At 58.2% G+C, this 56904-nt stretch carries 55 protein-coding genes, 2 tRNA genes, 2 pseudogenes and 1 riboswitch (2 of these 60 running past the window's edge); of the genes and pseudogenes, 30 read left to right on the forward strand and 29 right to left on the reverse strand.

Annotated features, from left to right (window positions below):
* Positions 1–2078, forward strand: partial view of a type ISP restriction/modification enzyme gene (locus tag SJY21_RS09850; protein WP_377509691.1) — the 3' portion only. It extends 1036 nt beyond the left edge of the window; 2078 of the gene's 3114 nt are visible here — the last part of the coding sequence; its start codon lies off the left edge, out of view; it ends in the stop codon at positions 2076–2078.
* Complete coding sequence (locus SJY21_RS09855) at positions 2078–2476, forward strand: hypothetical protein (protein WP_377509694.1); 399 nt, start codon at positions 2078–2080, stop codon at positions 2474–2476. The genes SJY21_RS09850 and SJY21_RS09855 overlap by 1 nt, the downstream gene beginning before the upstream one ends.
* A gap of 172 nt (positions 2477–2648) precedes the next feature.
* Here SJY21_RS09855 and SJY21_RS09860 read toward each other — a convergent pair.
* A tRNA-Lys gene (locus SJY21_RS09860) sits at positions 2649–2724 on the reverse strand.
* A 95-nt stretch (positions 2725–2819) separates the two neighbouring features.
* Here SJY21_RS09860 and dapF point away from each other — a divergent pair.
* The 5 genes from dapF to SJY21_RS09885 are packed head-to-tail and all read left to right on the forward strand — an operon-like array spanning position 2820 to position 6821.
* On the forward strand, positions 2820–3635 hold the full coding sequence (gene dapF, locus SJY21_RS09865; protein ID WP_377509697.1) for a diaminopimelate epimerase: 816 nt from the start codon (positions 2820–2822) through the stop codon (positions 3633–3635).
* Positions 3632–4894, forward strand: coding sequence for a tRNA (N(6)-L-threonylcarbamoyladenosine(37)-C(2))-methylthiotransferase MtaB (mtaB, locus tag SJY21_RS09870; RefSeq protein WP_377509700.1), 1263 nt, complete (start codon positions 3632–3634; stop codon positions 4892–4894). The genes dapF and mtaB overlap by 4 nt, the downstream gene beginning before the upstream one ends.
* A gap of 25 nt (positions 4895–4919) precedes the next feature.
* Complete coding sequence (locus SJY21_RS09875; protein WP_377509703.1) at positions 4920–5552, forward strand: glutathione S-transferase; 633 nt, start codon at positions 4920–4922, stop codon at positions 5550–5552.
* Positions 5553–5568: 16 nt separating this feature from the next.
* Positions 5569–6192, forward strand: coding sequence for an FMN-binding negative transcriptional regulator (locus tag SJY21_RS09880; RefSeq protein ID WP_377509706.1), 624 nt, complete (start codon positions 5569–5571; stop codon positions 6190–6192).
* A gap of 26 nt (positions 6193–6218) precedes the next feature.
* Positions 6219–6821: a glutathione S-transferase gene (locus SJY21_RS09885; RefSeq protein ID WP_377509709.1), complete on the forward strand. Its 603-nt coding sequence runs from the start codon at positions 6219–6221 to the stop codon at positions 6819–6821.
* Positions 6822–6827: 6 nt separating this feature from the next.
* On the opposite strand, the gene SJY21_RS09890 is transcribed toward SJY21_RS09885, so the two are convergent.
* A complete protein-coding gene (locus SJY21_RS09890; protein WP_377509711.1) occupies positions 6828–7481 on the reverse strand; it encodes an outer membrane protein in 654 nt (217 codons plus the stop codon).
* A gap of 226 nt (positions 7482–7707) precedes the next feature.
* On the opposite strand from SJY21_RS09890, the gene petA reads away from it, so the two are divergent.
* Genes petA through SJY21_RS09905 form a run of 3 tightly spaced genes read left to right on the forward strand, consistent with a single transcriptional unit; the run spans position 7708 to position 10537 of the window.
* Positions 7708–8325 (forward strand): ubiquinol-cytochrome c reductase iron-sulfur subunit, encoded by a 618-nt coding sequence (gene petA, locus SJY21_RS09895; RefSeq protein ID WP_377509714.1) that lies wholly within the window; start codon positions 7708–7710, stop codon positions 8323–8325.
* 14 nt (positions 8326–8339) lie between these two features.
* Positions 8340–9665 carry a cytochrome bc complex cytochrome b subunit gene (locus SJY21_RS09900; RefSeq protein WP_377509717.1) on the forward strand — a complete coding sequence of 442 codons (1326 nt, stop codon included), beginning with the start codon at positions 8340–8342 and terminating at the stop codon, positions 9663–9665.
* A 17-nt stretch (positions 9666–9682) separates the two neighbouring features.
* Positions 9683–10537, forward strand: coding sequence for a cytochrome c1 (locus SJY21_RS09905; RefSeq protein WP_377513206.1), 855 nt, complete (start codon positions 9683–9685; stop codon positions 10535–10537).
* Positions 10538–10590: 53 nt separating this feature from the next.
* Here the strand turns inward: SJY21_RS09905 and SJY21_RS09910 are convergent, their stop codons facing one another.
* Genes SJY21_RS09910 through thiB form a run of 3 tightly spaced genes read right to left on the reverse strand, consistent with a single transcriptional unit; the run spans position 10591 to position 13767 of the window.
* Entirely contained in the window at positions 10591–11286 is a 696-nt protein-coding gene (locus tag SJY21_RS09910) for an ATP-binding cassette domain-containing protein (protein WP_377509720.1), read from the reverse strand.
* Positions 11273–12805, reverse strand: a complete 1533-nt coding sequence (locus SJY21_RS09915; protein ID WP_377509724.1) for a thiamine/thiamine pyrophosphate ABC transporter permease ThiP — start codon at positions 12803–12805, stop codon at positions 11273–11275. The genes SJY21_RS09910 and SJY21_RS09915 overlap by 14 nt, the downstream gene beginning before the upstream one ends.
* Positions 12781–13767: a thiamine ABC transporter substrate binding subunit gene (thiB, locus tag SJY21_RS09920; RefSeq protein ID WP_377509726.1), complete on the reverse strand. Its 987-nt coding sequence runs from the start codon at positions 13765–13767 to the stop codon at positions 12781–12783. Before thiB ends, SJY21_RS09915 begins: the two co-directional genes overlap by 25 nt.
* Positions 13768–13806: 39 nt before the next feature.
* A riboswitch (TPP riboswitch) is annotated at positions 13807–13905 on the reverse strand.
* A gap of 92 nt (positions 13906–13997) precedes the next feature.
* Here thiB and aroC point away from each other — a divergent pair.
* Entirely contained in the window at positions 13998–15101 is a 1104-nt protein-coding gene (gene aroC / locus SJY21_RS09925; RefSeq protein ID WP_377509729.1) for a chorismate synthase, read from the forward strand.
* Here aroC and SJY21_RS09930 read toward each other — a convergent pair.
* From SJY21_RS09930 to SJY21_RS09940, 3 genes are all read right to left on the reverse strand, one after another.
* Positions 15098–15973, reverse strand: a complete 876-nt coding sequence (locus SJY21_RS09930) for a DMT family transporter (protein ID WP_377509732.1) — start codon at positions 15971–15973, stop codon at positions 15098–15100. The two genes, aroC and SJY21_RS09930, sit on opposite strands and share 4 nt — an antisense overlap.
* Before the next feature lie 95 nt (positions 15974–16068).
* Entirely contained in the window at positions 16069–16356 is a 288-nt protein-coding gene (locus SJY21_RS09935; protein WP_377509735.1) for an HU family DNA-binding protein, read from the reverse strand.
* Between the two features lie 132 nt (positions 16357–16488).
* Positions 16489–17970, reverse strand: coding sequence for an AMP nucleosidase (locus SJY21_RS09940; protein ID WP_377509738.1), 1482 nt, complete (start codon positions 17968–17970; stop codon positions 16489–16491).
* Positions 17971–18115: 145 nt separating this feature from the next.
* On the opposite strand from SJY21_RS09940, the gene SJY21_RS09945 reads away from it, so the two are divergent.
* Genes SJY21_RS09945 through SJY21_RS09955 form a run of 3 tightly spaced genes read left to right on the forward strand, consistent with a single transcriptional unit; the run spans position 18116 to position 20538 of the window.
* Positions 18116–18862 carry a class II aldolase and adducin N-terminal domain-containing protein gene (locus SJY21_RS09945; protein ID WP_377509741.1) on the forward strand — a complete coding sequence of 249 codons (747 nt, stop codon included), beginning with the start codon at positions 18116–18118 and terminating at the stop codon, positions 18860–18862.
* Positions 18852–19706: an SDR family oxidoreductase gene (locus tag SJY21_RS09950; protein ID WP_377509744.1), complete on the forward strand. Its 855-nt coding sequence runs from the start codon at positions 18852–18854 to the stop codon at positions 19704–19706. Before SJY21_RS09945 ends, SJY21_RS09950 begins: the two co-directional genes overlap by 11 nt.
* A gap of 58 nt (positions 19707–19764) precedes the next feature.
* Positions 19765–20538, forward strand: coding sequence for an ion transporter (locus tag SJY21_RS09955; protein ID WP_377509747.1), 774 nt, complete (start codon positions 19765–19767; stop codon positions 20536–20538).
* On the opposite strand, the gene dxs is transcribed toward SJY21_RS09955, so the two are convergent.
* Genes dxs through SJY21_RS09975 form a run of 4 tightly spaced genes read right to left on the reverse strand, consistent with a single transcriptional unit; the run spans position 20535 to position 24551 of the window.
* Entirely contained in the window at positions 20535–22448 is a 1914-nt protein-coding gene (gene dxs, locus SJY21_RS09960; RefSeq protein WP_377509750.1) for a 1-deoxy-D-xylulose-5-phosphate synthase, read from the reverse strand. The genes SJY21_RS09955 and dxs overlap by 4 nt on opposite strands.
* 15 nt (positions 22449–22463) lie before the next feature.
* Positions 22464–23396 (reverse strand): polyprenyl synthetase family protein, encoded by a 933-nt coding sequence (locus SJY21_RS09965; protein ID WP_377509753.1) that lies wholly within the window; start codon positions 23394–23396, stop codon positions 22464–22466.
* A complete protein-coding gene (locus SJY21_RS09970) occupies positions 23389–23628 on the reverse strand; it encodes an exodeoxyribonuclease VII small subunit (RefSeq protein ID WP_377509756.1) in 240 nt (79 codons plus the stop codon). Before SJY21_RS09970 ends, SJY21_RS09965 begins: the two co-directional genes overlap by 8 nt.
* Entirely contained in the window at positions 23625–24551 is a 927-nt protein-coding gene (locus SJY21_RS09975) for a histone deacetylase family protein (RefSeq protein ID WP_377509758.1), read from the reverse strand. The genes SJY21_RS09970 and SJY21_RS09975 overlap by 4 nt, the downstream gene beginning before the upstream one ends.
* Here SJY21_RS09975 and SJY21_RS09980 point away from each other — a divergent pair.
* The 7 genes and pseudogenes from SJY21_RS09980 (at position 24510) to SJY21_RS10010 (ending at position 32017) form a co-directional block, all read left to right on the forward strand.
* Positions 24510–25376 carry a helix-turn-helix domain-containing protein gene (locus SJY21_RS09980; RefSeq protein ID WP_377509761.1) on the forward strand — a complete coding sequence of 289 codons (867 nt, stop codon included), beginning with the start codon at positions 24510–24512 and terminating at the stop codon, positions 25374–25376. The two genes, SJY21_RS09975 and SJY21_RS09980, sit on opposite strands and share 42 nt — an antisense overlap.
* Before the next feature lie 42 nt (positions 25377–25418).
* Positions 25419–27011, forward strand: coding sequence for an ABC transporter substrate-binding protein (locus SJY21_RS09985; RefSeq protein ID WP_377509764.1), 1593 nt, complete (start codon positions 25419–25421; stop codon positions 27009–27011).
* Positions 27012–27068: 57 nt separating this feature from the next.
* Positions 27069–28169, forward strand: a complete 1101-nt coding sequence (locus tag SJY21_RS09990; protein ID WP_377509767.1) for a M24 family metallopeptidase — start codon at positions 27069–27071, stop codon at positions 28167–28169.
* Positions 28169–29176, forward strand: a complete 1008-nt coding sequence (locus SJY21_RS09995) for an ABC transporter permease subunit (protein WP_377509771.1) — start codon at positions 28169–28171, stop codon at positions 29174–29176. The genes SJY21_RS09990 and SJY21_RS09995 overlap by 1 nt, the downstream gene beginning before the upstream one ends.
* Positions 29176–30081, forward strand: coding sequence for an ABC transporter permease subunit (locus SJY21_RS10000; protein ID WP_377509774.1), 906 nt, complete (start codon positions 29176–29178; stop codon positions 30079–30081). The genes SJY21_RS09995 and SJY21_RS10000 overlap by 1 nt, the downstream gene beginning before the upstream one ends.
* 1 nt (position 30082) lies before the next feature.
* On the forward strand, positions 30083–31060 hold the full coding sequence (locus SJY21_RS10005; protein WP_377509776.1) for an ABC transporter ATP-binding protein: 978 nt from the start codon (positions 30083–30085) through the stop codon (positions 31058–31060).
* A pseudogene (locus tag SJY21_RS10010) lies at positions 31057–32017 on the forward strand (ABC transporter ATP-binding protein). Before SJY21_RS10005 ends, SJY21_RS10010 begins: the two are co-directional and overlap by 4 nt.
* Here SJY21_RS10010 and SJY21_RS10015 read toward each other — a convergent pair.
* Positions 32014–32737 (reverse strand): annotated as a pseudogene (locus SJY21_RS10015) (response regulator). The pseudogenes SJY21_RS10010 and SJY21_RS10015 overlap by 4 nt on opposite strands.
* The gene (locus SJY21_RS10020; RefSeq protein WP_377513208.1) at positions 32712–33215 is read right to left on the reverse strand and encodes a MarR family winged helix-turn-helix transcriptional regulator; all 504 of its coding nucleotides are present in this window, start codon (positions 33213–33215) and stop codon (positions 32712–32714) included. The pseudogene SJY21_RS10015 and the gene SJY21_RS10020 overlap by 26 nt, the downstream one beginning before the upstream one ends.
* A gap of 147 nt (positions 33216–33362) precedes the next feature.
* Between SJY21_RS10020 and SJY21_RS10025 the strand changes: the two genes are divergently transcribed.
* Entirely contained in the window at positions 33363–34232 is an 870-nt protein-coding gene (locus tag SJY21_RS10025) for a branched-chain amino acid aminotransferase (RefSeq protein WP_377509779.1), read from the forward strand.
* On the opposite strand, the gene SJY21_RS10030 is transcribed toward SJY21_RS10025, so the two are convergent.
* The 12 genes from SJY21_RS10030 to SJY21_RS10085 form a co-directional block, all read right to left on the reverse strand.
* Entirely contained in the window at positions 34229–34414 is a 186-nt protein-coding gene (locus SJY21_RS10030; protein WP_377509782.1) for a hypothetical protein, read from the reverse strand. The genes SJY21_RS10025 and SJY21_RS10030 overlap by 4 nt on opposite strands.
* Before the next feature lie 66 nt (positions 34415–34480).
* Complete coding sequence (locus SJY21_RS10035; RefSeq protein WP_377509785.1) at positions 34481–35416, reverse strand: DMT family transporter; 936 nt, start codon at positions 35414–35416, stop codon at positions 34481–34483.
* 32 nt (positions 35417–35448) lie between these two features.
* A complete protein-coding gene (gene queG / locus SJY21_RS10040; protein WP_377509788.1) occupies positions 35449–36486 on the reverse strand; it encodes a tRNA epoxyqueuosine(34) reductase QueG in 1038 nt (345 codons plus the stop codon).
* Positions 36487–37164 (reverse strand): glutathione S-transferase family protein, encoded by a 678-nt coding sequence (locus tag SJY21_RS10045; RefSeq protein WP_377509790.1) that lies wholly within the window; start codon positions 37162–37164, stop codon positions 36487–36489.
* Positions 37165–37227: 63 nt separating this feature from the next.
* A complete protein-coding gene (mtgA, locus tag SJY21_RS10050) occupies positions 37228–37965 on the reverse strand; it encodes a monofunctional biosynthetic peptidoglycan transglycosylase (RefSeq protein WP_377509793.1) in 738 nt (245 codons plus the stop codon).
* Positions 37966–37998: 33 nt separating this feature from the next.
* Complete coding sequence (locus tag SJY21_RS10055; RefSeq protein ID WP_377509796.1) at positions 37999–38928, reverse strand: Hint domain-containing protein; 930 nt, start codon at positions 38926–38928, stop codon at positions 37999–38001.
* 161 nt (positions 38929–39089) lie between these two features.
* Complete coding sequence (gene gltB / locus SJY21_RS10060) at positions 39090–43628, reverse strand: glutamate synthase large subunit (RefSeq protein WP_377509798.1); 4539 nt, start codon at positions 43626–43628, stop codon at positions 39090–39092.
* An 11-nt stretch (positions 43629–43639) separates the two neighbouring features.
* Positions 43640–44350 carry a hypothetical protein gene (locus SJY21_RS10065; protein WP_377509801.1) on the reverse strand — a complete coding sequence of 237 codons (711 nt, stop codon included), beginning with the start codon at positions 44348–44350 and terminating at the stop codon, positions 43640–43642.
* Complete coding sequence (locus SJY21_RS10070) at positions 44347–45027, reverse strand: hypothetical protein (protein ID WP_377509803.1); 681 nt, start codon at positions 45025–45027, stop codon at positions 44347–44349. The genes SJY21_RS10065 and SJY21_RS10070 overlap by 4 nt, the downstream gene beginning before the upstream one ends.
* Positions 45024–46457 (reverse strand): NAD(P)-dependent oxidoreductase, encoded by a 1434-nt coding sequence (locus SJY21_RS10075; RefSeq protein ID WP_377509806.1) that lies wholly within the window; start codon positions 46455–46457, stop codon positions 45024–45026. The genes SJY21_RS10070 and SJY21_RS10075 overlap by 4 nt, the downstream gene beginning before the upstream one ends.
* 156 nt (positions 46458–46613) lie before the next feature.
* Positions 46614–47420, reverse strand: a complete 807-nt coding sequence (locus tag SJY21_RS10080; RefSeq protein ID WP_377509808.1) for an undecaprenyl-diphosphate phosphatase — start codon at positions 47418–47420, stop codon at positions 46614–46616.
* Between the two features lie 5 nt (positions 47421–47425).
* A complete protein-coding gene (locus SJY21_RS10085) occupies positions 47426–48403 on the reverse strand; it encodes a complex I NDUFA9 subunit family protein (RefSeq protein WP_377509811.1) in 978 nt (325 codons plus the stop codon).
* Between the two features lie 199 nt (positions 48404–48602).
* Between SJY21_RS10085 and SJY21_RS10090 the strand changes: the two genes are divergently transcribed.
* The 8 genes from SJY21_RS10090 to SJY21_RS10125 all read left to right on the forward strand — a co-directional run bounded on the left by SJY21_RS10090 (position 48603) and on the right by SJY21_RS10125 (position 53506).
* Positions 48603–48689 (forward strand) — tRNA-Leu (locus SJY21_RS10090).
* 77 nt (positions 48690–48766) lie between these two features.
* Positions 48767–49378 (forward strand): ribonuclease D, encoded by a 612-nt coding sequence (locus SJY21_RS10095; protein ID WP_377509814.1) that lies wholly within the window; start codon positions 48767–48769, stop codon positions 49376–49378.
* A gap of 1 nt (position 49379) precedes the next feature.
* Positions 49380–50348 (forward strand): SIS domain-containing protein, encoded by a 969-nt coding sequence (locus SJY21_RS10100; protein ID WP_377509817.1) that lies wholly within the window; start codon positions 49380–49382, stop codon positions 50346–50348.
* A gap of 4 nt (positions 50349–50352) precedes the next feature.
* Positions 50353–50823 carry a hypothetical protein gene (locus SJY21_RS10105; RefSeq protein ID WP_377509820.1) on the forward strand — a complete coding sequence of 157 codons (471 nt, stop codon included), beginning with the start codon at positions 50353–50355 and terminating at the stop codon, positions 50821–50823.
* Between the two features lie 136 nt (positions 50824–50959).
* Positions 50960–51448, forward strand: a complete 489-nt coding sequence (lptA, locus tag SJY21_RS10110) for a lipopolysaccharide transport periplasmic protein LptA (protein WP_377509823.1) — start codon at positions 50960–50962, stop codon at positions 51446–51448.
* Complete coding sequence (gene lptB, locus SJY21_RS10115) at positions 51448–52209, forward strand: LPS export ABC transporter ATP-binding protein (protein WP_377509826.1); 762 nt, start codon at positions 51448–51450, stop codon at positions 52207–52209. The genes lptA and lptB overlap by 1 nt, the downstream gene beginning before the upstream one ends.
* Before the next feature lie 222 nt (positions 52210–52431).
* The gene (gene hpf, locus SJY21_RS10120; protein WP_377509829.1) at positions 52432–53007 is read left to right on the forward strand and encodes a ribosome hibernation-promoting factor, HPF/YfiA family; all 576 of its coding nucleotides are present in this window, start codon (positions 52432–52434) and stop codon (positions 53005–53007) included.
* A 34-nt stretch (positions 53008–53041) separates the two neighbouring features.
* Positions 53042–53506, forward strand: coding sequence for a PTS sugar transporter subunit IIA (locus SJY21_RS10125; protein WP_377509832.1), 465 nt, complete (start codon positions 53042–53044; stop codon positions 53504–53506).
* Here SJY21_RS10125 and SJY21_RS10130 read toward each other — a convergent pair.
* The 3 genes in view from SJY21_RS10130 to SJY21_RS10140 are tightly spaced (at most 3 nt apart) and all read right to left on the reverse strand, a layout consistent with a single transcriptional unit that may run on beyond the window.
* Positions 53503–54927 carry a sulfotransferase family 2 domain-containing protein gene (locus SJY21_RS10130; RefSeq protein WP_377509835.1) on the reverse strand — a complete coding sequence of 475 codons (1425 nt, stop codon included), beginning with the start codon at positions 54925–54927 and terminating at the stop codon, positions 53503–53505. The genes SJY21_RS10125 and SJY21_RS10130 overlap by 4 nt on opposite strands.
* Before the next feature lie 3 nt (positions 54928–54930).
* Positions 54931–56628, reverse strand: coding sequence for a beta-1,6-N-acetylglucosaminyltransferase (locus tag SJY21_RS10135; protein ID WP_377509838.1), 1698 nt, complete (start codon positions 56626–56628; stop codon positions 54931–54933).
* Positions 56625–56904, reverse strand: partial view of a glycosyltransferase family 2 protein gene (locus tag SJY21_RS10140; protein WP_377509841.1) — the final stretch only. 731 nt of this gene lie beyond the right edge of the window; only the last 280 of its 1011 coding nucleotides appear in the window; its start codon lies off the right edge, out of view — the gene reads right to left on this strand; its stop codon occupies positions 56625–56627. Before SJY21_RS10140 ends, SJY21_RS10135 begins: the two co-directional genes overlap by 4 nt.

Below are 56904 nucleotides of genomic sequence, written 5' to 3' on the forward strand. Positions count from 1 at the left end.
ACGGGCTGGCGGATACGTCCAAGGTCACGCTGGACTGGGACACCGGCCAGACCGATAAAAAGGGCAAGCCCGTCACCATCAAAAAGGATGTGCACCGCGTGCAAATCCTTGATCCCGCCACGGGCACCGGCACCTTTCTGGCCGAGGTGATCAAACAGATCGCGCCGAAAATTCAGGGTGTCGCGCCCGGCATGTGGTCGCAATACATCGAACAAGACCTGATCCCGCGCCTGCACGGGTTTGAATTGCTGATGGCGTCCTATGCCATGTGCCATATGAAGCTCGACATGATCCTGACGGAAATGGGCTACAAGCCCACGGGCGACCCGCCCCGCCTTGGGGTCTATCTGACCAACTCGCTTGAGGAAGGCGAACCGGCCAACCAGACCCTGCCCTTTACCCAGTGGCTATCGCGCGAGGCCAAGGGCGCCAACACCATCAAACGCGACATGCCGATCATGTGCGTGATCGGGAATCCGCCTTATTCCGGCATTTCGCTGAACAAGGGCGAATGGATCACCAGCCTGATTGACGACTACAAATATGTGGACGGTGTGCATTTCGGCGAGCGTAAACATTGGCTCAACGACGACTACGTCAAATTTATCCGCATGTCAGAGCATCTGATTGAAAAGAATGGCGAAGGTGTGTTGGGGTTCATCACCAACCACGGCTATCTGGACAACCCGACCTTTCGGGGGATGCGTTGGCATTTGATGCAGACCTTCGACAAAATCTACGTGCTGGATTTGCACGGGAACGCCAAAAAGAAAGAGGTCACACCGGACGGCAAACCCGACAAAAACGTCTTTGATATCCAACAGGGTGTGTCGATCATAGTCGCGGTGAAGAAGCAAAGCGGCGAGACCGGCTCGGCGAAAGTCATTCGGTCTGACTTATGGGGTGGCCGGAATTCCAAATACTTAGAGCTTCAAAGCAATTCTCTTGGCGGCAAAATGGTTCGTCCATTCTCACCTTACTACTTTTTCAATGAAATGTCAGAGGAGGCATACCTACATTACACTAACGGCTTTTCCGTCTCTGAAATTTTTGAAGTCTTCTCTAGTGGCTTCGTTTCGGCAAGAGACAAGCTGAATATCCATTTTTCAAAAGGTGGGATTTCCGCAGCCATTCGCCTACTACTAGATGGAACGGAAGAACAAATTCGCGCAGCGTTCGACGTCCCTACAGACTCAAGGGATTGGACCCTTGCAAGTGCTAGGGCTGACGCTGAACGATCTGTCAGTCATGTCCCGTATTCAAAGTGCTGTTACAGACCCTTTGATGAACGATGGACGCTTTATTCGGGTCAATCTCGTGGTCTATATTCGAGTCCGCAACAAGGTGTTCAAAACTCAATGAAAGCTGACGACGGGAACATCGCCTTAAACTGCTCCAAGACAAACGGTGAGGCAAACCGCACAAACGTCTTTGCGACCAACTCAATAACTGATTTCCACATTGTTGGTGGGTCTGCCAATACCTTCCCCCTCTACCTCTACCCCGATCCGCAAGACCTTGACCAAACCCGCCGTGTCAACTTTGACCCGAAACTTTGGAAGAAACTCAAAACCAAGGCCACCCACCCCACCCACGGGGAACCGGATGAAATCCAGACCTTTGATTACATTTACGGCGTGCTGCATTGCCCCGCCTACCGCGATACCTATGCCGAGTTCCTGAAGATCGACTTTCCCCGCATCCCGTGGCCCAAAACCGCGCAAGAGTTCTGGGAGGTCAGTGCCAAGGGCAGCCACCTGCGCAAGCTGCATCTGATGGACCCCGCCACCATCGGCCCCGCCCCCTATCCGTTCAAAGGCGCGGGCGACAATATCGTGGACAAGCCCGAATGGCGTGACGGCAAGGTCTGGATCAACAAGACCCAGTATTTCGACGCCGCCCCGCCCGTGTCATGGGATTTCTACATCGGCGGCTACCAGCCCGCGCAAAAATGGCTGAAAGACCGCAAGGGCCGCGCCCTGTCATTCGACGATGTAAAGCACTACCAGAACATCCTGAAAATCCTGTCAGAGACCGACCGGATCATGAAAACGATTGAAATGGACTTGGGGGCGTGATGCGGATCGCGGTCATTGTCCTTTGTGCGTTGCTGCCCCATTTGGCCAGCGCCCAGTCCTTTTCGTGCAGGATCGGAACCCGCGCCGCCTGTCTAGACTATGGCGACACGATTTGTTCATCCCTTGGCAAATGCGTTGATCAGGACGCCCAGTGCTTCAACCGTTACCAATGCGATTACGCGGGGTTCACCTGCCAATCAAACGTTACCGATTGTTTGCAGGAGTATGAGACCCTGCTGCGAACCCATAACACGCTGGTGGATGACTATAACGGCCTTCTCGCGGACATTCGTGCGGCCACCCGTATGGTTAGTAACCAAGAGGACGAATTGCGCGACATCGAACGCTGTTTGGCGGGCGCATCCTCGCTTGAACTGGCCCGCCTTTGCGCACCCTGAAATCGGGTTTTGTCAGGCTAACCCGACAAGTTTCCACTTCTCACCCGAATCTATCAGTTGACTGTTTCACCCAAGACACAGCCAAAATCGGCTTCCGATAAGCTTCCGGATTTTTTCGGGCATTTTGCGCTGCGGCGCAGAATCGCGTAACGCGTTGATCTGTATGGTAAAATGGTGAGCCGTGATGGGTTCGAACCATCGACCTACTGATTAAAAGTCAGTTGCTCTACCAACTGAGCTAACGGCCCACTGACGCGCTAATTAGAAAGGCGGGGGCATAGGGTCAACCCCACAAATGCGTCAAAGGCTGGATTCATTTTCACACGGGGACTATATGCGCCGGATGAGCAAGACCACCGATAACGGCCTGCCGTTCATGAAGATGCACGGATTGGGCAACGACTTTGTCGTGATCGACGAGCGCAGCAAGCCTGCGCGCGTGGATGCGGCCCTTGCCGTGGCCATGGCCGACCGGCATCGCGGGGTCGGGTTTGACCAACTGGCTGTCATTTCAGATACACCCGATTCGGATATGCGCCTGACGTTCTACAACGCCGATGGTTCACTGTCGGCCGCTTGCGGCAACGCCACCCGCTGCATCGCCCGCTGGGAAATGGATTGCACGGGCAAGGATGTGCTGCGCATTGCCACCGCGCGTGGTGTGCTTCATGCCATCGAAATTGGTGGTGGCGTGACCAGCATCAACATGGGCCACCCGCAGACCGAATGGGCTGACGTGCCGCTTTCGCACGAGATGGATACCCTGGAACTGCCAATTGACGGCACGCCCACAGCGACAGGCATGGGCAACCCGCACTGCACGTTCTTTGTAGAAGATCTGAACACCATCGACCTTGCCCGACAGGGTGCCGCCCACGAACACGACCCACTTTTCCCCGAACGCACAAACGTGCAGTTCGCACAGATCATCGGCCCTGATCATATCCGGATGCGGGTCTGGGAACGGGGTGTGGGTATTACGCTGGCGTCCGGGTCTTCGTCTTGCGCTGCGGTCGTCGCTGCCGCACGCCGTGGCCTGACCGGGCATAACGTGCGCGTCGATCTCGATGGCGGCACGCTGGATATTGCATGGCGCGATGATGGAGTCTGGATGTCGGGGCCCACGGCTCACGTTTTTGACGGTGTCTGGCACCCATGACTGCCCCTGTTTTCACCACCCTCGGCTGCCGCCTGAATGCTTACGAAACCGAAGCGATGAAGGAACTGGCCACTGCCGCCGGCGTGCAGAACGCCGTGGTCGTGAACACCTGTGCTGTCACGTCCGAAGCGGTGCGCAAAGCCAAGCAGGAAATCCGCAAACTGCGCCGCGACAACCCCGATGCAACCCTGATTGTCACAGGCTGCGCGGCCCAGACCGAACCGGCGACGTTTTCCGCCATGCCCGAAGTTTCGCGCGTGATCGGCAATACCGAAAAGATGCAAGCGGCCACCTGGGCGCAAATGACGCCCGACCTGATCGGCACAACCGAACCCGTGCAGGTCGATGACATCATGTCGGTTACGGAAACCGCCGGCCATCTGATCGACGGGTTCGGCACGCGCAGCCGCGCCTATGTGCAGGTGCAAAACGGCTGCGACCACCGCTGCACCTTTTGCATTATCCCCTTTGGACGTGGCAATTCGCGATCCGTCCCCGCTGGTGTTGTCGTGGATCAGATCAAACGCCTCGTTGATCGTGGTTATAACGAAGTGGTCCTTACCGGCGTCGACCTGACCAGTTGGGGCGCGGACCTGCCCGCGCAGCCGAAACTGGGTGATCTGGTGATGCGCATCCTGCGCCTTGTGCCCGACCTGCCGCGCCTTCGGATCAGCAGTATCGACAGCATCGAAGTTGATGAAAACCTGATGCAGGCGATTGCGACCGAACCGCGCCTGATGCCGCATCTGCACCTTTCCCTGCAACATGGCGACGACCTGATCCTGAAACGGATGAAGCGCCGCCACCTGCGCGACGATGCGATCAGGTTTTCCGAGGACGCGCGCAAACTGCGCCCGGACATGACCTTTGGCGCCGATATCATTGCCGGTTTCCCGACCGAGACCGAAGCGCATTTCGAAAACTCGCTGAAACTTGTGGGTGACTGCGCCCTCACGTGGCTGCACGTCTTTCCCTACTCCGCGCGCCAAGGCACGCCTGCCGCCAAAATGCCCGCGGTGAACGTGAAAGACATCAAGACCCGCGCCGCCCGACTGCGCGCCGCAGGTGACGCGCAAGTGCAACGCCATCTTGCCGCGCAACTGGGCAAGACACATTGCGTGTTAATGGAAAACACCCGCATGGGTCGCACCGAGCAGTTCACTGAAGTCGCTTTCGAGACGGATCAACCCGAATCTCAACTCGTCACCGCGCAGATCACCGGTCACGATGGAAAACAACTCATCGCCTCATCTTGCTAAAAATATCCCCGCCGGAGGCTCCAACATGACACCCCTCCCCATCCTCTGGACATTCAGGCGCTGCCCCTACGCCATGCGCGCCCGCCTTGCGATCCAAAGCGCGGGTGTGCAGGTGGAACTGCGCGAAATCCTGCTGCGGGACAAACCGGCGGAATTTCTGACGACATCGCCCAAGGGAACAGTGCCGGTGATCGACACCGGCAAGAATGTGATCGAAGAAAGCCGCGACATCATGATCTGGGCGTTGGAACAGAACGACCCCAAAGGCTGGCTGGATATGCCTGCCATAGGCCACAGCCTGATTGATGCCTGTGACGGCCCGTTCAAGACCGCGCTTGATCACACGAAATATGCCGTGCGCTATCCTGATCTGGACGCCGCGGCCGAACAGGCCAAGGCGGCGGACTACCTTCATGACCTAAATGACCGCTTGGGCGACAAGCCCTTCTTTTTTGGCCCCGCACCCAAACTGGCCGACATGGCGATCGTCACATTCGTGCGCCAATTCGCAAATACCGATCGCGCGTGGTTTGACACGCAACCCTGGCCGTACTTGATCCGCTGGCTGGATCAGTTCGTTGCATCGGATGCCTTTGCCGGGATCATGACGAAATATCCCCCTTGGCAAGCAGGGCAGGATACCGTTCAGTTCCCGTAACCACGCAAGGACAGCCATGCACCCGAACCCGATCTTTCGCACTGCCGATGCCACGCGCAATCTGGCCTATGCACGTGATCGTAGTTTCGGCCTGCTTGGCATCAATGGCGCTGACGGGCCGCTGATGGCGCATGTGCCGTTTCTATTGGCCGATGACGGTGCAACGCTTGACCTGCATCTGGTGCGGTCAAACCCGATCGCCCGCGCGCTTTGTGAACCCCTTCAGGCCGTGATCGCAGTCACGGGGCCGGACAGTTATATCTCGCCCGATTGGTATGGCGTCGATGATCAGGTGCCAACGTGGAACTATGTTGCGGTGCATCTGCGGGGCACCCTGGAACGCTTGCCAGATGAGGCCTTGCGCGACGTGATCGACCGTCAGTCCGCCCATTTCGAAGAACAGCTCAGGCCGAAAGCGCCGTGGTCCAGCGCCAAGATGACGCATGAAGTTCTGGCAAAAATGATGCGCCAGATCGTGCCGTGCCGCATGGTGATCGACAGCGTCGACGGAACTTGGAAACTGAACCAGAATAAGGCTGATGGCGTGCGCGAGCGTGCTGCCGGTTTCGTCAACGGGCACGGGATGGGAAGCGATCCTGCGATCCTTGCTGCCCTGATGCTGACCCCGCCACGCCGTTAATCCGCCCCTTCCCGAAAGGCCAAGCCATGCAACTGATCATGTCCCCCACATCACCCTATGTGCGCAAAGTCCGCGTGATGATCATCGAAACCGGCCAACAGGACGCTGTCGAGGAAATCAGCGTGGTAACAAGCCCCTTCGAGATGGCCGCCGACGCCCTTGCCGCCAATCCGCTGGGCAAGATCCCCGCCCTGTTGCGCGAAGACGGCCCCGCGATCTACGACAGCCGCGTCATCACCCGTTTTCTGGATCACCGCGTTCAGGCTGGTCTATATCCCGCCGCCCGCATCTGGGAGGTTTTGACCCTCGAGGCCACGGCAGATGCCATTCTGGATGCCGCTGTCGCCATGGCCTACGAGGCGCGCTTCAAGGGGGCCGAGGGCAAGAACGGTGAATGGATCGAAACGCAGTGGGTCAAGATTGCGGGGGCGCTGTCAGCGATCAATTCCCGCTGGATGAGCCACCTGAACGGGCCGCTTGATATGTCGCATATCGCGGTCGCCTGTGCTCTTGGTTATCTGGATTTCCGCCATGATGCCCGCAACTGGCGCGCCGATCATGACGCCCTGTCTGCGTGGAGCGCCGCATTCGACGCACGTGCATCCATGCAGGCCACCGGGCCGGAATAGACACCTTTAGAAACTAAAGCTGACACCCAGATTCACAGCATTTGTGATGATATCGGTTTCAAGGCTGCCACCGCTGCCCAGATCAATCTGGTTCATCGAATAGGTGCCTTGGTATTCGCCAAATACAGCCCATTGATCGTTGATGTCGTAGCTGGCACCCGCAGTCCAGCGCACTGCCGGGCCGGTTAGCTGATAGCCAAATGCCTTGCCACCGGCAGATTCGATATCCACGTGCGGCACGGCAATCCCCAGTCCACCACCCACATAGGGCGTGACGCTGCCCCATTGATTGGGCCAACGGCGCATGGCGTTGACCGTGATGATGTTCAGCCCGTCGGTCAGTTCAAAGCGCGTAAACCCGTTGTCAGCCAAGGTCGCGGCATCGCCATAAACTTTGGTATGGGTGAACTCGGCACCCCACCCAAAAGTTTCGGTGCGCCAGAACGTCGCGCGCGCGCCATAGTAAGGCGGCATTTCAAACGAAAGACCTTCCCAACCGGCCGTGAAGTCCAGATTGGGGTCAACCGCATTGCCCGGATCAGTGCCGTCCACCTGACTGTGCGGACTTTCCTGAAAACCAAGGTAAAAGCTGAGTTCGGTTTCAGCCGCCAAAACCGTAGGGGCGATCGCCACCAATGCTGCAAGGGCTAAACGTTTCATCAGGCGATTCTCTCTAAGACCAGAGTGGCTTAGGTGATGATAAGCCGTTTTGCCTTGCGCTTCAATGGACCCAAAGGCAGGTCTATTCGCCGCAGTTGGCCAATATGGGCGAATGTCTGCTGGACGGGCAAGGTTTGAAGGGCTAAGAAACGCCGGAAGTGATGGGGCGCGCCCCGTCTGTCTTTTTCGTGGGGCCACGGCCCTGAATAAACCGGAGATGCACCCCGTGTCACACGCAGACGAACACGAAGGCACACGCCGCGACTTCATCTACTACGCCACCGCTGGCGCAGGGGCTGTTGTCACAGGCGCTGCCGTTTGGCCACTGGTCAACCAAATGAACCCATCCGCAGATGTGCAGGCGCTTGCCTCGATCCGCGTGGACGTTAGCGCGATTGCTCCCGGCGCGCAGCTTACGGTCCTGTTCCAAGGTAAGCCCGTGTTTATCCGTTACCGGACCGAGGCCGAAATCGCCCTGGCCGCCGAACAGGACGCCGAGCTTGAACAGATGCCGGACCAGATCGCGCGCAACGACAATTTTGACAACCCGATGCCCGCCACCGACGCAAACCGCACGCTGACCAACTTTCGGCCCGCAAACGACGATGGCACCTTGGGTGATCCGGTTGGCACGCCGGGCGAATGGCTGGTGCAAATGGGTGTCTGCACCCACCTTGGCTGTGTGCCGCTAGGTGACGGTGCGGGCGAATTCGGTGGCTGGTTCTGTCCCTGCCACGGGTCGCACTATGATGCGTCCGGTCGCATCCGCAAGGGCCCTGCCCCGGAAAACCTGCCGATTCCTGTCGCCGAATTCGTCGACGCCACAACGATTAAACTCGGTTAAGGAGAGAGAGACCCATGTCCGGTATCCCCCACGACCACTACGAACCAAATTCGCGCGGCGCCAAGTGGCTGGAAAGCCGCCTGCCCATTATTGGCCTGATCCACGGCACCCTGATGATCCCCACACCCAAGAACCTGAACTGGATGTGGATCTGGGGCATCGTGCTGGCGTTCTGCCTTGTGCTGCAAATCGCCACCGGCATCGTGCTGGTGATGCACTACACGCCGCACGTTGACATGGCCTTTGCCAGTATCGAACACATCATGCGCGATGTGAACGGCGGCCACATGATCCGCTATTTCCACATGAACGGCGCCTCCCTGTTCTTTGTCGCCGTCTATGCCCACATGTTCCGTGGCCTTTACTACGGGTCTTATAAATCTCCGCGCGAAGTGACGTGGATCATCGGTATGCTGATCTACCTGATGATGATGGGCACCGCCTTCATGGGCTATGTTCTGCCTTGGGGCCAGATGTCGTTCCACGGCACAGCCGTGATCACCGGCCTTTTCGGCGCGATCCCCTTCATCGGTGAAAGCATCCAGACATGGCTCTTGGGCGCATCGGCTGTTGGCCAGCCCGCACTGAACCGCTTCTTCTCGCTCCACTACCTGTTGCCCTTCGTGATTGCGGGCCTTGTGATCCTTCACATCTGGGCCTTCCACCACACCGGCAACAACAACCCGACTGGTGTTGAAGTGCGCCGCGGGTCCAAAGCCGAAGCGGAAAAAGACACGCTGCCTTTCTGGCCATACTTTGTGATCAAGGACCTGTTTGCGCTTTCCGTGATCTTGACTGTGTTCGTGGCTGTGGTGGGCTTTATGCCAAACTACCTTGGCCACCCTGACAACTACATCGAAGCAAACCCGCTTGCGACACCGGCCCACATCGTTCCCGAATGGTATTTCCTGCCGTTCTACGCGATCCTGCGCTGCTTTACTGCTGACGTCTGGGTCGTGATGTTCGCTGACTGGATCAGCTTTGGCATCATCGACGCCAAGTTCTTTGGTGTGCTGGCGATGTTCGGCGCGATTGCCGTGATGGCACTGGCCCCCTGGCTGGATACATCCTCGGTGCGCTCGGGCCGTTACCGCCCGATGTTCAAATGGTGGTTTGCCCTGCTGGTGATCGACTTCATCGTGTTGATGTGGGGTGGCGCGATGCCAGCCGAAGGCATCTACCCGATTATCTCGCTGATCGGCGCGACCTACTGGTTTGCCTATTTCCTGGTGATCCTGCCGTTGCTGGGCGTGATCGAAAAGCCCGACACACCGCCCGCAACCATCGAAGACGATTTCAACGCGCACTACGGCGCCTCGGCCGAAACCCCGGCCGAGTGAGAAAGGACGAGAAAATGATGTTCCGCAAACTCACCCTCTCTGCCGCAGTTGCCTTTGGCCTAAGCACGGGCACAGCCTTTGCCGCTGGCGAGGCGCATATCGAAAACTTCGACTTCTCGTTTGAAGGCCCGTTCGGTGCCTTTGACCAGATGCAGCTTCAGCGCGGTCTGCAAATCTACACCGAAGTCTGTTCGGCCTGTCACGGCATGCGTTATGTCGCGATCCGCACCCTGCACGACGAAGGCGGCCCAGCGCTGCCCGAGGATCAGGTGCGCGCCTACGCCGAACAGTTCGTCGAAGTCTATGACGAAACCATTGAGGATTTCCGCCCTGCAACACCGGCGGATCACTTCCCGGTTTCCAACGATCCCAACGCGCCTGACCTGTCTTTGATGGCCAAAGCGCGCGCGGGCTTCCACGGCCCTTATGGCACAGGCATGTCGCAACTGTTCAACGGTATGGGTGGCGCTGAATATATCGCCTCGCTGCTGACGGGTTACGAAGACCCGCCCGCATGTGCGCCCGATGATATGGAAGGCAGCTATAACACGGCGTTTGCCGCTGGTGGTTTCCCCGAGGAATGCAAGGACGAACACGGCCACCACACGGTTCCGGGCAGCTGGATCTCGATGGGTCAACCGCTTTGGGGCGACGACGTGGAATATGCCGATGGCCATTCCACCGACCTTCACCACGAAGCCGAGGACGTTGCCGCCTTCCTGATGTGGACTGCCGAGCCCAAGATGATGGCGCGCAAGCAGGCTGGTCTGACTGGCGTGATCTTCCTCACGCTGCTGTCGGTTCTGCTTTATGCAACCAACAAACGCCTGTGGGCGCCACACAAGAAGAAAGCCAAGCGTAGCGACGACTAAGTCCCGCTGAAGCAAGCGAACAAAGGCGCGTCCGGTCGGGCGCGCCTTTTTCGTTAGTCCCCCAGATAGGCACGAAGTGCAGCAGGCGGATCGGCAAGCAGTGGCCCCGTCTTGACAGGCGGGCCCACGACCCCGTCCATCACCACAATCGTTTGCCCCGCCACACGCGCCGCATCGCGCGGATCGTGCGTGACCATCAAAACCGTGCGCCCCTGGATCGCAAGAATTTCAGCGCAAAGGTCCAGCATTTCATCCCGCAGCGCAGGACCAAGTGCGGCAAAGGGTTCATCAAGCAACACCACCGGTCGCCCGCCCAGCAAGACCCGCGCAAGGGCAGCGCGGCTTTGCTGCCCTCCCGACAGGGCGGACGGTTTGCGCGTTTCGTATCCGGCAAGCCCGACCTTGCCCAAAACCGCTGCAATCCTGTCGGCATCGCCCTTTTGCATCCGCAATGACGGGCGCATCCCCAGAAGCACATTCTGCGCCACGGTCAGGTGCGGGAAAAGGTTGTTGTCCTGAAACAACAGGCTGACGGGCCGGTCAGCCGGTGACTTGCCGGTAATATCCAGCCCGTCGCAGTCAATCCGGCCAGACGTTGGTTGAACGAAACCGGCAATCGCCGACAGCAATGTTGATTTGCCCCCGCCTGACGGGCCAATCACAGCCGTGATTCCCCCGGCTGGCACCTTGATATCCGCGCTTAGGGAAAAATCCGGAAACGTCAGAATCAGTTTATCAAGCGTCAGCATCCGTTCGCCCTCCTTGGTCAAACAGCCAGAACAATCCCAGACTTAGCGTCACAAGAACAAGCGCGGCCCCCGCCGCCGCCTCCATCTGATAGGCGCCCATCAAGCGATACATTTCATGCGGAAGGGTCGAAGCACCACCATTGGAAAAGAGCGTAATAACCCCAAGATCACCCATTGATAGGGCTGCAGCAATGCCACCTCCAAACCCCAATGGGCGGCGCAAGCGCGGGAGGATCACGATCCGCACCCGCGCCCACCAGCGCAATCCCAGCGCACCTGCCAAGGGGCCAAACTGCGTTTCAACCTGCGCGACTGCTGGCGCAAGAACACGCAGCACGAATGGCAACGCCATCAGACTATTCACAAGTGCAGTAACAGGAAGCGCCAGACGGGTTGGATTGACCAGCGGAAACGCGATCAGAAAAAGCCCCGTCCCCAAAACCAACCCCGAAAATGCCATCGGCAATGTGCCGATAATCATCATCCATCCCCCGCCGCGCAGGGCCAGCGCAAGGGCCAGCGCCAGTGTCAGGCCAGCCGACACAATCGCGATCATGACCGAGCGTGCCGCCGCACCCCAGACCGATGGGGGCAAGTCCAAAAGACCGGGCAAACCGCGCAAGACCACCATGATCAACGGCACCAGCAAGAACAGTGCCGCGGCGCCAATCCATGCAGCGTCGGTCCAAACCGAACCATCCCAACGGGCAACAACGCGATCCAATCCGCGCCCCATGGCATCAGGCGCAGTGATCACAAAGGCAAGCAGCGCAACGCCTGCACAGATTGCCAATTGCACCAGCGTCAGGGTCGCCGCTCCGGCCAGATCAAAGCTCAGCCTGAACGCCTGATAGATCGCAAGCTCAATCGTTGTCGCGCGCGGGCCGCCGCCAAGCGTCAGCGCGACAGCAAAACTTGTCAGGCAAATTAGAAAGATCACCACAAAGGCACCGGGCAAAACGTTGCGCAGCATCGGCTTTTCCAAGACCTGCCAGATGGGTGCATTCAGGCTGGCCGCCAGGTGAAACCTTTCGGATGGAATGGCGACCCAACCCTGCAGGATCAACCGCACGGCGAGGGGCAGGTTAAAGAAAACATGCGCAAGTATGACACCATGCGCGCCGTAGATGGATACATCCGGCAGTCCTATCGCAGCAAGCAACTCATTGAGAATACCAGCCCGACCGAACACGGCTAGCAACCCAAGTATTGCGACGATTACGGGCAACAGAAATGGCACGCCAAGCAGCGTGATCAACGCCTGCCGCCCGCGGAACCGCCGTCGCGCCAATGCCCGCGCCACAGGTATCGCGAACCCGATGCTAATTAGCGCAGATGCAAAGGCTTGCCACACCGTGAACCGGATCGCCGACACGTCCGCGCGGGACAAGGCGGCGATCCCTTCGGCACGCCAAACAACCGCAACAAGCGGTCCAAACAAAACGACCAGCACCAGCGCGACCGCAATCCGGCCGGGCCAGCGGGGCGTTTCGATTACTGCGACAGCGCGGCGCGCCATTCTTCCAACGCGGCATCACGGATGCTTGCCGCCTCAGCGGGCGCAAACAAAAGGGATTTTTCGGGCGTCGTCAGACCCTGAAATTCGTCTGGAAGCCCCGCGTCAGACACCACAACCGGATACATCCAGTTTGTGCGCGGGATCACGGACTGAAACCCATCGGACACGATAAACGCCATGAACTGATCTGCCAGTTCGGGCTGATCGCTGCTTGCCAGCTTTGCGGCAACTTCGACCTGCATGTAGTGGCCATCGCTGAATGCCCACGCGGTTTTGGTCTCATCCTCCTCGGCGTAGATGTGATAGGCGGGTGATGTCGTATAAGACAACACCGCATCGGCTTCACCTTCAAGGAACAAGCCATAAGCCTCGCTCCAGCCCGGTGTGACGGTGACGATATTGTCGGCCAAAGCCTCCCAGATCGCCTGCGAGTCGTCAGGATAAGCCGCCTGCACCCACATCAACAAACCCAACCCCGGCGTCGATGACCGCGGATCCTGGATCACGATCTTGATGTCGCTGACAGCCAGTTCAGCGATGGTTTTCGGGGCATCCGCGCCTGCATTGCCAACAAAGGCGAAATAGCCCCAGTCATAGGGCAGGAATTGTTGATCATCCCACGCAATAGGCAGGTCAAACACCGTTTCAACGCCATGATCGGTGAACACGCCGGTCTGGCGCGCCTCGGCGATCAAAGATGTATCCAGCCCCAGCACAATATCGGCGTCGGTGCGCGGCCCTTCCAGCCTGACGCGTGCCAACAGGGCCGCACCGTCACCATTTCCGACAAATTGCAGGTCACAGGCGCATTCGGCCTCGAAAGCTGCTTCAATTGCGGGTCCGGGGCCCCAGTCGGTCACAAAACTGTCGTAGGTATAAACTGTGAGAACAGGCACTTCGGCCAATGCGCCAGTGGCACAAAAGCAAAGTCCTGCAACAGTCGTCAGATGGGTCTTAAACATGGTCATCCTCCAAATGTGCCGGACGGATGGGGGCAGCATCGATGGATGCGAGACCTTCCCTCCGCCGGTCTTAACCGGTTCAGGTTCAACGGGTCCGCTTGCGCATCTCAGCCATGATTGGCCCCCCGAGGTAAGCTGGAACCTAGGGCCGCAGCCACGCAAAGACAAGGGAAAGGTCTTGAGGCATTGGCGGCGCAACGCTAGACCCGTCAGGCAACAGGAGCGCACCCATGTCGATGAACAGCTACGGACACCTTTTTCGCGTCACCACATGGGGCGAAAGCCACGGGCCGGCCTTGGGCGCAACCGTCGATGGCTGCCCACCCAACGTGCCCCTGACCGCGCCAATGATCCAGCAATGGCTGGACAAACGCCGCCCCGGGTTAAACAAGAACACGACCCAGCGGCAGGAACCTGATGCGGTTGAAATCCTGTCGGGTGTGTTTGACGGGAAAACCACCGGCACGCCGATCCAGTTGATGATCCGCAACACCGATCAACGCTCGCGTGACTATGGCGATATCGCCGACACGTTCCGCCCCGGCCACGCCGACATCACCTATCACCAGAAATACGGCATCCGCGATTATCGTGGTGGCGGGCGGTCAAGCGCACGCGAAACCGCATCGCGGGTCGCGGCAGGTGGGGTTGCGCGACAGGCAATTGCCGCGATTGCGCCATCGGTCGAAATCAAGGGCTATATGGTGCAGATGGGCGAAAAGAAAATCGACCGAGATCGGTTCGATTGGGCCACGATCGACGAGAACGATTTCTGGTGTCCCGATGCGAAAGCTGCGTTCGAATGGGAAGACTACCTGCAATGGCTGCGCAAGGATGATCATAACAGTGTTGGCGCCGTGATCGAAGTTGTCGCGCGGGGCGTTCCCGCAGGCATCGGTGCACCTGTTTATGCCAAATTGGACACTGATCTGGCAGCCGCGATGATGAGCATCAATGCCGTCAAAGGTGTCGAGATCGGCGAGGGCATGGCCGCCGCCGCGCTGACGGGCCGCGACAATGCCGACGAAATTTTCATGGGGCCAAACGGGCCCGAGTATTCATCCAACCACGCGGGCGGCATTCTTGGCGGGATCAGCACAGGACAGGATGTGGTCGTGCGCTTTGCCGTGAAACCGACCAGCAGCATTCTGTCGCCGCGCCAGTCGATTCGCATGGATGGATCGCCTTACGAGGTCGTGACCAAAGGCCGCCATGACCCCTGCGTCGGCATCCGTGCCGTGCCCGTTGGCGAGGCGATGATGGCATCTGTGATCCTTGACCACATCCTTCTGGATCGTGGCCAAACCGGCGGCATGCGCGGCAAGATCGGCTAGATCACCTTCACGCCCTGTTTGGACAGTTGCACCGCCAGGATTCCGGTGGCGATGATCAGCACGCCAACAACATCAAGCGGCCCAAGCTTTTCACCCAACAGCAATGCAGCAGTCGCCACACCCAGGAACGGGTTGAGAAAGTGGAAAGTTGCAGCCTTGACCGCGCCGATCCGGTCAACCAGCAGGAACCAGATATAGGTCGCGGCCAAACCCGGTATCAGCACCGTGTAGGTGAACGCCACGCCCAGCTTCCAGTTCCAGTCAAACGCGAAAGTCTCAAGGGCCAGCGCAGGGACCCAAAGCACCGCACTGCCGACCAGCATCTGTAAACCGACGATCATCAGCAAATTGCCACCCGAAGACGCGCCGCGCACTGCAAGGGTTGCCACGGTCAGGGAGCACACGCCTATCACGCATAAGATCGCGCCAAACAGATCGACCCCGCCTTGCAACCTTGCACCCATGATCAAGGTCACGCCGACAACACCAGCGACCAATCCGGCAATCCCAAGCGGGCGGATGCGATCACCAAATCCGGCCCAGCCAACCAGCGCCACCAGCAGTGGCATGGTCGATGCAATGATCGCGGCAAAGGACGCTTCAACCGTTTGCATGGCCACGAAGTTGAGGCCCAGATAAAGGGCGTTCTGCGCAATTCCAAACGTCAGCACACCAATCCACTGGCGCCGCGTCAGGCGCGCCGATTGGCCCAACAACACGGCGATCCCGACACCCAAAGTGCCGGAAATCAGAAAACGCAGGGCAAGGGCAGTCAAAGGCGGTGCATAGTCAACAATCACCCGCGCCGACGTAAATGCCGAGGACCACATCAGCGCAAAGGCAAGGCCCAGAAAAACCGCACGTAGGTCCATTGATTATCCTGTATCAAGACCCGCAAAGCAAAAGGGCCGCCACTGTGGCGACCCTTTCGAAATCTCGTTCCGGGTGCAAGCCCCGGTGCGTGACCTTAGCCGTTGACGCTGTCTTTCAGCGCTTTGGCGATGGTCATTTTAACGACCTTGTCAGCGTCTTTCTTGATCTGCTCGCCCGTTGCGGGGTTGCGAACCATACGCTCGGGGCGCTCGCGGCAATAGATCTTGCCAACACCAGGAAGGGTGACAGCACCGCCGCCGGACACTTCACGTGTGATCAGGCCGCACATCGCTTCCAGAGCAGCAGCAGCGGATTTCTTGTCGGTGCCCATATCTTCGGACAGTGCAGCCACAAGCTGCGTCTTGGTCATTGGTTTTGCCATGTTGTTCTCTCCATCTTCTGCCCTAACCGTGGGGCCTCATGTGGGTGCATTTAACGTCATATGGTGTAGGACCACAACGAATAGTATCGTTCTTGCCTATAAAAACATGCATTTTGTGCCGTTTTTTGGGTCTCAAAGGAAGGCTGTCTCCTCAAAACTGCGCAACTTCCGGCTGTGAAGCCGTTCCAGCGGCATCTCACGCAAGTGTTCCATCGCCCGGATTCCGATCATCAAATGGCGCGCAACCTGCGTTTTGTAGAAATCCGATGCCATGCCGGGCAGCTTCAATTCACCGTGCAGCGGCTTGTCGCTGACGCACAGCAACGTTCCGTAAGGCACCCGAAACCGGAACCCGTTTGCGGCGATTGTCGCGCTTTCCATGTCCAGCGCAACGGCGCGGCTTTGGCTCAGGCGCTGAACGGGGCCGCGCTGATCGCGCAATTCCCAGTTCCGGTTGTCAAGGCTCGCCACGGTGCCCGTGCGCATGATCCGCTTGAGGTCAAATCCTTCCAGTTCAGTCACCTTGGCCACAGCGGTTTCCAGCGCGATCTGGATTTCCGCAAGGGCAGGAACCGGCACCCAAACGGGCAGGTCATCATCCAGAACCTTGTCTTCACGCAGATAGGCATGCGCCAGAACAAAATCGCCCAGCTGCTGCGAATTGCGCAGGCCCGCGCAGTGACCAACCATCAGCCAAGCATGGGGCCGCAACACGGCAATATGGTCTGTTGCGGTTTTTGCATTCGATGGTCCGACGCCGATATTGACCAGCGTAATCCCCTGCCCGCCTTCGCGTTTCAAATGATAGGTCGGCATCTGCGGCATCTTTGCAGGCACATCCAGTGGTGCGTCTGCTTCCGTGATCTCGACATTTCCGGTCGCCACGAATGATGTGTATCCGCTGCTTTTGTCAGCCAGCATCTGGCGGGCATAAGCCTCGAACTCTTCGACGTAGAACTGGTAGTTCGTGAACAGCACATGGTTCTGGAAATGGTCGGGCGCGGTGGCGGTGTAGTGCGACAGCCGCGCCAACGAATAATCGACGCGTTGCGCCGTGAATGGCGCGAGCGGGTGCGACCCGTCCTCGAATGTGAATCCAAGACCATTGACAATGTCATCATTGGTTGTTGCCAGATCGGGCACGTCAAAGACATCGCGCAGGGTAAAGTCGCCGGCCCCTTCCTGAGGCACCGAAACGTCCTGTTCATTCGCAACTGCGAAATGCACCGGCATCGGCGTCATCGACTGGCCGATCTCAACGGGCACGTTGTGGTTCTGGATCAGCAAACCGATCTGTTGCTCAAGATATTTGGCAAACAGGCGCGGGCGGGTGATCGTCGCGGAATAGCTACCCGGCTGGGCAACGTGGCCAAACGACAAACGACTATCGACAACAGCAAAGCTCGTGGTGCGGATACGTATTTCGGGATAAAACGCGCGATAGCGCGAAGTTGGCTGACCAGTCTTAAGCGTTTCCGAAAACGAGGCGCAGAGAAATTCAGTTGCCTCGTCATAAAGGGCAACCAGATGCGCTACCGCGGCCTTCGCATCGGTAAAGGCCTCGGGGGCCGCCAGCGGGGGCGAAACTACGGGCAGAGTCGTATCAGCGCTCATCCAGCGGGATCCTTGAATATGTGGGGATAATCAGCATCACCAAATCTGACACGAACCGGCACAGGTCTGCAAGCCGTGACGTGAAATCACTGTAACTGGCACAGCCAAACTGACAAACTATGCGAAACAAATAGCGGAGCCGATGATGTCCAATCGCCATAATCTGACCCACTGGGACGAACGCACCGATCTTGCCGCCGCCTTTCACTGGACGGCGCGGCTTGATATGCATGAAGGCGTTGCGAACCATTTTTCGATGGCGATCAACGATGATGGCACGCGGTTCCTGATGAACCCCAACCAGATGCATTTCAGCCGCATCAAGGCGAGCGATATGATCATCGTCGACGCCAATGACCCTGAAACCCTGACTGGTCCGAACGCGCCTGATCCAACGGCGTGGGGCCTGCACGGCGGGTTGCACCGCCATTGCCCCCACGCGCGCTGCGCGATGCATGTGCATTCGATCCATGCGACGGTTTTGGCATCCCTTGCTGACAGCCGATTGCCACCAATCGACCAGAACTGCGCGACGTTCTTTAACCGCTATGTGATTGATGAAAACTATGGCGGTTTGGCCTTCGAGGACGAAGGCGCACGTTGCGCCGCACTGTTTACCGACCCCAAGCAAAAGGTCATGATCATGGGTAACCACGGAGTCATGGTGATCGGCGAAACGGTGGCTGAAACCTTTAATCGCATGTTCTATTTTGAACGCGCCGCCGAAACCTACATCCGCGCGCTGCAAACCGGTCAGCCACTGCGTGTTTTGCCAGACGATATTGCCGAAAAGACAGCCCGCGAGCTGGAACAATATCCCGAACAGGATGTGCGACATCTGGCCGAATTGCGCGCGATCCTTGATGAAGAAGGCGCAAGCTATGCCAGCTAGGACAATGCTGTCGTTCGGGCACGGATACAGTGCTGGTGCGCTTTCCCCCATCTTGCACCGGCAGGGGTGGACTGTCTTTGGCACGACCCGCTCTGCTGATAACGCCGACAGGGTGCGCGACACCGATGCGACGCCGCTGATCTGGCCAGACCAGCCGATCACCGCAGAACTGGATCAGGCCAGCCACTTGTTGATTTCGGCCGGGCCAGGCGCCGATGGCGATCCGGTTCTGGAAGCGATGCGAAACGAGATTGCCGCGCGTCGCGACCAGTTTGAATGGGTTGGCTATCTGTCCACCACAGGCGTTTATGGGGATCATCAAGGCGGGTGGGTCGATGAAAACACGCCCCTTGCACCGTCAACCAAACGCGGGCAACTGCGCGTCGCTGCCGAAGCGGATTGGCAGTCCATGGACCTGCCGCTGCATATTTTTCGCCTGGCGGGAATATACGGACCCGGTCGTGGCCCGTTTGCCAAGGTGCGCAACGGCACCGCGCGGCGGATCATCAAGAGCGGGCAGGTCTTCAGCCGCATACATGTGGACGATATCGCACAGGTTCTGGCGGCCTCGATCGCGCGCCCCAACCCCGGTGCGATATATAACCTGTGCGATGACGATCCTGCCCCGCCGCAAGACGTGATCGCCTATGCCGCTGAATTGTTGGGCCTGCCAATTCCACCTGCCGTGGCATTTGAAGATGCTGACATGACCGCGATGGCGCGCAGCTTTTATGCCGAAAGCAAGAAAGTGCGCAACGACCGGATCAAGGACGAACTTGGTGTCACATTGCTTTATCCGGATTATCGCACAGGTTTGCAGGCCTTGCTTGCACAGGACGGTTAGGCTTGCGTCTTTCGGTCCGGCATCTCATATCAACCTAACGTAACCGAGCGAGACACCAATGACCCTGCGCGAACAGACCGCTGCTTATCTTGAACGTGATTTCGTGCGTAACGGAATCATCGGCGTGATCTTGTTCAACGCGCTGATCCTTGGGCTGGAAACCTCGGACACCGTCATGGCGAACTTTGGCGCATTGATCTACGCGCTCGACACATTCTGCCTGTGTATCTTCGTAATCGAAATCGCGGCCAAGCTATTCGCCCATGGCTGGCGCTTTTTCCGGTCTGGATGGAATATCTTTGACTTTGTCATCGTCGGGATCGCGATCGTGCCCGCCGCACAGTCGTTTTCCGTCTTGCGGGCATTGCGGATCCTGCGGGTGCTGCGCGTGTTGTCTGCCGCGCCGCGCCTGCGCCGCGTGGTCGAAGGGTTTGTAACCGCCCTTCCCGGCATGGGCAGCGTGTTCGTGTTGATGATGATCATCTTCTACATTGGCAGCGTGATGGCTACGAAACTGTTCGGTGATGCCTTTCCCGAATGGTTCGGCCACTTGGGGCTGTCGGCCTATTCCCTGTTCCAGATCATGACGCTTGAAAGCTGGTCTATGGGGATCGTGCGCCCTGTGATGGAAACCTACCCCTACGCATGGGCGTTCTTTGTGCCCTTCATCATGATGACGACCTTTGCTGTGGTGAACCTGCTGGTCGGCCTGATCGTGAATTCCATGCAGGACGCCCACCACGAAGACGATGTGGCCCGCACTGATACCTATCGCGACGAAGTGCTGGAGCGCCTGAAAGCCATCGAAGATCGTCTGCCACCGAAAACCTAGGCGCGTTTGCCGATCACGCCAACGCCCAGAACTTCCAATACTTTGCGCTCGATATCCTCGGCGTTCAGACCCGCCATGGCATACATGTCGCGCGGGCTGGACTGGTCGATAAACGTATCGGGCAGCACCATCGAACGGAACTTCAAGCCGTGATCAAAAACACCTTCGTCCGACAGCAACTGCGCAACATGGCTACCGAACCCGCCAACCGCACCTTCCTCGATGGTGATCATCGCATCATGGTCGGCGGCCAATTTCAGGATCATGTCACGATCAAGCGGTTTGGCGAAACGCGCATCGGCAATCGTTGGCTTGATACCTTTCGCACCCAAGGATTCGCAGGCCGCTTCAACCTCTTGCAAACGGGTGCCAAACGACAGGATTGCCACCTGTTTACCCGCGCGGATCATCCGGCCCTTGCCGATTTCCAGCGGCTGCGCGTCTTCGGGAATGACCACGCCCACACCCTCGCCGCGTGGAAAACGGAACGCAATCGGACCGTCATCATGGGCGGCGGCAGTCGCGACCATGCGCACCAATTCACCCTCGTCCGCGGCGGCCATCACCACAAAACCGGGCAGGTTCGCCAGATAGGCAATATCATAGCTGCCCGCATGGGTTGCGCCGTCAGCCCCGACCAGCCCCGCGCGATCAATCGCGAACCGCACCGGCAGGCGCTGGATCGCGACATCATGCACAACCTGATCATACCCGCGTTGCAGGAACGTCGAATAAAGTGCGCAAAACGGTTTCATCCCACCGGCTGCCAATCCGGCGGAAAATGTCACGGCGTGTTGTTCGGCAATGCCCACGTCAAAACAGCGGCTGGCGTAACGCTCCATGAACCGGTTCAGACCCGTGCCGTCCGGCATCGCGGCCGTGATGGCGCAAATCTTTGGGTCTTTCGCGGCTTCTTTCAACAAGGCCTCGGCAAACACACTCGTGTAACTCGGCGCGTTGCTTTTCGCCTTGGCCTGTTTCCCCGTCACCAAGTCAAATTTCGCGGTGGCATGGCCACGGTCAATTGCGGCCTCGGCGGGGGCATACCCCTTGCCCTTTTTGGTAATCGCGTGGATCAACACAGGCCCCGTCGCGCGGGTTTTCACGGTGCGTAAGACCGACAGCAATTGCTCCATATCATGCCCGTCAATCGGGCCAACATAACTGAATCCCAATTCCTCGAACATCGTTCCGCCGACGGTCATGCCTTTTAGCATTTCCTTGGCACGGCGCGCACCTTCTTGCAGGGGTGGTGGCAAGAACGACACCGCGCCCTTGGCCGCAGCCTTCAAGTCTTGAAACGGCGCGCCGGCATAAAGGCGGCTCAGGTACGATGACATCGCACCTACGGGCGGAGCAATCGACATGTCGTTATCGTTGAGGATCACAAACAAGCGTTTGCCCAAATGACCTGCGTTGTTCATCGCCTCATAGGCCATGCCCGCAGACATCGCACCGTCACCGATCACGGCAATTCCGTCACCGGGATCACCGCCCAAATCAGCCGCCACTGCAAAGCCAAGTGCAGCGGAAATCGATGTGCTGGAATGGGCCGCGCCAAAGGGATCATAGGGCGATTCACTGCGCTTCGTGAACCCGCTCAGCCCGTCTTTTTGGCGCAGGGTGCGGATACGGTCACGCCGCCCCGTCAGGATCTTGTGCGGATAACACTGGTGACTGACGTCCCATATGATCTTGTCGCGTGGCGTATCAAACACCGCATGAAGCGCAACGGTCAGTTCAACCACACCAAGGCCAGCACCCAAATGGCCGCCAGTTTCAGACACGGCCGAAATCGTTTCGGCGCGGAGTTCGTCGGCGACACGGCGCAGTTCGACGTCTGACATTTCTCGCAGGTCAGCAGGCAGGTGAACGCGGTCAAGCGTGGGGGTGTTTGGTCTGTCAGCCATGGGTTCGGCCTTTCATCAATGCCCGCGGGCAATAACGAAACGCGCGGCCTCCTTCAAGGTTTCGGCGTCGTCACCATAAGATGATAGTGCATCACAGGCCTCGGTCACGAGGTCTTGCGCGCGGCGTTTCGCCCCATCAAGACCCAAAAGGGAAACAAAAGTGGCCTTTCCGGCGGCTTCGTCCTTGCGCACAGCCTTGCCAACAGTTGCGGCGTCACCTTCCACATCAAGCACATCATCAGCAATCTGGAACGCAAGGCCCAGACAATCGCCGTAGATACGCATTTTATGTTCCTTTTCGCCCGCCATGCGCGGCCCAGCTATCGCCGACCACGAAATCAGGGCGCCGGTTTTACCTGCTTGTAGCGTCATGATCTGATCAAGCGTCAAAGGTTCGGGCGCCGTTTCAGCAGCGATGTCCATCGCTTGCCCTCCAACCATGCCGCGCACGCCAGCGGCGCCGGCAAGGGAGTGGGTCAGGATGAACCGTTGCTGCGCATCAACCCCAGTTTCCATCACCAGCTGAAACGCAAGGGAATGGAGCGCGTCACCGACTAGCACCGCGGTCGCCTCGTCCCACTTTACATGCACGGTGGGTTGGCCACGGCGCAGAGCATCATCGTCCATACAAGGCAAATCGTCGTGGACCAGTGAATAAGCATGCAAACATTCGATGGCCGCCGCCGCAGGTTGCGCTCGCATCGCGTCAATGCCGTGCAAGCGCGCCGATTCCAGCACCAGAAAAGCGCGTAGGGCTTTGCCGCCGCGCACCGCGTATTTCATCGCGTCGGGGATCGGGCCAATCAAACCAGCCAGCGCAAATTCCACACGCGCATCGGCAGTCTCGGCGGCAGCCTTCAGCGATGCAGCCAAAGGGTGGCGCGTCATATCGACGATCCGCGTGACCTCGAATTGGTCCAAAGGTTTGAACTCGGGCTTCCTAGCCATCAAGCGGGGCCGTGCCTGTCGGATTTCCATCACCATCCAGCGTCAGCTTGGCGACCTTTTCCTCGGCCTCTTTCAGCTTGGCCTCGCAGCGCTTTTTCAATGCGGCACCGCGTTCGTAAAGGGTGATCGATTCCTCAAGCGGGACATCGCCACGCTCAAGCTGGCCAACGACGCCTTCCAACTCGCGCATTGCATCTTCAAAGCTCATCTTATCAACAGGCTGGTCGGTCATCGGCCTCTCTCCTCTAGAACGGCAACATGGGCGGCGGCACTATCGGCCAAAGCCTCAAGATCATAGCCGCCTTCAAGGCTGGATACCACGCGCCCGGCGCAGTGTTTATCCGCCAAATCACACAGACGGCTGGTTATCCACGCAAAATCATCGGTTTTCAGCATCATCCCCGCCAATGGATCATCTTCATGTGCATCAAATCCGGCGGATATCAGCAGAAGTTCAGGTGCGAAAGCATCAACGCGCGGCAGAATGACCCGCTCCATCACTTCGCGAAATGCTTTTGATCCGGTCCCATCCGGCAGCGGCACGTTGACCACATTGTCATGCGCCCCGACCTCGTCTGCCGCGCCGGTGCCGGGATAAAGCGGTGACTGGTGCGTGGAACAAAACAGAATGCGCGCATCATCCTCGACCAGATCCTGCGTTCCGTTGCCGTGATGCACATCGAAATCGACAATTGCGACCCGTTTCAGCCCGTGATGATCCAGCGCATGTTTCGCAGCCACCGCAACCGATCCAAAGAAACAGAATCCCATGGCTGTTTCGCGTTCGGCGTGATGACCCGGCGGGCGCACCGCGGCAAAGGCATTGGCAACCGCGCCATCCAGAACCAGATCGACGCAGCGCACCACGGCACCGGCAGCGCGGTAGGCGGCAGCCAAACTGCCCACCGACATATGCGTATCAGCATCCAGCGATCGCCAGCCTTGGGCCGGGGCGGCGTTACGAATGGCGGTGATGTGGCTTTGCGGGTGAACGCGCAGCAGATCATCATCCGCCACCATCGGCGCACTGACGCGGCGCAAGTCCATATCCGCCAGCGCACCCAAGACCGCATCAAGGCGCGCTACCTGTTCGGGATGCCCCGGCGGGGTGACATGATCAAGACAATCGGGATGGGTAATCAATGCAGTAACCATGCCGCCAAGGAACAGGTTGCGCGCGCGCATTTCAAGCGAAAGAAACCCGCCACGCCGCGGTGCAGTAAAAAAATTGAGTTGACGGTAAAGAAGTTTTTCAACAGGCTGAGTCGCGTCGCGCCATGCAAAAATACTACCACAATCGGCGCGCCTTGGGGGATTTTCTTGGTCAAAGGCCAATCCAATAGCATGAATGACCTTGGCCCGCGTCTGCGCCGCCAACGCCACAAGCATGGGCTGACCCTGCAGGAATTGGGTGCCGATTCGGGCGTTTCGGTCGGCTATCTCAGCCAGGTTGAACGCGGAAATGCGATACCGACCCTTGGCACGCTCTCGCAAATTGCTGCGGCGCTGCATGTGGGCGTGGACTATTTCATTGCCACCCCCAAGCCGGTCGACAGCCTGACCCGCGCAGGCCGGCGCCCGCACTTTTCAGTATCCGGTTCGTCGATTGCCTATGAGCAAATCGGCGCGGATTTTCCTGGTCACGAGTTGACGTCCTTTATTCTGCACGTGCCCCCTGGCTACACTTCGGAAGAAGTCAGCCACGAAGGCGAAGAGATGATCTATATCCTTGACGGTGCAATTGCGCAGGTCGTGGATGGGATCGAACACACCATGACTACAGGTGACAGCCTGCACTATCTCGGCACCAGCCCGCATTCATGGTCCAACAAGTCAGACGCGCCCGCCCGCATACTTTGGGTGGGGCGGATGCAATACGAAAAATCGGGCAAAGCAAAATCAGAAAACGGGGCGCAACGCGGACAGCCATCTGCCGTGTCAGCCCTGGCGCCTTCTTCGGCGCACAGCAGAGCGGGCTAACCCCTTTGCCAACTTTGAATGAAAACCAGACAGGAGAGAAAAATGTCTATTAAACGCAACCTCGCTGCCGGCCTTACAATGGCCATCCTTGGCAGCACCGCCCTTTCGGCGCAGACGCTTGTCTATTGCTCGGAAGGGTCGCCCGAGGGTTTCGACCCGGCGCTGTATACGGCAGGCACGACCTTTGATGCGTCGTCCCACCCGATCTACAACCGCCTGACGGAATTCGAGACCGGCACGACCAACGTGATCCCCGGTCTGGCCGAAAGCTGGGAAGCTTCCGAGGACGGGCTGGAATACACATTCAACCTGCGTCAGGGCGTGAAATTCCACTCCAACGACAGCTTCACGCCAACGCGTGACTTCAATGCCGATGACGTAATCTATAGCTTTGAGCGTCAGCGTCTTGATGATCACCCCTATCACGAAGTATCGGGCGGCACCTGGGAATACTTTGAAGGTATGTCCATGCCCGATCTGGTGGCCTCGGTCGAAAAGGTCGACGACTACACAGTCAAGTTCGTCCTGACCCGTCCAGAAGCACCTTTCGTTGCCAACATGGCGATGGATTTTGCCTCGATCCTGTCGGCGGAGTATGCCGATGCGATGATGGAGGCCGGCACACCTGAAATGGTCAACCAGGCGCCGATCGGCACTGGCCCGTTCAGTTTTGTCGCTTACCAAAAGGACGCCGTGATCCGTTACGAAACCAACGCCGATTACTGGCGCGGTGCGGCTGGCTTTGACAATCTGATCTTTGCGATCACGCCGGATGCCTCTGTGCGTTATCAGAAGCTTCAGGCTGGCGAATGCCACATCATGCCTTACCCGAACCCTGCCGATGTCGAAGCGATGGTCGCAGACGAAGGGATCAACGTGCTCGAGCAGGAAGGCCTGAACGTCGGCTACCTTGCCTATAACTCACAGATCGCGCCGTTTGACGATCCGGCTGTGCGTCGTGCGTTGAACATGGCCATCGACAAGCAGGCCATCATCGACGTGGTGTTCCAAGGGTCCGGCCAGATTGCCAAGAACCCGATCCCGCCGACCATGTGGTCCTACAACGAAGACATCGTTGACGACACCTATGACCCCGAAGCAGCGCGCGCCGCTCTTGAGGCCGCAGGCGTCACCGACCTGTCGATGAAGATCTGGGCCATGCCCGTGCAGCGCCCCTACAACCCCAACGCCCGCCGCATGGCGGAACTGATGCAGGCTGACTTTGCCGAAATCGGTGTTGATGTTGAAATCGTGTCCTACGAATGGGGTGAATACCTGTCCCGTTCGCGCGAGATTGATCGTGATGGCGCGGTTCTGCTTGGTTGGACAGGTGACAACGGCGATCCGGATAACTTCCTGGCCGTGTTGCTGGGCTGTGACGGGATCGAAAACTCCAACCGTGCACAGTGGTGCCACCAGCCGTTCGAAGATCTGATCCAGGCCGCCAAGGTCGAAACCGATCAGGCCGAGCGGACACGTCTGTATGAAGAAGCGCAAGTTATCTTCAAGGATCAGGCGCCCTGGGCCACGATCGCGCACTCGGTCGTTTACATGCCCGTGCGCCCCGAAGTGGAGGGCTACATCGTCCACCCGCTTGGTGGTCACATCTTCTATGGCGTGACACTCGCCGAATAATCGCACCAATGTCCGGGGCCGCAACTGGCCCCGGACACCCCTGCCGGAGCCCCCCAAATGACCGACCGTTTTGCCGATCTGCGCCAAACTGCCGTTGACCTGAATGTCGATGCTGTCGCGCTGGTGCCCGGCCCGAATTTCACGCGCGCCGTGGGGCAATCCTTTGCCAGCCACGAACGCCCCTTTGTCTTGATTGTCCCCGCAACGGGTGACCCCGCCGCTGTCGTTCCCAATCTCGAGCTTGGCTCTTGGGAGCAGGTCAATTTCACCGGTGCCGTCTATGACTGGCGCGATCAGGACGGCTATCAGCCCGCCTTTGATGCGCTAGCCCGCGACCTGCATATTCACACAATCGCTGTCGAAGGGCAGGTCATGCGCGTTTTTGTGCATCACGCGCTGAAAAAGGCGATGCCACAGCTTGAGATCACCGATGGTGAAAAAGCGATCAGTGGCTTGCGCATGATCAAGACCGATGCTGATATCGCCGCTCTTGAAGCCGCGATTGCCATTTCGGAACGCGCCCTTGCCCACACGCTTGATCAGGTCCGCGTCGGCATGACCGAGGCCGAGGTTGAGGCAATCCTTGTCGGGCGTCTGTTTGCCGAAGGGGCCCAAGGGCTGGCCTTTGATCCCATCGTTGCCGCCGGTGACAATTCCGCCCGCCCCCATGCCCATGCACGGGCCGATTACCAGATCAAACCGGGCGATGCGCTGTTGCTGGATTTCGGCGCACGCAAAGACGGCTTTGCCGCCGACATCACCCGCACCGTGTTTGTGGATCACGTCAGTGACGAAGGTCGCGCCGTTTACGAAACCGTGCTGGCGGCAAACCTTGCGGGGTTTGCCGTGACCAGGGCTGGCGTGACTGCGCACCAGATTGATAACGCCGTAATTGGCGTCCTCGAAGCCTCGCCCTATGCCAACCGCATCCGCACGAAAACAGGCCACGGGTTGGGCCGCGACGTGCACGAAGCGCCCTATATCATGCGCGGCAATCACGAAGTTCTAAAGGCTGGTGTGGTTTACACAAACGAACCCGGCCTTTACGAGATCGGTAATTTCGGTGTGCGCATCGAAGACGATGTGTTGATTACAACTGATGGCTGCCGTTCCCTCACAACCTTCCCCAAAGATCTGATGATCATAGGAAAGACCTGATGCTCAAATACCTTTTGTCACGCCTGCTGACGTTCCTGCCAACGTTCATCGGCGTCACGCTGATTTCGTTTTCCTTCATCCGCGTCCTGCCGGGTGATCCGATCATCGTCATGGCTGGTGAACGCGGGATGAGCGATGAACGCTATCAGGAACTGGTGCAGGAGCTGGGCTTTGACCGACCTGTGCTTGTTCAATACTGGGAGTATCTGGGCGGTGTGATCCAGGGTGATCTTGGCAACAGTTTTGTCACCAAACGCCCGGTCTGGGACGAATTTTTCGCCCTGTTTCCGGCCACTTTGGAACTGTCGATCTGCGCGATGATTCTTGCGGTGCTGATCGGCCTGCCTGCCGGTGTGATTGCAGCCGTGAACCGCGGCAAGTTCTTTGACCGTGCGCTTATGTCCACGGCGCTGATCGGCTATTCCATGCCGATTTTCTGGTGGGCATTGCTGCTGATCATCGTGTTCAGCGGCAACTTGCAATGGACGCCTGTATCGGGGCGGATCGATCTGATTTACTACTTTGATGACGTGACGGGGTTCATGCTGATCGACAGCCTGCTTTCGGGACAAAAGGGCGCGTTCACTTCGGCTGTGCGCCACTTGGTCCTGCCGACGATCGTGCTGGCCACCGTGCCGCTGGCCGTGATCGCACGTCAGACCCGTTCGGCCATGCTCGAAGTCCTGAGTGAGGACTACATTCGCACTGCCAAGGCCAAGGGGCTGCGCCCCGCGCGCATCAACGGGATGCACGCCATGCGCAACGCCCTGATCCCAGTGATCACCGTGATCGGCCTGTCGGTTGGCACGCTGCTGGCCGGCGCGATCCTGACCGAAACAATCTTTAGCTGGCCGGGCATCGGCAAGTGGATGGTCGATAGCATCTTCCGCCGTGACTATCCGGTTGTGCAGGGCGGGCTACTGCTGATCGCGCTGATGGTGATGATCGTGAACCTTACGGTCGATGTGCTTTACGGCTTCATCAACCCCAAAATCAGGAAGCAATAATGACCGACCTGACCCCCGAAGCCACCGCCGCCAACAAGGCCCGTCCGGGCCGCCTGCGCGAATTCTGGTTCTATTTCAGCGAAAACCGCGGGGCCGTGATGGGCCTGTGGGTGTTCATCGCCTTTATCATCATGGCCGCGGGCGCCGATATCCTTGCGCCCTACAGCCCCACCGAACAGTTCCGCGAATACACCCTTGTCCCGCCATTCTGGCAGGAGGGTGGCAGCTCAAAGTTCTGGTTGGGCACTGACCCGTTGGGGCGCGATATGCTGTCGCGCCTGCTGCATGGCGCGCGGTTCAGCTTTTTCGTCGGGATCGTTGTTGTGGCCGTGGCCGCCACGGGTGGCATCCTGATTGGTCTGCTCGCCGGGTTTGCGCCCAAGTGGCTTGATACAATCATCATGCGGATCATGGATATCATTCTGGCATTCCCGTCCCTGTTACTTGCGCTGGTGTTGGTTGCCATCCTTGGGCCATCGCTGATCAATGCGATGATTGCCATCGCCATCGTTTTGCAACCGCACTATGTGCGCCTGACCCGCGCATCGGTGCTGGGCGAATTGTCCAAGGACTATGTCACTTCGGCTCGTGTTGCAGGTGCGGGCCTGTTCCGGCGGATGTTCGTCACTGTCCTGCCCAACTGCCTTGCGCCGATCATCGTGCAGGCGGCGCTATCGTTTTCCAACGCGATCCTTGACGCGGCCGCGCTGGGCTTTCTTGGGATGGGCGCACAGCCGCCTACGCCCGAATGGGGCACGATGCTGGCCGAAGCGCGCGAGTTTATCCTGCGCGCCTGGTGGGTCGTGACCCTGCCCGGCATCGCGATCCTTGTGACCGTGCTGGCGATCAACTTGATGGGTGACGGGCTGCGCGATGCCCTTGATCCCAAACTAAAGAGGAGCTGACATGTCACTTCTTGAAATCAGAAACCTCAGCGTTGATTTTTCGACGTCCGGCGGCCAGTTCCGCGCGGTGGACGGCGTGGATGTCAGCGTCGACAAGAGCGATATCCTTGCCATCGTCGGGGAAAGCGGGTCGGGCAAATCCGTGTCAATGCTGGCGATGATGGGCCTGCTGCCATGGACCGCAACGATCACCGCCGACGTGATGAATTTCGACGGGATCGATCTGCGCACCGTTACCGCGCGCAACCGGCGCGGGCTGATCGGCAAAGACATCGCAATGATCTTTCAGGAACCCATGTCATCGCTGAACCCCTGTTTCACAGTCGGTTTCCAGATCAAGGAAGCGCTGCGCCAGCACTTGAACCTGTCGTCGCGCGAACGCCAAACGCGCGCCATTGAACTGCTGGAACAGGTCGGCATTCCCGATCCCGAACGCCGGCTGAGGGTGTTTCCACACCAACTGTCGGGTGGCATGAACCAGCGCGTGATGATCGCCATGGCCATCGCCTGCAAGCCGCGCTTGCTGATCGCCGATGAACCGACAACCGCACTGGACGTGACCATTCAGGCGCAGATCCTTGATCTGTTGACTGGGCTGCAAGCCGAAAGCGACATGGCGCTGATCCTGATCACCCACGACATGGGTGTTGTCGCCGAAACCGCTGAACGCGTCAGCGTGCAATACGCCGGTCAAAAGGTCGAAGAACAACCTGTTGTCGGCCTGTTTGAAACCCCGCATCACCCCTATACCTCGGCCTTGCTGGACGCGTTGCCGGAACGGGCCACGGGCCGTCTGTTGCCCACCATCACCGGGGTCGTTCCGGGCCAGTTTGACCGGCCCAAGGGTTGTTTGTTTGCGCCACGCTGCGCCTTTGCGGATGCCAAGTGCCACAGCACGCCGCCCGCACCCTGTGGGCCTGAACTGGGCCTTGCGCGGTGCCATTATCCCCTGAACACCAAATCCGTAGGTGCCGCATGACCCAAGCAATCGTCACTGCCAAAGACCTGTCACGCCACTATAACGTCAAGGGCGCGCTGTTCGGGCCCAAGGCCGTTGTGCGCGCCCTCTCGGAAGCCTCGTTCGAGTTGCATCCGGGCAAAACGCTGGCCGTGGTCGGCGAATCCGGCTGTGGAAAATCCACCCTCGCGCGGCTGATTACCCTCATTGAAGAACCGACCGATGGCACGTTTTCCATCGACGGGACGCCCGCGACACCTGCAAACTGGGCCAGCCTGCGCCAATCGGTGCAGATCATATTCCAAGACCCCTACGGATCACTAAATCCGCGTCACCGCGTGGGGGCCATCCTTGAAGAACCCCTGCGCATCAACCGCCCCGATATGTCGCGCGAGGCGATCACCGCCAAGGCGCGCGAGATGCTGGAACTGGTCGGTTTGCGCGCCGAACATTTCGACCGTTATCCGCATATGTTTTCCGGTGGTCAGCGCCAGCGCATCGCCGTGGCGCGCGCACTGATGCTGGAACCCAAGGTGCTGGTGCTGGACGAACCTGTCAGCGCGCTGGATTCTGTCGATCCAGTCGCAAATCCTGAACCTTCTGGTGGAGTTGCAGGATCGTCTGGGGCTGGCCTATCTGTTCATCAGCCATGACCTGTCGGTCGTGAAACACATGGCCGACGATATCATCGTGATGTATCTTGGGCGCCCTGTTGAATCGGGTACAATCGAGGACGTGCTGGCCAACCCGCGCCACCCCTACACGCGCGCGCTACTGTCAGCGACACCCGTGGCTGACCCCACGGCAGAAAAGCAGCGGATCAAACTGGAGGGTGAATTGCCCTCGCCGCTGAACGTGCCGCCCGGTTGCGCCTTTGCACCACGCTGCTGGAAGGCGCAGGACCGGTGCCGCGCCGAACGCCCGACACTGGATGGATCAGACCACCCCGCCGCCTGTTTCTTTCCCGAAGGGGACTAATCGGGCGCCAGCATATAACCCGCGCCACGCACGGTTTGCAGGTAGCGGGGTTGTTTGGGATCGGTTTCCAACTTGCGACGCAAGCGGGTAATTTGGACATCCACTGCCCGTTCCTGCGCTTGCCCGCCGGACCGGCCAAGCTGCTCAACCAGTGACTTCGCGGCTTACCGCATCGTTTGGCCCCGCCGAAAAAATCCGCATCAGCTGGTTTTCGGTCGCCGTCAAACGAACAAGATCTTCCCCGCGCCACAGCTCTCCGCGTTCAATATCGTAGCGCAGCGGTCCAAGATGCAGAACCTTGGGCGCTTGCAGTGCCGGCTCAGCGGTGGGCACGCGGCGCAGGATCGCATTGATCCGCAACAACAGCTCTTTGGGTTCAAACGGTTTGGCAAGATAGTCATCCGCGCCCGCCTCAAGCCCGCTGATCCGGTCGTCGGTTTCGCCCTTGGCCGTCAACAACATGATCGGCGTTGTGATCGTTTCACGCAGGGACCGACAGAGGGTCACGCCATCCTCGCCGGGCATCATGATATCCAGCACGATCAAATCAAATTCCAGCCCGCTCAGGACGCGGCGGGCATGGGCGGCATCACGCGCCGTGCTGACAAGGAATCCTGATCGCATCAGGAATTTTTGCAGCAACCCGCGAATGCGTTCGTCGTCATCAACGATCAATAGATGTGGTTCGTCCAAATTACTGTCCCCGATCCCGCATGGCATCGAATTGACGCCGCATATCCTCGTCCATCATCGCCTCAAGCACCTGCCGGAACCCGGCGACCGCTGTCGGCCCCGCCGCCCGATAGGCGGCACGCATCCGGTCGCGTTGCGCGTCCGACAGACGTTGTTCCAACGCGGCACCATCGTCGGTCAGATACAGATGACGTTCGCGTTTGTCCTGCCGCCCGACCTTGCTGGCGACTAGACCCTCGGCGATCAAGGTGCGCAACACACGATTAAGCGATTGTTTTGTAACGCCAAGAATGGCGAGAAGGTTGTTCACGGTTGTTCCGGGATTGCGGTGAATGAAATGGATCGCGCGATGATGCGCGCGCCCATAGGCCATATCCGCAAGAATGCGATCAGGATCGGCGGTAAATCCGCGATAGGCAAAGAACATCGCCTCGATCCCTTTGCGAACCTGTTCGTCCGTCAAAAAGAGAAGCGTTTGCCCGCCTTCGATGCCGCCTTCCGCCATCTGCATGTCTCCCCTGTGCTTGGATGACAATACGTCAGCCTTGTTGACATTCCAAGACCGGACTGGTAGCGAATCCTTGAATTTACGCAACTTTATGTCCGTTTCGGACCTATTGGCGCAATTTATGCAAAACTGACGGAGGCTATGATGGCTGGTGGATATGATGATCGTGACGGGAAAATCTGGATGGATGGCCAGTTGGTCGACTGGCGCGATGCCAATGTCCACATCCTTACGCACGCCATGCACTATGCCAGCAGCGTGTTCGAGGGCGAGCGCTGCTATAGCGGTAAGATCTTTAAGTCGCGCGCGCATTCGCAGCGGTTGATCACGTCAGGCAAGCTGATTGATTTCGACATCCCCTACACGGTTGACGAAATCGAAGCCGCCAAACAGGCCGCCCTTGATGCCAATGGTCTGAAAGACGCCTATGTGCGCGCGGTCGCATGGCGCGGCGCTGGCCCCGATATGGGTGTTGCATCGGCGCGTAACCCCGTGCGCATGGCCGTGGCCGTATGGGAATGGGGAAACTACTATGGCGATGCCAAGATGAAGGGCGCCAAGCTGGATATTGCCAAATGGAAGCGCCCCAGCCCCGAAACCGCACCGTCACAGGCCAAGGCGGCCGGCCTTTACATGATCGCAACCATGTCCAAACACGCCGCCGAGGCCAAAGGGTGCTCGGATGCGATGATGTTCGATTATCGCGGCTATGTGGCCGAAGCAACCGGTGCCAACATCTTTTTCGTCAAGGACGGCGAAGTGCATACACCAACGCCGGATGCCTTTCTGAACGGGATCACGCGCCAGACGGTTCTGGACATGCTGCGCGAACGTGGAATCAAGATTCACGAACGCCACATCATGCCCGAAGAACTTGAAGGGTTCGAGCAATGCTGGCTGACCGGCACAGCCGCCGAAGTGACGCCAGTGGGCCAGATAGGTGACTATAATTTCGAGGTCGGCACGCTCACCCGCGAGATATCCGAAGCCTACGAAAAGCTGGTCCGCGCCTAAGCGGTCCAGCCCCGCGCAATCCGCAGATACTGACGCAAGCGGCCCGCGCCTTCGGCGTGCGGCCGTTTTTGCAGCGCAACAGTGGCCTTGTCGGGCACTTTTTCACGCTCCACGCGCAGGTATTCGCGGGCACGGATGGCGCTTTGCCGCGCGCGGTTCTGATCGGTGATGTGGCGTTGCATGAATGGTCCTCCCAGTTCGTGACGCCTGCAAATTATAACATGTCACGCCCGGGAATTCACCCCCTGCTACTGAATCCCCTTGGCTTCGACCTTGCGGCGGGCGGTTTTTTGCGTGCCAAGTTGGCGCTCACGATAAACGATGATCACGCCCGCCAAGATGATCAGCCCCGCGCCAAACAGCATCTGCGGTGTGGGAATTTCAAGAAACCAGACGTAACCAATGATGATTGACCACAGCATCGACACATAGGTGAAAGGGGCCAGAACGCCTGCCTCTGCAAAGCGATAGCTTGAGGTCAGCAGAATTTGGCCAATCCCGCCAACGATCCCAGCGCCGACCAAAAGCACGGCTTCTTGCCACGTGGGCCAAACCCAACCAAACGGCAGCGTGAACAGCGAAAGAACTGACGCCGTGAGGGCAAAGTAAAACACAATCGCTGCGGTGCTTTCGCGCCCGGCCATGGATTTCACAAACACCTGTGCAAGGGCCGCCAGACAGGCCGAGCCAAGCACGATCATCGCGCCGAACGCTTCGGTCGTGCCAGCACCGGCAGACAGTCGCGGCCAGACGATGATCACCACACCGATCAACCCGACCGTCACCGCCGAAATACGCACCAAACGCAGGCGTTCGCCTAGCAACAACGCGGCAAGGATAAGCATGACAACCGGCGTAACAAACCTGATCGCCGTGACTTCGGGCAAGGGCAGGTATTTCAATCCGGCAAATCCCAACCCCATAGCCGCGGATCCTGCAATGCCACGCACAGCGTGCGACCGCAGATTGCTGGTTCTGATCCCCGACAGCAGATCACCGCGCGCAACCAACCAAACAACAATTACAGGCAAGGTAAAAAATGCCCGAAAGAACATCGCCTCGCCAGCAGGCACGCGATCTGCCGCCTTGATAAAGGCTGACATGACCGTGAATACCGTCACGGCAAGGGTCATCAAGGCGATGCCCAGCACAGGGGATTGATCCAGGAGAGGAGCGCGTTTCATGGCCAACGCATACGCCCGCGCGGGACGCCTTGCTAGGGGGTCAAACGTGCGATCGCCCAGCGCGCGGCGTCTGCGACCTCAAAGGCGGGATCATCAACATGGGGGCGGGCCGCATCGGCCAGCTTTGCGTCACCCGAATTGCCGATTGCATAAAGCACATTGCGCAGGAACCGGTTCCGCCCGATCCGTTTGACGGGACTGCCCGAAAACAGAGCGCGGAACGCAGCATCATCAAGCGTAGCAAGTTCCGCCAGCCCTGGCGCAACCAGTTCGGCACGCGCGTGATATTTCGCCTCGCGGGCCTCTTGCGCAAACTTGTTCCACGGGCAAATCGCCAGACAATCGTCGCACCCGTAAATCCGGTTGCCCATCAGGCCGCGCAGGTCTTCGTCAACCGGCCCGTGATGTTCGATCGTCAGATAGGAAATGCAGCGTCGCGCATCCAGCTGGAACGGCGCGGGAAAGGCGTTTGTCGGGCAGATATCCAGACAAGCCGTGCAACTGCCGCAGCTTTCGACGCCAGCCTCATCGGGGTCCAGTTCGAGGGTCGTAAAGATCGCCCCCAGAAAGAACCAGTTGCCCAGATCGCGCCCAAGAAGATTGGTGTGCTTGCCTTGCCAGCCCAGACCTGCCGCCGCGCCCAACGGTTTTTCCATGACGGGGGCGGTATCGACGAACACCTTGATCTGCGCGTCCTCGGCCTGTTCAATCAACCATCGGCCAACACGTTTCAGGCGTTTCTTGACAACATCATGGTAGTCACGATTCTGGGCATAAACGGAAATCGCTGCGCGGTCGGGTTGGTCAAGCACCGCAAGCGGATTATGATCCGGCGTGTAGGGTTCGGCCAGCATGACAACGGATCGCGCTTCGGGCCAAAGGGCGCTTGGATCAGCGCGCCACCCCGTGCGTTCACCCATCCATGACATCTGCCCGTGACGGCCATCAGCCAGAAAGGCAGCAAGGCGGTCGGGCAGTTCGGGAACGGCATCAGGGCGGCAAACCCCCATCTGTGCAAACCCTTCGGACAAGGCCTGCGCGCGCAACCGTTCCTTGAGGGTTGCAGTCACCTAAAAATCTAGGTCGGCGTAGTGCGACGGTTGCGGGAATCCAGACACCTGATCAGCCAGCAAGGACCGAAACGCGGGGCGCGACTTGATCTTGGCGTACCAGTCCTTCACGACCTCGGACCGGTTCCAATCAACGTCACTGACATAATCAAGGCAGGACAAATGCGATGCTGCCGCAAAATCCGCGAGCGAAAGATCATTTCCTGCCAGCCAGCGGCGCTGATCAAGCAACCACGCCATGTAATCAAGGTGGTATTTGATCGCCTTGGACCCGGCCTTGACGTTTGCACTGTCAGGGTAGCCGGTGCCCATCACCTTGCGAAACACCCGTTCACCCAGCAGTTTTGAGGTCACCTCGGCGTTGAACTTGTCGTCAAACCACGCAACCAGCCGACGCACCTCGTAACGCTGTTCAGAGGCCTTGGGCAGCAACGGCGGTTCGGGGTGTATCTCTTCAAGGTATTCGCAGATCGCAGTGCTTTCGGCAAAGGTGCGGCTACCCATGCGCAACACAGGCACCTTGCCTGCCGGGTTGCGGCGCAAAAAGTCAGGGTCTTGTTCCCAGTAACGCTCTTCGATCAGCTCAACTTCGATACGCTTCTCGGCCAACGAAAGGCGGACCTTGCGCGAAAAAGGCGAAAGCGGAAAATGATAGAGTTTGTGGGTTGCGCTATTCATCGGAACCTTACCACCTAGGACCCCACTTCAATGCCCGATTGCGCGGCGGTGATCAATCCCGTGTCACCGTTCAAAACATGCCGCGCGGCCGTCCGCCAGAATTGTCGCCGCACCATCAACGATTCCCGCCGCACGATTGCGAACATATGGTGAAGGCTGACTGGCCGAACGCCCTTTTGGATCAGGCAGGATCGCCGCAAGTCGTGCAGCCTGAACCGCGCTAAGATCGACAGCGTGCACGCCAAAGTAATGCATGGCAGCGGCCTCGACGCCGAACACGCCTTCATCAAATTCCGCGATATTCAGGTAAACCTCAAGAATACGCTGTTTGCTCCAGACCGCTTCGACGACCGGGGTCATACCGGCTTCGAGGGCTTTGCGCAGCCAACTGCGGCCATGCCAAAGATAAACATTCTTGACGACTTGCTGGCTAATCGTTGATGCACCACGCGTCCCACCACCATCAAGGGCCGCGCGAATCGCATTCACGTCCAACCCCCAATGCAGGCAAAAATTGGCGTCCTCGGCGGCAACGGCGGATCGCGCCATCACAGGGGCGATGTCTTCGATTGCAACCCATTCCTGCGTCACCCCGCCAACGCGCCGCCCTTCGGAAAACATGTAAGGCGTGGTCGGCGGGTTCACCAAAGCAAAGGTCACAGCTGCCAAAACAACAATGCTCAAGACAAGTATCCCTCCACGGATAATCCAGCGTCGCACCCAAAGAATTGCCCGCGTGATTGGGCCGCGCCCGCCCTTACCGGACTTTGACTTTGATGTCGCTTTGGATCGCTTTGTCATTGGGCTGTATAAGTCACGCGCAATACCCTGCGGTCAAGCGGCCAATGGCGCGGATAGCACGCTTGCTTCACGACCACGCAACACACAGCGCGCGGTTTCAATGAGGTCGCGTTTGGTGTCCGTCGCAAACTCTGGAAACAACGCTATGATTTCAGCACGCAACTCTGGATCGCCGTCCATCATCACATCACCTGGGAAAAAGGTTTCTGTCGCAATCCCTTCGGCAAAGATGACCTCGTGTTTTTCGCACATGACATGATGATAGGACACATGGCGCGTTGGCATCTGGTGAATGGTATCCCCGTTCACAAGGTGCTTGGCGGCGACGAATACCTCGTCCTCTCCAAAGAAAAGCTCCGCACGCCAACCGCTGATCAGGACGCGGTGTTGCGGTGACACAAGCAACGCACGATCATTGCCCAGCGCACCGGGCGCAAAACGGATCGGGGCAAAGTCGCCCTGCCCAACTACAGCACGATGGCCAGTCCAGACCAAAGGCTGAAGCCCGTTATCTTGCGTCACGAGCAGGTCACCAACTGCCAATTCCTCGACGGGGCGCAGCCCTTGATCTGTCTCGATAAGAGTTCCCGCTACAAAGCACGGTGGACCAAGCTGGGACACAAGAAGCGGACCTTGCCCATTAACCCAAGTGGACGACACGAATGTTCCATTCTGCAGGGCTTGACCATCCGTCGGCGTAAAAACCCGCTGCCCGTTAGCAAGGTAGAACGTAATGCCTGTATAGGTCACGTTTCCCACACCCGCGACATTGATGGTCACGGTATCACCCGGATATGAGCTTTGAATGTCGGAGCCGTTCACGCTGTCGTTGTCAAAACGGTCAAAGTCATTGTCGTTGTTTTGATCGACAAGTGTGTAATTCACGTAGTTCAACGCCGTCCCGCCCGCAGGCGGGTTAGCCGGATCCATGAGGAAGAACTGATCTGTATAACTTGTTGGCATAACTGCCTCATACTCACTGTTGTCAAATTGCGAACAGTGCTTGGTATGAGGGCGAAATGTGCCGCGATTAGGGTTACCTGAGGGTAAGTTTTAGTCAAATTGAGGCAAAGCCGTGGCCAATCGACCCCGGCTTTGCGGTATTGTTCGTGATCTCGAAACAGTTATTCGGCGGGCACCGCTGCGCTTTCGTGTGACAGTGGCGCGGGGATATGAACCAGCATTTCCTTGGGACAAAGCTGCAAGAACTTGGCTTTTTCATAGTCCCAGTGCTGCAGAATATCCGCGGCCTTGCGGCTTCCCGTCTCGGCCAGATGTTCCTCAATCAAGCCTTTCAACTGGTCCTCCCAGTGTTCGACTGTCACAGGACAGGTCACCAGTGTTTCCATATTGATCAGCGGGGCCATATCCCCATCTTCGTCATAAAGATACGCCATGCCGCCTGTCATACCGGCGCCAAAGTTCGCACCGATTGAACCAAGGATCACCGCCACACCACCGGTCATGTATTCACATCCGTTGCTGCCGCAGCCTTCGATCACGACCTTCGCGCCACTGTTGCGCACCGCGAAACGTTCACCCGCGCGCCCTGCCGCGAACAGATAGCCATCCGTCGCGCCATAAAGAACGGTGTTGCCAATGATGGTATTTTCGGACGCCACCAGCGGGCTGGCCATTGGTGGCCGCACGGTGATCATGCCGCCCGACAAGCCCTTGCCGACATAATCGTTGGCATCGCCCGACACCTCGATCTTGAGACCGGGTGCTGCGAACGCTCCCAGCGATTGACCTGCGGACCCTTTCAGTTTCACCGTCAGGTGGTCGCGTTGCAGCGCGTTGCGCATCCCGAAATTCTTGACGATGTGGCTGGACGTGCGTGTGCCAATAGTGCGTAGCGTGTTTTGCACCGCGTATTCCAACTGCATCTTTTCCCCGTCATTGAGGAAACGCGCCGCATCCTTGACGATTTCGGCGTCCAGCGTGTCAGACACGGCATTGCGTGGCTTGTTGCGATCATAAACAATGTCGGCTGCACCATCGACCGTGATCAGCAGCGGGTTCAGATCAAGATCATCCAAATGCGCCGACCCGCGCGAGACCTGCGTCAACAGATCAGCGCGGCCAATCACATCATCCAACGACCGCGCGCCGATGCTAGCGAGGATTTCACGCACCTCGGTGGCGTAAAAGGTAATCAGGTTCACAACCTTGTCGGCATTGCCTGTGAACTTGCCGCGCAGGGCTTCGTCTTGGGTGCAGACACCAACCGGACAGGTGTTGCTTTGGCACTGACGCACCATGATGCAGCCCATCGCGATCAACGCGGCGGTGCCGATACCGTATTCTTCGGCGCCCAGCATCGCCGCCATGACAATGTCACGCCCCGTGCGCAAACCGCCATCGGTCCGCAAGGTCACACGACTGCGCAGGTTGTTCATCGACAAGACCTGATGCGCCTCGGTCAGGCCCATTTCCCACGGCAGTCCTGCATATTTGATGCTGGTGGCAGGCGATGCGCCCGTGCCGCCGTTGTGACCGGAAATGAGGATGATATCCGCCTTCGCCTTGGCCACACCGGCAGCAATCGTGCCAACACCGGAACTGGCGACCAGTTTCACTGTCACCTTGCAGCGCGGATTGATCTGTTTCAGATCATAGATCAACTGGGCCAGATCCTCGATCGAATAGATATCGTGGTGCGGCGGCGGGCTGATCAGCGTCACGCCTTTTGTCGAATGGCGCAAACGCGCGATCAGGTCGGTGACTTTCATCCCCGGAAGTTGGCCTCCCTCGCCGGGCTTGGCACCCTGCGCGACCTTGATTTCCAGTTCTTCGCACTGATTCAGGTATTCGGCTGTGACGCCAAAACGCCCCGACGCCACCTGCTTGATCTTGGCTGAGGGGTTATCGCCATTGGGTTCGGGCACGAAATGCGCGGGGTCTTCGCCACCCTCGCCACTGTCAGACTTTGCGCCAATCCGGTTCATCGCCACGTTCAGTGTCTTGTGCGCCTCGGGGCTAAGGGCGCCCAGCGACATGCCCGGCGTGACGAACCGCTTGCGGATCGCGGTGATGCTTTCGACTTCCTCGATCGGGATCGCGTCACCCATGGGTTTGATCGCCAGCAAATCACGCAAATGGATCGGCGGGTTGTTCTGCATCAGCGACGAATACTGCTTCCACACCTCATAGGACGCGCGGTTACATGCGTTCTGCAGCAAGTGCATCGTCTGCGCTTCCCATGCGTGCTTTTCACCCGAACGGCGCGCTTTGTAGAACCCGCCGATGGGCAGCACATCGCTGCCACCACGCCAGCCGGCCTGATGAACGGCGGCAACCTTTTTCTGGATACCGCTGACGCCAATGCCGGAAATGCGCGACTGCATACCGGGGAAATATTCTGCGACCATGGCGCGGGACAGGCCCACAGCCTCAAAGTTCAGGCCACCGCGATAGGATGAAATCACCGAAATCCCCATCTTGGCCATGATCTTCAACAAGCCCTGATCAATCGCGGTGCGATAGCGCGCCACCGCCTCGGTCAGGGTGCCCTCAAGCAACCCACGCCCGATCCGGTCAGCAAGCGAGTCTTCGGCCAGATAAGCGTTCACAACCGTTGCACCACAACCGATCAGAACGGCAAAATAGTGCGGGTCAATACACTCGGCTGACCGGATATTCAGCGAACAGAACGTGCGCAGACCCTTGCGCGTCAGCCAACTGTGCACAGCGCTGGTCGCCAGGATCATGGGCATCCCCACACGGTCCTGCCCCTGAAACTGATCCGTCAAGATCAGGTGACCAGCACCCGAACGCACGGCATCTTCGGCCTCGGCGCGGATACGTTCCAACGCAACCCCAAGGGCAGCCGGACCACCGTCAGCGTCAAAGGTGCAGTCAATTTCGGTGCAAGGCGCGTTGAATGCCGCCTTCAAGGCGTCCCATTGCGCATTGCCCACAAACGGGCTGTCGAGCACCAGAATTTCGGTCTGGCTGGAATCCTCGTCCAGAACGTTCTTGAGGTTGCCGAACCGTGTCTTGAGGCTCATCACGCGAAATTCGCGCAAGCTGTCAATGGGCGGGTTCGTGACCTGACTAAAGTTCTGGCGAAAGAAATGCGACAGCGGGCGGTATTTCTCGGACAGCACCGCGCTGGGCGTATCATCCCCCATGGACGCAAGGGTTTCCTTGGCGTCCTCGGCCATCGGGGCCAAAATCTGCTCAAGCTCTTCAATGGTATAGCCCGCAGCGATCTGGCGCTTGCGCAGCTCGCCACCTTCAAAAAGCGGCGCTTCGGTCACGGAGCCAAGCGCTTCGTCCAGTTCGTTGATCTTGCCGACCCATTCACCAAACGACCGGCCCGCAGCTAGCTTGTCCTTGATTTCGACGTCGTGGAACAAACCGCCATCGCGCATGTCCACAGCAATCATCTGGCCGGGGCCAAGCGCGCCTTTTTCGACAACGGATGCTTCGTCAATCGGCACCATCCCGGCCTCGGAACCTGCAATCAGCAGGCCGTCACCTGTCACGACATAGCGCATGGGGCGCAGCCCGTTGCGATCAAGACCTGCGCAAACCCAGCGCCCGTCCGTCATGGCAAGGGCGGCCGGACCATCCCAGGGTTCCATCACCGAGTTGCAGTAAGAATACATATCGCGCCATGCTTGTGGCAGTTCGGTCGCCTGTTTCGACCAGCTTTCAGGCACCAGCATTGTCTTGGCCATGGGCGCACTGCGGCCCGCGCGCACAAGGATTTCAAACACCGCATCAAGCGCGCCGGAATCGGACGATCCCAGCGGAATGATCGGCTTAACATCCTCGGCCATGTCACCAAACGTGGCGCTTGCCATGCGGATTTCGTGGCTTTTCATCCAGTTGGTGTTGCCCTTGAGCGTGTTGATTTCGCCGTTATGGGCCAGCATCCGGAACGGCTGCGCCAGCCACCACTGCGGGAACGTGTTGGTTGAATATCGCTGGTGATAGATCGCAAAAGCGGACTCGAACCGGTCATCCATAAGGTCGGGGTAAAACTCGGCGACCTGCTCGGCCAGCATCATACCCTTGTAGATGATCGAACGACACGACAACGATGCCAGATACAACTCGCGGATACCCGCTGCGGCGGATGCTTTTTCGATCCGGCGCCGAATGACGTAAAGCTCGCGCTCGAACTGTTCCTCGTCCACGCCTTTGGCGTTTGAAATCAGGATTTGTTCGATCTCGGGGCGGGTCGCATTGGCCTTTTCACCCAGACAGGAGATGTCGACCGGCACATGACGCCAGCCATAAATGTAATACCCCATGCGCAGGACTTCGGTTTCGATGATCGTGCGGCAGGTTTCCTGTGCTCCGAAATTCGTGCGGGGCAGAAACACCTGCCCAACGGCGATCATTTCATCCTTGCGGGGTTCGTGGCCCGTGCGGCGGACTTGATCGTAAAAGAAATCGACGGGAATTTGCACGTGGATACCGGCACCATCACCTGTCTTGCCATCCGCATCGACAGCGCCGCGGTGCCAGATCGCCTTGAGCGCGGCAATGCCGTTTTCCACAACGCTGCGGGACTTGTTGCCATCAATCGACACAACAAGGCCGACGCCGCAATTGGCCTTTTCGTCCTCGTGGGCATAAAGGCCGTTTTCGGCCAACCATTCGCGGCGGGCGGTTTCAGCGGCGGCCCAGCGGTCATCATATTGCGTCATGGTATGCTCCTTCATGGTGCGCTTGCCAGCGTGGGCAAGGGAATATCGACGGGCTCTGCCAAGGACAGAATAACGTCACAGTCATAGATCGGTTCGGCGGCCAGAAAGCCCGGCTCGCCCGGAAAGGAAAATTCAACCGGCGTGCTATCGCGGCCATAGGATTCATCCGGTGTGGTGATCTGGCGGGTGCCGGACACAAAGACGCGCCAGTCGCGGTGAATGAACTCGCGCCCCTCGGAACGCCACAGTTCCTGGCCGTTCACGTTGCGCACTGTCATTTCAAATTCGGTTTCTTCCAGCTGCACGCCATCAATCACGACCGTGCGACCGGTGAGACGATCCAGACCCGTAAACTGGGTCACGCCAACTCGATCCGATGTCGTGCTGAAATTCCACGAGTCCGCGCCCACTTCAAGCAGGTCACTGAATGAGGCGGCGTCTTCGATCACCGGGCCAAGAACCTCGGTTTCGCCAGACAGCGGGCTAAAGCTTTCGACCCACTGTGTTTCCGCATCAATGGTCGACATATAGACCATGCCCGTTTGCGTCAGATCAACGCGGCGCTGGTAACCTTCGGGGTCGGTCGCGCAGATGAAATTATGCGTGACCATGCATTCGCGCTTTTGAATCGTTACATACCCTTCGCATCCTTGCGGCAGGTTGAAGGTCTGCGCCGCGGCAGGGCCCGCAAGCATGGCTAAGGTCAGGGCAGCGCGGATCATTGCGCGACCCCGTAACTGCTCATGATGGCGCCACAACCAAACTTCGGCTGGTCTGTGAAAAAGCCCGCCTCGCCCGGATAGACAAATTCGACAGGTGACGCATCAAACTGATCGTCGGGCGCGTCTGTGCTCCACGAGGTGCCAAAGAAAAACAGGCGGTGGCGTTCGCTGACATACTGACGCCCGGCGTTTGACGCAATGATGTTGCCTTGGGGATCAAGCTGATCATAGGCGTATTCGGTGTTCAACAAAGGTTCGCCATCAATCACCGTTGTCTCGCCCGTCAGGCGATCATAGCCGACATAGCGTTCCGGTTGGGCGTTGATGCTGGGCACCGTCGTAAAGTCGTAGGTGTCGTACCCTTCGGCAAACAAAACTGTCAGACTTTCCGGATCGGGTGCAGGCAGAACCATTGTCTCGGTGCGCGGCGGGTTTGCATAATACGTTTCAAGCCACTGGAATTCGTTATCGACCTTGCGCACCTGAAACGGACCCATCTGCGAAAACACGGCGATCCACTGATCACCTTCGGCATCGGCCTCGCAGGTCCAGACATTCGACACGATACACGCGCGATATTGCACCGTCAGTGTTCCGGTGCAGCCCTGGGGCGGCTGGAAAGACTGGGCAAAAACAGGCCCACCAAGCAGCGCAAGAACAGTAGCGGCGCGGATCATTCTGCGGCCACGCTTGCGGCTTGGCTGATGTAGTCAAGGATTGCATCCGCCGCTTCGCGCCCGTCACGGATTGCCCAAACCACAAGGCTGGCACCCCGCACGATATCGCCTGCTGCATAGACACCATCAAGATTGGTTTTGCCGGTGCCAAAATCCGCTTTGATCGTGCCCCAGCGGGTCACTTCCAGATCAGGCACACCCCAAAGGGTTGGCAGGTCTTCGGGTTCAAAGCCCAGCGCCTTGATCACAAGATCTGACCCTTCGACATAGTCGCTGCCCTCTATCAGTTCGGGCATCTGGCGGCCGGACACATCCGGCGCGCCAAGGCGCATTTTTTGCACCATGACACCTTCGACGGCATCGCCTGTGAACCCCTTTGGGGCCGCGAGCCAGACAAATTCAACGCCTTCTTCCTCGGCATTCTGCACTTCGCGTTGCGAGCCGGGCATGTTGGCCTTGTCGCGGCGATACAGACATTTCACACTTTCGGCACCCTGACGGATCGCCGTGCGCACACAGTCCATCGCCGTGTCACCACCACCAATGACGACCACGCGCTTGCCAGCTGCGTTCAACTCGCCGCTTTCAAATTCCTCGACGATATCGCCAAAACTTTTGCGGTTGCTGGCGGTCAGATAATCAATCGCGCGCACGATCCCTTCGGCACCTGATCCGGGGGCTTGCAAGTCGCGGGTTTTGTAAACGCCCGTCGCGATCAGCACCGCGTCGTGTTTGCCGCGAATGGCATCAAAGCTCAGATCCTCGCCGACATTGCAGTTCAGGACAAATTCAACGCCGCCATCCTCAAGCTGCGCCATCCGCTGCATGACGATGTCTTTTTCCAGTTTGAATCCGGGGATGCCATAAGTCAGCAAGCCGCCGCCGCGATCATAACGATCATAGACCGTGACCTGCACACCGGCGCGGCGCAGGCGGTCAGCGGCGGCCAATCCGCCGGGACCGGCGCCGATGATTGCCACGCTTTCGGTGCGTTCAACGGCGGGGCGGATCGGCTTGACCCAACCCCGATCGAACGCAGTGTCGGTGATGTATTTTTCAACAGCACCGATGGTTACGGTGCCGTGGCCCGATTGCTCGATCACGCAATTGCCTTCGCACAGGCGATCTTGCGGGCAAATGCGACCACATATTTCGGGGAATGTATTGGTGGCCTGACTTACCTCATAGGCTTCTTCCAGCCGCCCTTCGGCTGTCAGGCGCAGCCAGTCGGGGATGTTGTTGTGCAGCGGACAATGGGACTGACAGTAAGGGACACCGCACTGGCTGCACCGGCTTGCCTGCTCGGCGGCCTTGTCACGGGCGTATTCGGCATAAATCTCGTCAAAATCCTGACGGCGCAGATCGGGCACGCGCTTTTCGGGCATGTCCCGTTCGACCGTCACGAATTTCAACATCTTTTGACCAGCCATGCCACATCCTCCGTCATGATCCCGAAGGTATCTGATAGAATGAGGTCAGGTGAATGAAAAGTCAGTATTGCTGACCTAAATACTGTATTTCAGCACGTTGGCCAAATATTTTTTCGCTGCACCCGTGAATTTAAGTCAGTATTGCTTACCTAGTGGCTAATACCCGGCCAAAAGTGCCGTCATGGCCAGGCCACCCACGACGATTCGCCACCAGCCGAAAATGCGGTATCCGTTGCGCGTCACGTAGTTCAGCACCCAGCGCACAACGACGACTGCCGTCAAAAATGCCATAACAAAACCGACAGCGATTTCGCCCAGCGCCGAGGCATCCAGCACATCGCGGTTTTTATAAAGGTCATAGGCAAAGGCACCCGCCATCGTCGGCATCGACAGAAAGAACGAAAACTCGGCCGCCGCGCGTTTGCCGACACCCAGCATCAACGCGCCGACAATCGTCGCGCCCGACCGCGAAACTCCGGGGATCATGGCCAAACACTGAATCACACCAATCGCCAGCGATTTCTTGATCGGAACTTGCATCGCATCATCATGAACAGCGAGCGGCGCAATCTGATCGACAAACAGCAGCACGATCCCGCCAAGGATCAACATCACGGCAATCAGCATTGGCGTTTCAAACAGCACTGTCTTGATGAAATCATGGGCCAGAACGCCAATAATCACCGCTGGCAAAAAGGCGATCAGCACCGACATGATAAACCGCCGCGCAGCTGGATCATGGGGTGCATCACGAAACACAGCCCACAACTTGGCAGAATACAGCGTCAGAATTGCCAAGACAGCGCCAAGCTGAATCACCACTTCGAATGTCTTGCCCGCGCTTTCAAACCCAAGGAAATGACCGGCCAACAACAAGTGGCCCGTGGATGAAACCGGGATAAACTCCGTCAGCCCTTCCAAGAGACCCAGGAAAAGGGCGACCAACGTTGTGGGTTCTGTCATTGAATTCAGGCCTTGAGGTTACGCGCGGATTCCTTGATCTCGCTATACTGGCCCGATGGGCGGAAGCGCCACAGATAGTCAGGAAGGATCGCCTCCATTGGCACAGGCGCAATACCCAATGCCGCAAATCCCTGCGCCCCATCAGCGACGATATTGTCAGTTTTGAGGTTGATCACCTGATCCTTGGTCAACGGCCCGCGCACCAGACCCAACGACAACATACGGCCAACGCTGAACCCAAACGCCATCATGCGGGCAATCGGGAAGGGAATGTTCACAACCATCCGACGGCGGCGGATCACATGCAGCATCGTGCCCATCAATTCGCGGAATGTCTGCACATCGGGGCCGCCAAGTTCGTAGATGCCTGTCAAATTTTTCGTCACGCCAAGCACCGCAGCCTGTGCAACATCATCGACATAGACCGGCTGAAACAAGGTATCCCCTCCAACCACAGGCAAAACAGGCCCGAAACGTGTCATGCCGGCAAAGCGGTTAAAGAAATCATCCTCTGGCCCGAAAATGATCGACGGACGCAGAATCATGGCATCAGGCATGTGTTGCAAAACGCCCGCCTCGCCTGCGGCTTTGGAGCGCGCATATTCGCTGTCGGACTCGGCATCGGCACCTATCGCCGAAATCTGCACCATACGGGTGATTCCCTGCGATGCAGCGATCCGCGCAACGCGTTCCGCGCCCTCGGCCTGCACAGCGTCAAAGGTATTCTTGCCAATCTCGTCGAGCACACCAACACAGTTCACGACCGCATCAGCACCATGCGCCACCCCGGCAACACTGGAATCATCACGAATGTTGCAAAAGACCGGCTCGACCTGTCCGACAACACCATAGGTGCGCACGAACATCGCCTCGTTCGGGTTGCGGACGGCAACGCGGACGCGCCAGCCTTCTTTGGCCATACGGCGGGCGATATAGCGCCCGACAAACCCTGATCCGCCGAAAATCGTGACAAGTTTGGCCATGACGTGCTTCCCTACTTCTGCTTGCGCTTGGGTTTACCCCCCTGCCCCCCGTGAAACAAGGCGCATTTGGGCACAGTTTGCGCAGATTTCCTGCGCAGGTTTCAGGCATGACCATCTTTGTGCCACCAATTCACACGCAATACGGAATCGCGTTGACAGCGCCCGCCTGCCCCCTTACATCGCCCGTCATGCGATCTGTGCCCAGATGGCGGAATTGGTAGACGCGCTAGCTTCAGGTGCTAGTACTGGCAACGGTGTGGAGGTTCGAGTCCTCTTCTGGGCACCATTCATCCCCTTAGACATTGTGATGCTGCGGACGGCTGCTATATGACGGGGCAACGCCCTATCAGATGAGTTTCGCCGATGACCAACACGCTTTACCAGAACGACCTGCCCGATGGGCTTGATCTTGGCCCTGTTGTGGCGATTGATTGCGAAACGATGGGTCTGAACCCGCATCGTGACCGGCTGTGTCTGATCCAGATGTCGGGCGGTGACGGAAACTGCCATCTGGTTCAGGTGGCCAGGGGGCAGACCAGTGCGCCAAATCTTTCTAAAATGCTGGCCGATCCGAATGTGCTGAAGCTGTTCCACTTTGGCCGGTTTGATATCGCGGCGATGCTTGGTGCCTTTGGCGTGGTCACGGCCCCTGTTTACTGCACCAAGATCGCATCGAAGATGGTGCGCACCTTTACCGATCGGCACGGGCTGAAGTTTCTTCTGCAAGATCTGGTCGGCGTGGATATTTCCAAACACCAGCAACAGTCCGATTGGGGTGCCGAAACCCTGACCGAGGCACAGCTGGATTACGCCGCAAGCGATGTGCTTTACCTGCACAAGCTGCGCGAGGAGTTGGACAAACGCCTTGCCCGCGAAGGGCGCGCCGAAATGGCGCAGGCCTGTTTTGATTTTCTACCGATGCGCGCGCAGCTTGACCTGATGGGCTGGCCCGAAATCGACATTTTCGCGCACTGATATGCCAAATTCAGAAACATTCCTGCAAACCGCCCGCCGCGTGATCACCACCGAAGCCGATGCGCTGAACACGCTTGCCCAAGGTCTTTCGCAACCCTTTGCTGATGCGGTTGAATTGCTGCTGAACGCCAAAGGCCGCGTCATCGTGTCAGGCATGGGAAAGTCCGGCCATATCGCGCGCAAGATGGCCGCGACTTTCGCCAGCACCGGCACGCCCGCGCATTTCGTCCACCCCGCCGAGGCCAGCCACGGCGATCTTGGCATGATGGCGCAGGGCGATGTGGTGTTGGTGCTGTCCAATTCCGGCGAAACACCCGAACTGGCAGACATGGTTGCCTACACGCGCCGCTTTCGCATTCCACTGATCGGGGTCGCTAGTCGCCCCGACAGCACGCTGATGAAACAGGCGGATGTGGGTATCGTTTTGCCCAATGTCGCCGAAGCCTGCACCACCGGCATTGTCCCCACGACTAGCACAACGATGACGCTGGCCCTCGGTGATGCCCTCGCGGTCGCAATCATGGAACACCGCGCATTCACACCCGAAAACTTTCGTGAATTTCATCCAGGTGGCAAACTGGGCGCGCGCCTATCCAAAGTCGGCGATCTGATGCACAGCGGTGACGCGGTTCCTCTGGCCAGCATCAAGTCCCCGATGAGCGATACCTTGCTGACAATCAGCCAGAAGGGCTTTGGTGTGGTTGGCGTTCTGGACGACGAAGGCTACCTTTGCGGGATCGTCACCGATGGCGACCTGCGCCGCAACATGGACGGGTTGCTTGACCTGACAGCGGGCGAGGTGATGACCAAAGCACCAACGACGATTGGCCCCGAATCTTTGGCCGAGGAGGCTGTTGCGATCATGAACGCCAAGAAAATCACCTGCCTGTTTGTTGTCGACCCCAAAGGATCAAGGAACGCCAAGGGCATCCTGCACATCCACGATTGCCTGCGGGCCGGGGTCGTTTAGGCCGATGGGTGCCGATAACCTGTACTCGCAGGTCGTCGCCTATCTCAAGGTTGCCTTGCCGCTGGCCGCTATCGCCCTTCTTTCGACACTGTTCCTGTATTCGGGGAAAAGCGGCGGCGAATCAGAAATTCCCTACGCCGAAATCGAGGCCATCGCGCGCGAGCCGCGGATCGCATCACCCAATTTCACGGGCATGTCCGAAGACGGTTCGGTGATTTCCATCTCTGCCGAAACCGCGCGCCCCGTAGAAGGTGAACGCAGCTTTTTGGTTGATGGGCTGAACGCTGAAATTGACACCGCCGAAGGCACGCATATCCAGATTCGCGCAGGCGAGGGTTTTGTGAACACCGAACAACGGATTGCACGCCTTGAAGGGCTTGCGCGGGTCGTCACATCCAACGGCTACGAAATGGAGACCAGCGGGCTGACAGCCTCGCTTGCTTCGGGGCGGATCGAGTTCGCACGGCGCGCTTGAAGTTCGCACGCCATTCGGGTCGTTAACAGCGGGGCAATTGTTGATCGAAACGCCCGAAGGGGCCGATGGGCAGCGGATGCTTTTCAACGAGGGCGTTCGCCTGATATACACGCCGCAGGAATAAGGAATTTTCCAATTGTCACTTTCGCGCGCCCTTGCATTTGTTGTGTTCTCGCTTCTTGCCCTGCCTGCTGTGGCGCAAGGCACTGCGATCACCCTGGGTGGTCTGAACGCCGACCCGTCCGCACCGCTTGAAATCACCGCCGACAGCCTAAGCGTGGATCAGGACACAGGCGTTGCGGTCTTTACGGGCAACGTTGTGATCGGACAGGGTGATTTGCGCTTGTCCGCCGGAGAGGTGCGCGTGGTCTATGATGACACGACCGGCGAGATCGACTCGCTCGATATCACGGGCGGCGTCACTTTTGTCACCGCAACCGAGGCAGCCGAATCGCAAAGTGCGTCCTACAATCTGGAAACCGGGCAGATGACCCTTAGCGGTGACGTGCTTGTGACCCAAGGTGCCAGCGCGATTGCTGCCGACCGCATGACCGTCAACCTGGAAACCGGCACTGCGCGCATGGACGGCCGCGTGCGCACCGTATTTCAGCAGGCCGACAACTGATGGCCGATTCGCCTGAACTGACCGTTACCGAAGGCGACTTGGGGCTGCGCATCGTCAACCTGCGCAAAAGCTATCGCAAAAAAGTCGTGATCCGCGACGTGTCGATGGACCTTGGACGCGGTGAGGTTGTAGCGCTGCTAGGCCCGAACGGATCAGGCAAGACCACATGTTTCTATTCCATCGCCGGTCTTGTGACCCCCGAAGGCGGGCATGTGGTCATCGACGGGCGCGATGTGACAGCACTTCCAATGTATCGGCGCGCCAAGCTGGGCATCGGCTATCTACCACAGGAAATGTCGATCTTTCGCGGCATGTCGGTCGAGGACAATATCCTCGCCATTTTGCAAATCGCTGAACCGGACCGCCGTGCGCGCCGCGAAAAGCTTGAAGAATTGCTTAGCGAATTTTCGATCGAACACCTGCGCCGCGCGCCCGCCCTTGCCCTGTCAGGGGGCGAACGTCGTCGCGTTGAAATAGCGCGCTGCCTTGCAGCCGGGCCGAAATACGTGCTTTTGGATGAACCCTTTGCCGGCGTTGACCCGATCGCAGTGGGCGAAATCCGGCACCTTGTTGCCGATCTGAAAAAGCGCGGTATCGGCGTGCTGATCACAGACCACAATGTGCGTGAAACGCTCGAAATCGTGGATCGCGCCTATATTTTGCACGACGGCAAAGTCCTGATGACAGGGACCGCAGAAGAAGTCGTCCAGGATGAAAACGTGCGCCGCGTCTATCTGGGGCAAAGCTTCCGCGTTAACTAATTGTTCCCGCTGATTGTCGTGGCAACCCATTGACACCTTGGCTGATCTGTCGCCAAATGATGGGGATGACACACTTGGTTTTCTCCTGCACCAGACGTCGGGCTTTTGGGCCAGACCGGTGTCATAGAACCAAGTTTTTGCCATCATATCCGTAACCTGCAGTTTTTGCCGGGCTTGGTCCCGTTTGGAAAACTGCGCGTGCCTGAACACAAAGGAGGAACGATGCGGTATCAAATCAGTGGCAAGCAAATCGACATTGGCGAAGCGCTTCAAACCCATGTGAAAACCGAACTTGGGGAAATTTTTGACAAATACGCCGGCCGACCCACCGAGGCTTATGTGGTATTTTCCAAGTCGGGACATGAATTTGTCTGTGAAACTGTTGTGCATTTGTCGACTGGTTTGACAGCACAAGCCAAGGCCCATGCCACTGAAATCTATGCAGCTTTCGACGGCTGTAGCGAAAAAATGGAAAAACAGCTGCGCCGCTACAAGCGCCGGTTGAAGGATCACCACAAGGATCGTTCACAACCTGTTGAACTTTCGGACGCAGGCTCCTATATCCTCGCCGCATCGGAGGAGTCGGAAGACACCGAACCAGAGAATGTCACATCAATGATCGTGGCCGAAATGGAAGCGAAGATCCCTTCGCTTTCGGTCGGCGAGGCGGTCATGCAGATGGAATTGGCAAATGCTCCGGTTCTGGTTTTTCGGAACGAAGGACATAACGGGGTCAACGTTGTTTACCGGCGCGACGATGGAAACATCGGCTGGGTTGATCCACGAAATTCAGGCTAGAGGTCGGCACAAGCCCGGCTAAGGGACAAGACCAATGCAGCTATCGGATCTGTTGCGACTGGACGGCGTTAAAGTGATTGGCGCCGCCACGAGCAAGAAACGTTTGTTCCATGATCTTGGCGCAATGGCGCAAGACGCGTTTGAACTTTCCCAAACCGACGTTGTCGAGGCACTGCTTGATCGCGAAGCGCTTGGCCCGACAGGTGTCGGGCACGGCGTTGCCCTGCCCCATGCACGGCTGCCGGGTTTGGACACGGTTTGCGGGCTGTTTGTGCGTTTGGAAAAGCCGCTCGATTTCGATTCGGTTGATCGCCAACCTGTCGATCTGGTGTTTGCACTGCTGGCCCCCGAAACGGCTGGTGCCGAACACCTCAAGGCGCTGGCACTGGTGTCACGCACCATGCGCGACGCTGATGTCTGCGCCAAACTGCGCGCGAATGCAGAGCCCGATACGCTGCATTCCATCTTGACCGAAGTGCACGCAACCCAGGCGGCCTAGCCCCACGCGTCATAACCAAAAGTCATGTAATCGCGCTGGTAAACGGCGCGGGTCGCAAGCTCGATCTCATCGTCGTAAATCTCGGCCAGACGCGCCGCATGCGGATCGCTGACCTCGGCAGGGCGGGGCATGGTATCCTTGCCGACCTGTGCTGCGAGTATCGCAAGGTCTTCGCCAAGCCGGTCTTCGCGCAAAATCAGGTCGGGCAACACGAAATTGGCGAACCCCTGAAGCACCTCGGCTTGCGAGGCCCAAGCGGCATCGACCCGAATACCGGTTTGTGACGCAAGGTTGGCCTTGAGAAAGGCAAGAAACGCCAGAAACGCCGTGCGATGCGCCTGTCTGTCATATGTGTCATCGGGTGCGTCTTTGGGGATCGGCAGCTTGAACTGTTGGCGCAGCGTAGCACGGATTTCGCCATAACTCCCCGGTCCGGTCTGCAAAATGCGGTCACAAAATGCCGCGTGGGCGCGCGCAACCGGATGGCGCACCACCGTAAAACCGCGATGGCCAACGTGTTGGCGCTTCCATTGGCGGATACTTTTCTGGTTAAAGCCGGAAATCAGCGCGTCCTGATCCTGCCCGTCTAGCGCGGCAAGCCACTGATTGATCACCGCTTCAGGGCCGGAACGGACAGGCATATATAACAGCGGGCTTTGCGGCGCTGCCACAAAAGTTGGCACGGCCGGACCGCGGCGTGGTTCAAAATTGGGTGTACGGGTCAGGTTGAAGTGGTCAATCTGTCCCAGCGCGATTTCCATTTCGTCAAAATTCTTGACCTTATCGGACATCGGGCTTGGGTTTTGCTTTTTCAGGCTTTTGTCGAGCGCTTCAAGGCGCGCATCACACCCCAGATATGCGGCCAATCCATTCATCACCGCGACATCCTGGAGGTCTTCATAGGCCATGTAAAACGCAGTCTGACCGGACCGTTGGAGAGCATTCAGCAAACGCACTTGAAATTCCTGAAGCGCTGCAAGGTGGCCCGCGAATTCAGTGTCATCAAACTCGATCTTTTCGGCGCGGGCATGTTTGACGTTGGTCAGTTTCCATTGGCCGGTCGCCTGCGCGATCTTCCAGCTTACATAGCTTTCGACAGGATTGCGCGTCAGGATCACCTTGGCGCAGCGCGGGTCAGGCAGGCAGATATCAAGCGCGCGTTGGTCGTGATCATTGAAAAACCGAAAGCCGGTCAGCGTATCAGGGTTATCTTTGATCCGTCCGATCAAGCGATCAGGATCAGCATCGCGTTCCGACCGTGTAACCCCCAGAATTTCTTCGCGGTTCGGATAACCGATGAAATGCGGATTGAATGCCTCGCCAACACAGGCCAACCCGTCGAATGCGTTGATGTTGGTTTCAAGGAAATTGGACCCCGTCCGCATTTCGGCAAACACAACAAAATAGTCAAAAGATGCCATAAGTTACCTGACCAAATAGGGTTTGCGCGGTTTGGGTTGCACATTGTCGGGGGCCGCTTCGGTTGGAAAGTCACCCATCAAATAAGGGTGCATCCCCTGATTCTTGAGGTTTTGCAGGAACTGGCCGAAACCCGTCAGATCAACCAGGCGGGGCGCTTCGGCCAGTCGGCGCAGGCTTTTGCCACCCATTTCATCAACGATGCTTTGCAAGGCTTCCATGGGGCTTTCGACAAAATCCGCCATGCTCCAAATGCGAATACGCGCCTTGGCATAGGGCGACCGCAAGATGTTCAAGTGATCGCTTTCGATCTTTTGCAGTGCCGCCGCCTCGGCCCGCAGATCGGCAAAGTTGCGGTTGGACTGAAACAGCGGCACAGCCCAGGCACCGGAAATCACGCTGATCTGCGCGTTCGGGTCTTTGGCCATATCCCAGTTGATGATCTGGCTATCGCGCGGGCTGAACTGGAAACACTGGCGTTCACCCCGCGTGTTCCAGATCAGATTGGTCAGGAACATGCGCGCGTTGTAGTCGCGGATATTGGGGTTGTTGGACAAGGCCCCGCTAAAGGTTTCCTGCCGCCCTTCAAATTCGACAACATCGGGCGCGAAAAGATGGCCGTGCACCCGTGCGCCTGTGGCCTTGGCCAGCCACGAGTCGAAATTCTCGAACAGGTCGCCAAACCCTTGAAACACGGAATAGGGGGCCGAAGTAAAACCGTTCTCCCAGTTTTCATTGGGAAAGCGGCTTTGCATATACAGGCCTGCGCGACCACGTGTGCGCCGGTCAACGGCTTTGGCGAAAATCCGGTCGATCTTGCCCGGATTGGGTTCCGCACCCTTCATCGCGCCGGCGTCGTCGCCAAGGAAGGTGTCATAAAGCCGATCCGCATGGCGCCAAATCTTGCGTGCAACGAAACAGTCAGAGCGGCGCAAGAGTTGCAGGTGATCGTCGTAGAAAATATGCGGTTTGCCCTGAAAATCGAACTTGGACAGGGTCAACGACCGGCTTTCGATGTTTTGCGAGTAAAGCCGCACAATCGTCTGGAAGTAGCTTTCGTCGGGGATCCAGACCTTGCTGAAATAGCGGTCATAGGTCGGGCGGTCAGGGTCTTGCAGGATCGCCGAAAGGGTCTGTCGCGTCAGGCACCACCATTGGCTGCCCATATGCGGCACGATCCCGTCCGGCGTGCTGCGATACAATTTGAAACGCCGCTGAAATTCAACGTAGCGGTCAAACAGGAACCGATTCTTTTTCCACGAGAACGGAAACCGCAGCGTGAACCTTTCGTGATCAAGCCCACCAACTGTCCACGGCACATCCGCCGTTGTTGCGCTTTCGATAAAATCGGTGCGCGGGCGGGCATCAAGATAGCGTTGAAGTTCAGCCACCGGGCGCAAGGGCATGCACGACCCGGACGCCAGATAGACGTGGCGGACCTGTGAAAACTTTTCGAGCATCATTTCGGAGGCGCTTTGTGATGCGGCAACGATACCCCAAGTGCCCCATTCGCAACGGTGCCGCTTGGAAAACAGCACATCAGGTAGGTCCGACAGCGCGGTTACAAAGGCATCATGCGTTGCGCGATCAACAGATTTATCGACGTGGACAACCACAGGGCAATCACTGGCGGACCAGTGGCGGATCACCTGTTCGGCGCGGTCCAGCGCATCGTGAACCAGCATGACAATCCCGACGGTCATGCCCAGTTCCCCTTGGACATGAGGCCCAGAATTTCCAGCTGCCGCCAGTTGATATACTTTTCCGACCACTTGCACCAAAGATCGGGATCGTCTGACAGACCCGATGCATAGGCCTTGTATTCGTGGCTATTTGCATAGTGCTGCTTGCGCGCCAATTCCTCGGCGGCCTTGACGCTGAAGGTGTCCAGGAACTTGGTGTGCAGCAGAACGCCGCTCGCCTTTTCGCCACCCCATTCGTCGTAAACAAGGTTCAACCCGCGCGGCAGCACCATATGG

Origin of the sequence: Octadecabacter sp. R77987 (genome assembly GCF_042466115.1) — a bacterium.
Taxonomy (GTDB): domain Bacteria; phylum Pseudomonadota; class Alphaproteobacteria; order Rhodobacterales; family Rhodobacteraceae; genus SW4.

Excerpts from the sequence above, each read along its gene's own strand:
- SJY21_RS10020 (WP_377513208.1), bottom strand. The coding sequence starts at position 33,215 with ATGGCGGAAGGCGGCATCGAAGGCGGGCAAACGCTTCTCTTTTTGACG.
- SJY21_RS10130 (WP_377509835.1), bottom strand. The coding sequence starts at position 54,927 with ATGGCATCTTTTGACTATTTTGTTGTGTTTGCCGAAATGCGGACGGGG.
- SJY21_RS09915 (WP_377509724.1), bottom strand. The coding sequence starts at position 12,805 with ATGGCGCGCCGCGCTGTCGCAGTAATCGAAACGCCCCGCTGGCCCGGC.
- SJY21_RS09910 (WP_377509720.1), bottom strand. The coding sequence starts at position 11,286 with ATGCTGACGCTTGATAAACTGATTCTGACGTTTCCGGATTTTTCCCTA.
- SJY21_RS10100 (WP_377509817.1), top strand. The coding sequence starts at position 49,380 with ATGCCAAATTCAGAAACATTCCTGCAAACCGCCCGCCGCGTGATCACC.
- mtaB (WP_377509700.1), top strand. The coding sequence starts at position 3,632 with ATGACTGCCCCTGTTTTCACCACCCTCGGCTGCCGCCTGAATGCTTAC.
- SJY21_RS10080 (WP_377509808.1), bottom strand. The coding sequence starts at position 47,420 with ATGACAGAACCCACAACGTTGGTCGCCCTTTTCCTGGGTCTCTTGGAA.
- SJY21_RS10070 (WP_377509803.1), bottom strand. The coding sequence starts at position 45,027 with ATGATCCGCGCCGCTACTGTTCTTGCGCTGCTTGGTGGGCCTGTTTTT.
- SJY21_RS10085 (WP_377509811.1), bottom strand. The coding sequence starts at position 48,403 with ATGGCCAAACTTGTCACGATTTTCGGCGGATCAGGGTTTGTCGGGCGC.
- SJY21_RS09970 (WP_377509756.1), bottom strand. The coding sequence starts at position 23,628 with ATGACCGACCAGCCTGTTGATAAGATGAGCTTTGAAGATGCAATGCGC.
- SJY21_RS09950 (WP_377509744.1), top strand. The coding sequence starts at position 18,852 with ATGCCAGCTAGGACAATGCTGTCGTTCGGGCACGGATACAGTGCTGGT.
- SJY21_RS09885 (WP_377509709.1), top strand. The coding sequence starts at position 6,219 with ATGCAACTGATCATGTCCCCCACATCACCCTATGTGCGCAAAGTCCGC.
- SJY21_RS10000 (WP_377509774.1), top strand. The coding sequence starts at position 29,176 with ATGACCGACCTGACCCCCGAAGCCACCGCCGCCAACAAGGCCCGTCCG.
- SJY21_RS10095 (WP_377509814.1), top strand. The coding sequence starts at position 48,767 with ATGACCAACACGCTTTACCAGAACGACCTGCCCGATGGGCTTGATCTT.
- SJY21_RS10065 (WP_377509801.1), bottom strand. The coding sequence starts at position 44,350 with ATGATCCGCGCTGCCCTGACCTTAGCCATGCTTGCGGGCCCTGCCGCG.
- SJY21_RS09900 (WP_377509717.1), top strand. The coding sequence starts at position 8,340 with ATGTCCGGTATCCCCCACGACCACTACGAACCAAATTCGCGCGGCGCC.
- SJY21_RS09990 (WP_377509767.1), top strand. The coding sequence starts at position 27,069 with ATGACCGACCGTTTTGCCGATCTGCGCCAAACTGCCGTTGACCTGAAT.
- thiB (WP_377509726.1), bottom strand. The coding sequence starts at position 13,767 with ATGTTTAAGACCCATCTGACGACTGTTGCAGGACTTTGCTTTTGTGCC.
- SJY21_RS10025 (WP_377509779.1), top strand. The coding sequence starts at position 33,363 with ATGGCTGGTGGATATGATGATCGTGACGGGAAAATCTGGATGGATGGC.
- SJY21_RS09955 (WP_377509747.1), top strand. The coding sequence starts at position 19,765 with ATGACCCTGCGCGAACAGACCGCTGCTTATCTTGAACGTGATTTCGTG.
- SJY21_RS10075 (WP_377509806.1), bottom strand. The coding sequence starts at position 46,457 with ATGGCTGGTCAAAAGATGTTGAAATTCGTGACGGTCGAACGGGACATG.
- SJY21_RS10030 (WP_377509782.1), bottom strand. The coding sequence starts at position 34,414 with ATGCAACGCCACATCACCGATCAGAACCGCGCGCGGCAAAGCGCCATC.
- SJY21_RS10125 (WP_377509832.1), top strand. The coding sequence starts at position 53,042 with ATGCAGCTATCGGATCTGTTGCGACTGGACGGCGTTAAAGTGATTGGC.
- SJY21_RS10005 (WP_377509776.1), top strand. The coding sequence starts at position 30,083 with ATGTCACTTCTTGAAATCAGAAACCTCAGCGTTGATTTTTCGACGTCC.
- mtgA (WP_377509793.1), bottom strand. The coding sequence starts at position 37,965 with ATGACAAAGCGATCCAAAGCGACATCAAAGTCAAAGTCCGGTAAGGGC.
- SJY21_RS09935 (WP_377509735.1), bottom strand. The coding sequence starts at position 16,356 with ATGGCAAAACCAATGACCAAGACGCAGCTTGTGGCTGCACTGTCCGAA.
- SJY21_RS09945 (WP_377509741.1), top strand. The coding sequence starts at position 18,116 with ATGTCCAATCGCCATAATCTGACCCACTGGGACGAACGCACCGATCTT.
- SJY21_RS09940 (WP_377509738.1), bottom strand. The coding sequence starts at position 17,970 with ATGAGCGCTGATACGACTCTGCCCGTAGTTTCGCCCCCGCTGGCGGCC.
- SJY21_RS09980 (WP_377509761.1), top strand. The coding sequence starts at position 24,510 with ATGATCAAGACAATCGGGATGGGTAATCAATGCAGTAACCATGCCGCC.
- SJY21_RS09875 (WP_377509703.1), top strand. The coding sequence starts at position 4,920 with ATGACACCCCTCCCCATCCTCTGGACATTCAGGCGCTGCCCCTACGCC.
- SJY21_RS09880 (WP_377509706.1), top strand. The coding sequence starts at position 5,569 with ATGCACCCGAACCCGATCTTTCGCACTGCCGATGCCACGCGCAATCTG.
- SJY21_RS09965 (WP_377509753.1), bottom strand. The coding sequence starts at position 23,396 with ATGGCTAGGAAGCCCGAGTTCAAACCTTTGGACCAATTCGAGGTCACG.
- SJY21_RS09890 (WP_377509711.1), bottom strand. The coding sequence starts at position 7,481 with ATGAAACGTTTAGCCCTTGCAGCATTGGTGGCGATCGCCCCTACGGTT.
- dapF (WP_377509697.1), top strand. The coding sequence starts at position 2,820 with ATGAGCAAGACCACCGATAACGGCCTGCCGTTCATGAAGATGCACGGA.
- gltB (WP_377509798.1), bottom strand. The coding sequence starts at position 43,628 with ATGACGCAATATGATGACCGCTGGGCCGCCGCTGAAACCGCCCGCCGC.
- SJY21_RS09975 (WP_377509758.1), bottom strand. The coding sequence starts at position 24,551 with ATGGTTACTGCATTGATTACCCATCCCGATTGTCTTGATCATGTCACC.
- SJY21_RS10045 (WP_377509790.1), bottom strand. The coding sequence starts at position 37,164 with ATGAATAGCGCAACCCACAAACTCTATCATTTTCCGCTTTCGCCTTTT.
- SJY21_RS09930 (WP_377509732.1), bottom strand. The coding sequence starts at position 15,973 with ATGGACCTACGTGCGGTTTTTCTGGGCCTTGCCTTTGCGCTGATGTGG.
- SJY21_RS09995 (WP_377509771.1), top strand. The coding sequence starts at position 28,169 with ATGCTCAAATACCTTTTGTCACGCCTGCTGACGTTCCTGCCAACGTTC.
- lptB (WP_377509826.1), top strand. The coding sequence starts at position 51,448 with ATGGCCGATTCGCCTGAACTGACCGTTACCGAAGGCGACTTGGGGCTG.
- SJY21_RS10135 (WP_377509838.1), bottom strand. The coding sequence starts at position 56,628 with ATGACCGTCGGGATTGTCATGCTGGTTCACGATGCGCTGGACCGCGCC.
- SJY21_RS09905 (WP_377513206.1), top strand. The coding sequence starts at position 9,683 with ATGTTCCGCAAACTCACCCTCTCTGCCGCAGTTGCCTTTGGCCTAAGC.
- SJY21_RS10035 (WP_377509785.1), bottom strand. The coding sequence starts at position 35,416 with ATGAAACGCGCTCCTCTCCTGGATCAATCCCCTGTGCTGGGCATCGCC.
- aroC (WP_377509729.1), top strand. The coding sequence starts at position 13,998 with ATGTCGATGAACAGCTACGGACACCTTTTTCGCGTCACCACATGGGGC.
- hpf (WP_377509829.1), top strand. The coding sequence starts at position 52,432 with ATGCGGTATCAAATCAGTGGCAAGCAAATCGACATTGGCGAAGCGCTT.
- SJY21_RS09985 (WP_377509764.1), top strand. The coding sequence starts at position 25,419 with ATGTCTATTAAACGCAACCTCGCTGCCGGCCTTACAATGGCCATCCTT.
- SJY21_RS10055 (WP_377509796.1), bottom strand. The coding sequence starts at position 38,928 with ATGCCAACAAGTTATACAGATCAGTTCTTCCTCATGGATCCGGCTAAC.
- SJY21_RS10105 (WP_377509820.1), top strand. The coding sequence starts at position 50,353 with ATGGGTGCCGATAACCTGTACTCGCAGGTCGTCGCCTATCTCAAGGTT.
- dxs (WP_377509750.1), bottom strand. The coding sequence starts at position 22,448 with ATGGCTGACAGACCAAACACCCCCACGCTTGACCGCGTTCACCTGCCT.
- SJY21_RS09855 (WP_377509694.1), top strand. The coding sequence starts at position 2,078 with ATGCGGATCGCGGTCATTGTCCTTTGTGCGTTGCTGCCCCATTTGGCC.